Here is a 57,225-nt window from a genome sequence, read left to right as displayed (position 1 = left end):
GCTGGAACATATCCAGGATCCGCTGGGCTTTCTGGCGGTGATCGCCGAAGCCAACCAGGGCGGCGGGCAGATCTACATCGAAGTGCCGTGCTTCGACTGGATCCTCGAACACCGAGCCTGGTTCGATCTGTTCTACGAGCACGTCAATTACTTCCGTCTCGATGACCTGCGCCGGATGTTCGGCACCGTGCACGAGGCCGGTCACCTGTTCGGTGGCCAATACCTGTACATCGTCGCTGACCTTGCCACGTTGCGCCTGACCCCGGAACAACCGGTGCCACGCCTGGCCTTGCCGGACGATTTCACCGCCAGCCTCGAGCGCGCGGTGCAGATCATCCAGGGTGCACCCGAGCAGGGTTCGGCGATCTGGGGCGCCTCGTCCAAAGGCGTGATCTATTCGCTGTTCCTGCAACGCGCCGGCGTGGCGGTGGATCGCGTGGTCGATATCAACCCGGCCAAGCAGGGGCGTTACCTGCCCCTGAGCGGCGCCCGGGTGTCCTCGCCGCAAGAGGCGATGGACGCCTTGCCCGAGGGCGCCAACCTGTTTGTGATGAATTCCAATTACCTCGAAGAGATCAAGCGGATGACCGGTGGACGTTACGTCTATCACGCCGTCGACAGCGCTTCGTTCCAGTGACCCTTGAGATTTTGAAAATGACCGACAACAGCATCAACAAAGCTTTCGAAGCCGAATGCCGCGAGCAGATCGCCCAACAGGGTGACGACCAGAAACTCACCGGCCTGGCCCGCGATTTCTTCAACGAATCGGCCAAGCACAAGTACAGCTACCACTTCTCGTGGATGGGCCGTCCGATCATCCAGCTGCCGCAAGACATGATGGCCATGCAGGAAATCATCTGGCAGGTGAAACCGGATCTGGTCATCGAGTGCGGCATCGCCCACGGCGGTTCGATCATCTACTACGCCTCCCTGCTGGAACTGCAAGGTCACGGCGAGGTGCTGGGCATCGATCTGGACATCCGTGCGCACAACCGCGAAGCCATCGAAAGCCACCCGATGAGCAAGCGCATCAAGATGATCGAAGGTTCGAGCATCGACCCGGCCATCGCCGCTCAGGTTCGCGCTGCCGCCGAGGGCAAGAAAGTCATTCTGGTGCTCGATTCCAACCACACCCACGACCACGTGCTCGAAGAGCTGCGCCTCTACGCGCCACTGGTTTCGGTCGACAGCTACTGCGTGGTGATGGACACCGTGGTTGAAGACATGCCGGCCGATTTCTTCCCGGATCGTCCATGGGGTCCGGGCGATAACCCGAAGACCGCCGTGTGGAAATACCTGGAAGAGAGCAAGGATTTCGAGATCGACGTTCAGCTGCAGAACAAGCTGCTGATCACCGTGGCGCCGGACGGCTATCTGCGTCGCGTTCGTTAATTCGCAACATCACCAAAGCGTTGTCTCGGCGAGTCGCCGGTTGTGGAGAGAAGTTATGCAAGGCAAGTACAGTTCTGAACTGACGCTACCGCTCAACGAGCTGTTGACCGTAGTGCTGATTACGCACAATCGTCCGGCGTTCCTGCGTCGGGCGGTGAAGTATTACAGCAGCCTGCCCTGCAGAATCATGGTGCTGGACTCCACGGCCGAGCGGCCGGAAGGCGACTTCTCCGCAGTTGATTACCACCACGTGCCGCAGTTCGCCTACTGGGGCATGCAGGCCAAGCTGGCCTATGGCGTGGAGCAACTGACCACGCCGTACATGGTGCTGGCGGCCGACGACGACTTCATCCTGCACGATTCGCTGGCCGAGTCGGTGGGCTTCCTGCAGGCGAATCCGGATTACGGCATGTGCCACGGTTACTGCATGATGTACCTGACGCTGGGCGGTGGCGTGAGCTACTACCGCCGCGACAAGAAAGTGCAGGAAGACTATGCGTCCGAACGGGCGCAGGACCGCGTCGTCGACTACATGAGTCAGTACATCCCGCCGTTCTACGCGGTCACCCGTACCGACCTGATGAAAACCTGGCATTCGGCATTGCCGCCGGGCACCAGTTTCCAGTGGCAGGAAATCGGCCATGTATATTTCCTGCTGGCCAGTGCCAAGGCGCGAATCCTGCCGATCCCGTATGTGGTTCGTGAGATCAACTATGGCAACTCTGAGCACAGCACAGAGGTCTACCACTCGCTGACCTATATCGATGCGAAATCCGTGGCCGAACGCGAAGCCTTCGCCGAGTTCCTCGCGGGTCTGCCAACCGGTATCAAAGACTTGAACGCAGAGCAGGGCAAGGCGTTTGCCCTGCAAAGTTTCGAGGCGATGGTCGACAGTCTGCAAAGCGGCCGCGCCCTGACGGCGGAGCTGATTATCCAGTCGACGTGGAACCAGGAGCTCAAGCGGCCGGACCGCCGCTTCGGCCCCCTGCAGTACGTCGAAATGCCGTTCTACAACCAGGCATTCTTCGATCGTCTGGAGCAGTTCGAATTCATGCTGCACGCGATGCCGGCCGGGCGCATTCAACTGGAAAAACTCGAGGGTGTGTGGACGCGTCAGGCGCACCTGATCCAGGCGCGCAACAACGATACCCCGGCCAGCGTGCTCGACCGTCTGTGGCAGGCCCATGATCTCAATGCGTTCAACCGCACCGTAGCCAAGCGCCTGGCCGAGCAACTGGAGCTGTCTGGCGAAAGTGAGGAAGCGCTGAAGATGCGTAACTGGATCGCACGTCTGGAAACGCTGACCGTCGCCGATCACCATCAGGTGTTCGACCAGATGCAATCCGGGCGTCTGCTCAAGTGGCTGGAGTCGCGTCAAGCCGATGCGGTGCAGATCGGGTCGATTGCCGAACATCTGGCCGTGAACGGTGGTGGTCCGCAATTCGGCATTTTCCTGCTGGATATGGATGACGACATCGACAAGTTGCAGGTCAGCCTCGACAGCCTGCTCGAAGGTCAATGCAAGGCATTTCGCATTGTCGTGTTCACCACCGGTGAAGCACCGGCGGCGACCACTGCGCAGAACACGCTGCACTTTGTCCGCGTGACTCCCGACAATCTGGTCGACAAGCTCAACCAGAGTGCTCGTCAGTCGCCTTGCGACTGGTTGCTTCTGGCTGAGGCGGGGGATGAGTTCACTGCCGGCGGCCTGTTGCGCGCCAGCCTGGAGCTGATGAACGCTGGCGGTATCAGCGCCGTTTCCACGGACGAGATTCAGCGCCGGGAAAACGGTGCGCTGATGGATGTGTTCCGTCCGGGCTTCAATCTGGACCTGTTGTTGAGCCTGCCGGGCCTGATGGCGCGGCACTGGCTGATACGGCGTGAAGTGTTGTTGGAAGTTGACGGCTACCGGGCCGATTTCAGCAAGGCGCTGGAGTTCGATCTGCTGCTGCGCATCATTGAACAGGGTGGCCTGAACAGCCTGGCGCACCTTGATGAGCCGCTGCTGATCACTCAGGCGCCGGAGCTTGAAGAGAATCCGCATGAGCGTCTGGCATTGCTGCGTCATCTGGGCAATCGCGGTTACAAGGCCAAGGTCACGTCGGCGGTGCCGGGGGTCTACCAGATCGATTATCACCATAGTGATCGCCCTCTGGTTTCGATCGTTATCCCGGCCGGGGACGATCTGTCTGCTCTGCAACGCTGCCTGGAAGGCGTGCTGTTGCGCACCCGCTATCACAAGTACGAAATCCTGATTGCAACCACGGCTTCGCAATCGGCCGAGGTCAATGACTGGCTCGGGACTTATCAGCATCCGAAAGTCAGCGTGCTGCGCGCCGATCAATCGCTCAGCACGGCCGCGCTGTGCAACGCGGCCAGCCAGCAGGCTCAAGGCGAGTTTCTGGTGCTGTTGGCGGCGGACGCGGAAGTGGTCAATCCGAACTGGCTCGACTCGCTGCTCAACCATGCGCTGCGTCCGGAAATCGGGGTGGTCGGTCCCAAACTGGTCGACCGCGACGGCAAGGTCAGCCAGGCCGGTCTGATCCTGGGCATGAACGGTGGTGTCGGCTCGGCATTCGTCGGCGAGAAACACGACGCCGAAGGCTATCTGTACCGGTTGTCCGTGGACCAGAACTACACGGCGGTTTCCAGCGTTTGCCTGATGGTGCGCAAAGAATTGTTCGAGGCTCTGGGCGGTCTGGACGACAACACGTTCGCTGCCGGCTTCAGCGATGTCGACCTGTGCCTGAAGGCCGGTCAGGCCGGCTACCTGACTGTCTGGACGCCATCGGTGCAAGTCATCCATCAGGGCGATATCGCCCAGGCTGATCAGGCACTGGCTGCATTGCAGGAAAAATGGGCGGCGGCGTTCGCTCAGGATCAGGCGTACAACGCCAACCTGAGCCTGACTGGCAAAGGCTTTGTGCTGAACGACAGCGCTTCGCTGAACTGGGCGCAATTGATCGCCTAGGCCTGGCGTACAAGGAACAGGACTCAAGTTATGGTTAATGGTAAGTCGATCTTCATCTGCAGCGGCTCCGGGCTGTTCGCCGACTCACCTGCGAAGCGTTCGGCATGATTCCCTACGGTCGGCAAAGTGTCGATGAAGCGGACATTGATGCGGTGGTCGCGGAGCTGCAATCGGACGGGCTGGTCAAGGGGTCGGCGGCAGAGCGTTTCGAACGGTCTGATATCGATGCTGTGGTTGCCGTGCTGCAGTCGGACTGGTTGACCCAGGGGCCGACCATCGAGCGTTTCGAGCAGGCAATGGCCGAGCGTTGTCAGGCTGACTTTGCGGTGGCGGTGTGCAATGCCACGGCGGCGCTGCACATTGCCTGCATGGCCGCGGAGCTGGGACCTGGCGACCGCTTGTGGACCACGCCGAATACCTTTCTGGCCTCGGCCAATTGCGGGCGTTATTGCGGTGCCGATGTCGACTTCGTGGACATCGATCCTCTGACCTGGAACCTTGATGCCGAGGTTCTGGCCAGCAAGCTCGAGACCGCCGAGCAGACGGGAACGTTGCCCAAGGTGCTGGTGGCGGTAGCGTTTTCCGGGCAGAGCTGCGACATGCGGCGAATCGCGGAATTGGCTGAGCGTTACCGCTTCACCGTGATCGAAGATGCCTCGCATGCCGTCGGAGCATCCTATGCCGGGCGCCCGGTCGGTTGCGGCGAGTTCGCAGCGATGACCGTGTTCAGTTTTCACCCGGTGAAAATCATCACCAGTGCCGAGGGCGGCATGGTCCTGACCAATCGTCCGGAGCTGGCCGAGCGTTTGCAGCGTCTGCGTTGCCATGGCATAACCCGGGATCCGCAACAGATGATCGGGCCCAGCCATGGCCCTTGGTACTACCAACAGGTCGAGCTGGGTTTCAACTATCGGATCACTGACTTGCAAGCCGCGCTCGGCCTTTCGCAAATGAGCCGACTGGACGAATTCGTCAACCGCCGCCGAGAATTGGCGGCACGCTATGAACGCTTGCTGGCGTATCTGCCTGTGACGCTCCCGAGCGCGCAAGCGGAAGCCGATTCGGCCTGGCACTTGTATGTGATTCGCTTGCAGACTGAACGTGTCGGTCTTAGCCATCGCCAGGTGTTCGAAGGATTACGCGCGGCCGGTATCGGTGTGAACCTGCACTACATTCCACTGCATTTGCAGCCGTACTATCGCGACCTGGGATTTGCCGAAGGCGATTTTCCCGAGGCTGAGCGCTATTACGCCGAAGCGATCAGTTTGCCCATGTTTCCGTTGTTGAGTGCTGAGCAACAGGATCATGTCGTCGAGCAACTGCGTCGTTTGACCCAATGAATTTCGCTGCTATGGAGGATGGGAACCTTGCACTGCGTGATCTGAGTGAGCAGGAGGAATTCTGGCAGGGCGAACTCGGCAACCAGTACGTTGACCGTAATGTCGGCCAGCCACTGGTCGCAGCACCCTGGCGATATTCTCCAGGGTGCTGGCGCGTGCCAGGCGGATCGACAACCGGGTGGAGTTGGGGACCAATGCCGGCAACAATTTGCAGGAGCTGCGTCAACTGCTGCCCGGATGCAAGCTGTTCGGGGTCCGGACCAATGCCAATACCTGCGCCAGGGCACGGTTCGCTGTTCGGTTTCCCCGGAATCGACAGTACGACTTGACCCTCAGCAAGGGGGGCTGATTCATCTGGATTCGTCGTTGCTGCCGATGGCTTATGCGTAGCTGTATGATCTGAGCAGTCGCTACATCCTGATTGCCGAGTACTACAACTCGGCACCGGTGGAGGTATCCTGTCGCGGCAACAGCGGCAAATTGTTCAAGCGATTTCGCCGGTGAGTGCTTGAATTTTATGCTGATCTGCAATTGCTGGATTACGGGGTTGTGTATCACCACGATCCACAATTTCCGGCGGACGACATCACTTGTTTCTTACTGGAAAAACGCTCTTGAGCAATGTTGCAATCATTCCTGCGCGCGGTGGCAGCAAACGGATACCGAGCAAGAATCTGAAACTGTTCGACGGTTTGCCGATGATCGTCCACTCGATCCGTACGGCACTCAAATCCGGATTGTTCGAGCAAGTCGTGGTCAGCACCGACGACGCAGAAATTGCCGAAGTGGCGATGGCGCACGGTGCGCAGGTACCGTTCCTGCGTCCGGCACATTTGGCCGATGACTTCACCGGCACTGCAGCAGTCATCGTGCATGCGCTGCAACAACTGCCGGGCTTCGATTACGCCTGCTGCGTCTACGCCACGGCGCCATTGCTGCAGACGCGTTTCCTGCGTGAGGGCTTTGAACTGCTCGAGCGTCAGCCGGAAAAGTCCTTTACCTTCTCGGTTTGCCGTTTCGGTTTCCCGGTACAGCGTGCGCTGACCCTTGACGGGCGGGGCGCTCTGACCGCGTTGTATCCGGAGTTTCGCAATACCCGCTCGCAGGATCTGCCCGAGGCCTTTCAGGATGCCGGGCAGTTCTATTGGGGGCGCAGCGCCGCATGGCTGAAAGGCGATGTCCTCTACTCCTCGGCCAGCCTGCCGGTTATTCTGCCGCGGCATCTGGTGCAGGATATCGATAATGCCGAAGACTGGCAGCGTGCCGAATACCTTCACGCTGCACTCAAGGCAGGTGGAGAACTGCAGTGAGAGTCCTGATTCGCGCCGACTCGTCGCCAACCATCGGCAGTGGTCACATTGCCCGCTGCCTGCCTCTGGCCCGGGTGTTGCGGGCGCAGGGCAGTCATGTCGCGTTTGCCTGCCGACGCTTGCCTGGCCATCGGCTCGACATGTTGCACGCCGAGGGCTTCGCGACGTTTGCGTTGCCGGATCGTTACGCCGGTGAAGACCCGGAGCAGGCCATCGAATCGATGCTGCCGTGGCAGGCGGATATCGATGCACTGGCGGCGCAACTGGAAGGGCAGCCCGGATTTGACTGGGTCGTCGCCGACCATTACGGCCTCGACCATCACTGGCAGACCGCAGCTCGTCGCTTCGCACCACGGATCGCCGCCGTCGATGATCTGGCGACCCGCCGCTACAGCGTGGACCTGTTGCTCAATCAGAACCTCTCCGGGCTCAGCGAAAATTATCAGCCGCTGCTGCCGGCCGGTTGCCGAACACTGCTCGGCCCGCGCTTCGCCATGCTGCGCGAAGAGTTCAGTGCCCCGGCCATCGAGATCAAACCTCTGGCGCGCCGGGTGCTGGTGAATTTCGGCGGCTTCGATGCGGCACGCCAGACTCATCACGCGATGCTGGCGCTGGCGGATTTTTCGGCGCTTGAAGTGGATTTCGTCGCCGGCGCCGACAACCCGGCCTGGGCAGAGATGCAGGCGTTGGCCGAAACGCGGCCGCACTGGCGGCTGCACAGTTTTGTCAGCGATTTTCATCGGCGCATGACCGAGGCCGACCTGTTTATCGGCGCCGGCGGTGGCACCAGTTGGGAACGCGCGGCCCTGGGCCTGCCGACGATCTGCATTGCGGTGTCGAACAACCAACAGGCCAACGGCGAAGTGATGGCGGCGGCCGGCGCGCATGTGTTCATGGGCGCGCGGGAGCAGGTCAGTGTCGAGCAACTGCGCGATGCCATCGGCTTTGTCGTGGGCAACTTTTATCTGCGCCAGAGCTTGGCCGAGCGTTCGCGGCAACTGGTCGACGGGCGCGGTGCGCTGCGGGTGGCGGCGGCACTGGCCGGCGCGGTGCTCAAGTTGCGTCCGGCGACGCCGGATGACGCGCAGTTGCTGTTCGACGGACGCAATGCCGAGGCGGTGCGCCGCTGGTCGCTGGACAGTGGGGCGATCGATCGGTCGCAACATGTGAACTGGCTGGGCGCGAGCCTGCGCAATCCTCAGCGGTTGCTGCTGGTGGCCGAGGCGGATGACGGCCCGGTCGGTGTCCTGCGCTACGATTTGCGCGGCTTTGAGGCAGAGGTTTCGCTGTATCTGCTCGAGGGGCGTTTCGGCCTCGGCTGGGGCAGGGCGCTGCTGGCACAGGGCGAAGCCTTTGTGGCAGCGCACTGGCCGCAAATGACCGCCATTACCGCCCAGGTCTTGCCGGCCAATCAGCCCTCGATGAATGTTTTCCGTGACGCCGGGTTCACCCAGAGTGCCTGCGCGTTCACCAAGGTTTTGAAGGAATCCCGTCAATGAGCAGTTTCAAGATCGGCAGCCGCCGGATCGGTGCCGATGCGCCGCCGTTCATCATCGCTGAAATGAGCGGCAACCATAACCAGTCGCTGGACGTCGCCTTGCAGATTGTCGAAGCGGCGGCCAAGGCCGGTGCCCATGCCTTGAAGCTGCAAACCTACACCGCCGAAACCATGACCCTGGATCTGGCGGAAGGCGAATTCTTCATCAAGGATCCGAACAGCCTGTGGGCCGGCACCTCGCTCTATGACCTGTATGAAAAGGCCCACACACCCTGGGAATGGCATGTGCCGATCTTCGCCCGGGCCAAAGAGCTGGGCATGCTTGCGTTTTCGACACCGTTCGATGACAGCGCCGTGGACTTTCTCGAAAGCCTCGACGTGCCGGCGTACAAGATCGCCAGTTTCGAGAACACCGACCTGCCGCTGATCCGTCGTGTCGCGGCGACCGGCAAACCGCTGATCATTTCCACCGGCATGGCCAGCCTCGCCGAACTCGACGAAACCGTGCGCGCCGCCCGTGAGGCGGGATGCAAGGATCTGGTGCTGCTCAAGTGCACCAGCACCTACCCGGCGACCCCGACCAACAGCAACTTGCGCACGATCCCGCATCTGCGTGAGTTGTTCGGTTGTGAGGTCGGGCTGTCAGACCATTCGATGGGCGTTGGCGTGTCGGTGGCGGCGGTGGCGCTGGGCGCTACGGTGGTAGAAAAACACTTCACCCTCGACCGTGCGGCCGGCGGGGTTGACGCCAGTTTCTCGCTGGAACCGGCGGAACTGGCCAGTCTGGTGGTGGAGACCGAGCGCGCCTGGCAGGCCATGGGCCAGGTGCATTACGGCGTGACCGAGGCTGAGCAAAAGTCTCTGGTTTACCGTCGGTCGCTGTACGTCACGACCGATATGGCGACCGGTGAACCCTTCACGGTGGCTAATGTGCGCGCCATTCGTCCCGGTCTCGGCTTGCCGCCCAAGCACACCGATGCCGTCCTCGGGCGTCGTGCGCGCCAGCCGATCAAACGTGGTACGCCGCTGGACTGGTCATTGGTCGAATGACCCGATCTGTCATCGATTCGGCAAAATAGCGTGACCTGCGAGTCATAACGCGCATCTTCACTGTATTGTAATGACCGGGGAGATGGCGCCTGGCCCGTTTTCGGTTCCAGTGATAGCCCTTTGCGCTCCCCGTGGCTGCCCGTTGTGGCGGCCGTTTTCTGTTTGTCGGCGCCCCTCGAATCCTTGCGAGCGGTGGTATTGGGCTGTTTATTATTGGGAAGCCGTAATGATTGGCATAAAAAGCATTGCGAGCTACGTTCCTGTAGCCGGCGTGGACAATTACGCACAAGGTGCAAAATTCGAGAAGGATGAAGAATTCATCCTCGGCAAGATCGGTTCGGCCTTCCTCCCACGCAAAGACGCGGAACAGGAAACCTCCGATCTGTGCGTTGAAGCGGCCAATGCGCTGTTTGCCAACAACCCTGAACTGAAACGTGAATCCATCGATGCGCTGATCGTCGTCACCCAGAACGGTGACGAAGAAGGCCTGCCGCACACCGCTGCCATCGTCCAGGACAAACTCGGCCTGCCGACCCATGTCGCGGCGTTCGATATTTCCCTCGGCTGCTCCGGTTACGTCTACGGCATCTACGCGATCAAAGGCTTCATGGAAGCCGCCGGCCTGAAGAATGGGCTGTTGATCACCGCCGACCCGTATTCGAAGATCGTCGATCCGGAAGACCGCAACACCACCATGCTGTTCGGCGATGCCGCCACTGCCACCTGGATGGGCGAAGATCCAGTCTGGGCGCTGGGCAAGGCCAAGTTCGGCACCGACGGTTCCGGCGCACCGCACCTGAAAGTCACCGATGGCGTGTTCTTCATGAACGGCCGTCAGGTGTTCAACTTCGCACTGCTCAAGGTGCCTGCGCATCTGCACGAACTGCTCGACGATTCCGGTCTGAAGGCCGATGACATCGATGCCTTCTGCATTCACCAGGGCAGTGCGGCGATTGTCGATGCCGTGGCGCGGCGCTTCGAAGGCGAGCCGGAGAAGTTCATCAAGGACATGGTCGAGACCGGTAACACCGTGTCATCCAGTGTGCCGCTGCTGCTGGAAAAACACGTGATGGATTCCGACTGGAACCGCATCGCGATCAGTGGTTTCGGTGTCGGTCTGTCGTGGGGTTCGGCGATTATTTATCGTCCTTGAATCGGATAAAAACGGCGGATACAAAAATAGCGTTCAAGGGTTAACCTTGAACGCTATTTTTTTGCCTGAAGGGAGCGCGAGGCGCCATGAGCGAGTTTTTCCAAGCCAACGCTGAAGTCGTCGAGCGACGCTGGCCGGCGCTGTTCGCACGATTGCTGAACGAAGACAGTTCGGCGATCGAGGCCGAGTTGACGCAGGGGCTGGGCTCGACGCTGAGCATTGGCGGCATTCAGCTCACCAGCCGGCATGACCGTGTCCGCGAGGCGCAGATTCAGGCTGCCACCCTGCCAGCGGACAAGCCGCAACTGCATGTCTACGGCACCGGCCTCGGGGACTTGCCCACGGTGCTGCTGGAGCGCACCGGGCTCGAACGCCTGTATGTGCACATCCTCAACGGCGCGCTGTTTGCCCTGGTGCTGCAATTGATCGATCAACGGGAGTGGTTGCAGGACCCGCGGGTTGAATTGCTCTACGCCGGCGACCTGTCCGACATCTGCACGCCGTTTTTCGCCTTGCCCGCCGAGATGCTGCTGGCCGATGACTTCAACGCAAAAATTCGTGATCGGCTGGTCAGCGAAGTGCACCTGAGCTTCAACAATCGTGAGTTCGATCCGCAGTCACCGTTCATACAACAGCGTCTGCGCGACTGCTTGCCTGTGTTGCTCGCCGATGATGATGTGGCGAACTTGTTCGGCACCTGTGCCGGTCGGGAGATCTATGTGATCGGCACCGGGCCGACGCTGGAACAGCATTTCGAACGTCTGGCCGCGATCCGCGAGCGGGCCGGGCGTCCGTTGTTCATTTGTGTCGATACCGCGTACCGGCCGCTGCGCGAGCACGGGATCGTGCCCGACTATGTGGTGAGTATCGATCAGCGCATCAGCTTCCGGCATTTGCCATTTGAGGAATCCGACGGCATCCCGCTGGTGTATCTGCCCATGAGTGACCCCGAGGTGCTGAGGGCCTGGAAGGGCAAGCGCTATGGCGGTTACTCGGCCAGTCCGGTCTATGCGGCATTGCGTGAACAGCACCCGAGGGCGCTGCTGCATGTGGGTGGCAGTGTGATTCACCCGGCCGTGGACCTGGCGGTGAAGATGGGCGCTGCACGCATCACGCTGTTCGGTGCCGATTTTGCCTTCCCGATGAACAAGACCCATGCCGGCTGGAATGACGGTGACCTGGGGCCGTCGGTGAATCAGGCGCGGCACTGGGTGCGTGACGGGTATGGCGAGCGCGTCAGTACCCAGCTCAACTTTCGCGGTTATCTGTGCGTGCTGGAGCGATACATCGCCAGTCAGCCGCAGGTGGCATTTTTCAACAGCAGCCGCGCGGGTGCGCAGATTGCCGGTACAGCGTTCAATCAGGAGTTTGTGCAATGACTGCACTGCAAAGCTGGGTAGACGAATGCCATCAGTGCGCCGGGTTGTTCCGCCTGGGACGTGATGTCGAGGCGGCGTTGACCATGGTCGATGTGTTCGAGGGCGCGCAGCAGTCATTGCTGTCGGCCGGCACGCAGAAGCAGCAAGTCTGGGCGCAATTGCTCGCACAAATGCTCGAGTGCCAGGAGCGTCAGGACTGGTTGGGCCTTGCCGATTTCATGGAGTACGAGTTGATTCAATTGCTGGAAGAATCGTCCGCCTGAAGAGGGGCGAAGGCACTGGCCCGCAGGTTTGCGCCACGGACGGTTTTATGGCGTCATTTTTTCGAAGGTAAAGTGCTGCTAAGTCTTTGTTTTCTAGGGGGTGGCAGGGTGATGGCAAAATTTTTCAAAAAAGCCCTCAAGCAACCTGCAAACCCGACGATAACTATTACGAAGGTTCTCTAGGCCATACCCGGCGGTTGCCAGGGCCGGAAGCCGCAGTACCCAACCAACGAGGAATTCGTCATGGCTTTAACAGTAAACACCAACACCACGTCGTTGAACGTTCAGAAAAACCTGAACCGCGCTTCCGACGCTCTGTCGACTTCGATGCAGCGCCTGTCTTCCGGCCTGAAAATCAACAGCGCTAAAGACGACGCCGCTGGCCTGCAGATCTCCAACCGTATGTCTTCCCAGATCCGCGGTAACACCCAGGCAATCCAGAACGCCAACGACGGTATCTCCGTTGCCCAGACCGCTGAAGGCGCTCTGCAAGCTTCGACCGACATTCTGCAGCGTATGCGTGAACTGGCTGTTAAAGCACGTAACGGTACCAACGGCACTGCTGACCAGACCGCTACCAACGCTGAATTCGCTCAGATGTCCGACGAGATCACCCGTATCTCGGCTGCTACCAACCTGAACGGCAAAAACCTGCTGGACGGTTCGGCTGGTACTGTGACCCTGCAAGTGGGCGCGAACACCGGTTCGGCTAACCACATCGACCTGGTACTGAGCTCCAAGTTCGACGCCGTCAGCCTGTCCGTAGGTAGCGGTACTGTAGTTCTGACCGGTACTACCGGTACTGGCGCTGGTTCTGCTTCGCAGAACATCGACAACGCGATCACTGCAATCGACGCCGCTATCGCTGCAATCGGTGCAACTCGTGCCAGCCTGGGTGCTTCGCAAAACCGTCTGACCAGCACCATCCAGAACTTGCAGAACATCACCGAGAACACCACTGCTGCACAAGGTCGCGTACAAGATACCGACTTCGCCGCAGAGACTGCTAACCTGACCAAGCAGCAAACCCTGCAACAGGCTTCGACCTCTGTTCTGGCTCAAGCCAACCAACTGCCTTCCGCTGTACTGAAGCTGCTTCAGTAATTTCGGAATGAGTTTTAGCGGGGGAGTGCGCTTGCGTGCTCTCTCGCTTTTTACGTTATGAGGTGATGAGCATGGACATGAGCGTCAAGCTTAACGTGTCTTATCCGGCTCCCAAGCCAGTCAATACCGTTGCCGACAAGCCGTCGGAAACCAAGCCTCAGACCGTTGATGCTGTTCCTGCCTCGAAAAAGAGTCAGGAGTCAGATGAGACCAAGCTGAAGCTGGCGGTGCAGGAGATCGAGAAGTTCGTTCAGTCGATCAAGCGCAATCTGGAGTTCTCGATCGACGAGCATTCCGGCAAGGTCATCGTCAAGGTGATCGCAAGCGAGACGGGCGAGGTCGTACGACAGATCCCTTCCGCAGAAGCCCTCAAGCTGGCAGACAGCCTCGCCAACGCAAGTCACGTGTTGTTCGACGCCAAAGTCTGATAGCTGGCATGAATAGTGTTTGAAGTTCTTTAGACGCAGGTATTGGTCAAAAGACTGGCAACAACCCAAGGGAGATGCACATGGCAAGTCCAATTTTACCGGGTTCTGGCCTGGGTTCCGGCCTGGACATCGGTGCGATCGTTACTGCGCTGGTCAACGCCGACAAGTCGCCGAAGCAGACGCAGATCGACAATGCGACGAAAACCAACACGCTGAAGATTTCCGGTGTAGGTACGCTGAAGAGTGCGCTGACGGCATTCCAGACCGCGATGACCAACCTGGGCAGCAAGACGAACCCAGCGTTTGCCGGTTACACGGCGACTTCGGGTAATCCAACTGTTCTGGGCGCTACTTCGGATAACACCGCGGTCTCGGGTACTTACAGTGTTGTTGTGAATAATCTGGCCACCGGCTCGAAAGTAGCCAGTGCATCCTTTGCCGGCGGTGCTGCCAGTGCCATTCCGAGTGGTACCCTGAAAATCAGTCAGAATGGCACTGATTACAATGTCACGATCCCGGCCAATGCGACCCTGCAGAGCACTCGTGATGCCATCAACACGGCTCAGGGTGTCAATGGTATCTCTGCCAACATCGTGACGGACAGCACCGGTGCCTCGCGCCTGGTGATCAGTTCGAGCAAGACTGGCGCAGGCTCTGACTTGAGCGTGAGCGGCATTGCCGGTCTGGAAATCGATGGCACCAAAACAATGGGTGCCACTCCGGCGGCGGGTGATTCCGGAGCGGTCAACGGGCTCGCCAAAGATGCATCGCTGACCATCGATGGGCTGACAGTGACCAGCAAGAGCAACACGGTGACCGGCGCCATCAGTGGTTTGTCGTTGAACCTGCTGACTGTCCCGAATCCGCAAGGCACGCCTGTTGTGGTGAGCGTCGACACGAACACCAAAGGTCTGCAGACGTCTGTCCAGGCTTTCGTCGATGCCTACAACACGTTGAAGACCACCATCGACACCCTGTCCAAGGCGACGCCGGATGAAGATGGCAAGCTGACTGTTCAGGCGGCTTTTACCGGTGACTCCCTGCCGCGTTCGCTGATTGCCGATATCCGTAGCCAATTGACCATGCCGAGCGGGACCAGCACCGGTCCGATGGCCTACCTGTCGCAATTGGGCGTGATGACTGACAAGCTCACCGGTAACCTGACATTCGACACCGTTGCATTCAACAAGACCATGTCCACGCCGGGCATGACCGGTCAGGTCCAGCAGATGTTTACGGGTACCAACGACACCAACGGTCTGTTGGCGCGCATGAGCAAGGCGGTGGATCCGTACCTGAAGCCTCCTGCCGGTAGTCTTCCTACCGCCACGGGCTTGCTTGATCAGCGCATGGCCATCCTGAACAACAACACCAAGAGCCTGACCAGTCAGCAACTGGCGCTCGATCTGCGTGTTGCCAACCTGACCAAGACGTTGACTGCAAAATACAACGCCATGGACTTGCTGGTAGGTCAGATGAAGTCTACGGCGAGCAACATCACGTCGTTCTTCGCCTCGCTCAACGCTCAGCAATCCGCGAAGTAACATGCAAGAGCGACAAAAACCCGGCTACGCTTTCGAGCGTGCGCCGGGTTTTTGTCTTGTGGTCTAAAGTTTTTCGACTCGCTGGCGATACACTGTTCATACGAGTCATTGTGGCAAATGAGGTAGAACATGAATCCGATGTTAGCCCTTCGGCAATACCAGAAAGTAGGCGCGCACGCTCAGACATCTGAAGCGAGCCCTCATCGCCTGGTGCAAATGCTGATGGAAGGCGGCCTGGACCGTATCGCTCAGGCCAAAGGTGCGATCGAGCGCAAGGATATTCCTGCCAAGTGCACGTCGATCAGCAAGGCCATCGGCATCGTCAGCGGACTGCGCGAAGGCCTGGATCTGGAAAATTCCGCGGATACGCTGGCTGATCTGGACGGTCTTTACATCTACATGATGAAGCGTCTCGCCGAGGCGAACATCAGCAGCGATCCGCGCATTCTTGATGAGGTTGCCGGCTTGCTGAGCACCGTCAAGGAAGGCTGGGATGCGATCGCACCTGCGCCCGCTCCGCAGTTCTGAGGAGATCACCATGAGTCTTGTTTTGCAGCGAATTGAAGAAACCCGAGTAGCCTTGGTCGGAGCCCTGGCCGAGCGCAATTGGGAGGCGATCGGTCAACTGGACCTCGATTGCCGTTCCTGCATGGAAGATGTCTTGAGTGAAGCTTCGGTGGACGAGGTCGCGCTGCGCGATAATCTTGAGGAGTTGCTGCATGTCTACAAGCAGCTTCTGGAAGTGGCGATGGGTGAGCGTCAGGCGATAGTCGACGAGATGTCGCAGATCACCCAAGCGCAGAACGCGGCAAAGGTTTACCATCTGTTTGGTTAATTAACCCTCAGTTAATCCAGACATGTGCGCCATAAATTTGACTGTGCACGGTTTTTTGACTTAACTAGTGGCTGTTTTCAGATTTCAGGCGTCTACAGGCACAAGGTGTCCTGCAAGCGTCTCGCTTGCCCCTCATTTTGGGCATTGAGTTGACTAGGGAAGTTGCTATTGCATGTGGCGTGAAACCAAAATTCTGCTGATCGATGACGATAGCGTCCGCCGCCGCGACCTGGCGGTGATCTTAAATTTTCTTGGCGAAGAAAATTTACCCTGCGGAAGCCATGACTGGCAGCAGGCAGTCGGCTCTTTGTCGTCTAGTCGTGAGGTCATTTGCGTACTGATCGGGACGGTCAATGCTCCTGGTGCGCTTTTGGGCTTGCTAAAGACACTCTCAACCTGGGATGAGTTCCTTCCGGTTTTGCTGATGGGCGATAATTCTTCGGTGGACCTGCCCGAAGACCAACGCCGCCGGGTGCTTTCGACCCTCGAAATGCCGCCGAGCTACAGCAAACTGCTCGACTCCCTGCACCGTGCCCAGGTCTATCGCGAAATGTACGACCAGGCCCGCGAGCGCGGCCGTCATCGCGAACCCAACCTGTTCCGCAGCCTCGTCGGCACCAGCCGTGCGATCCAGCACGTGCGTCAGATGATGCAGCAAGTGGCCGACACCGACGCCAGCGTCCTGATCCTCGGCGAGTCCGGGACCGGCAAGGAAGTGGTTGCGCGCAACCTGCATTACCACTCCAAGCGCCGCGACGCGCCATTCGTACCGGTCAACTGCGGGGCGATCCCGGCCGAGTTGCTGGAAAGCGAACTGTTCGGCCACGAGAAGGGGGCCTTCACCGGCGCGATCACCAGCCGTGCCGGCCGCTTCGAGCTGGCCAACGGCGGTACGCTGTTCCTCGATGAAATCGGCGACATGCCGCTGCCGATGCAGGTCAAGCTGCTGCGCGTGCTGCAGGAACGTACCTTCGAGCGCGTGGGCAGCAACAAGACCCAGAGCGTCGACGTGCGCATCATCGCCGCGACCCACAAGAATCTCGAAAGCATGATCGAGATCGGCACCTTCCGCGAAGACCTCTACTATCGCCTGAACGTGTTCCCGATCGAGATGGCGCCGCTGCGTGAGCGCGTCGAAGACATTCCGTTGCTGATGAACGAGCTGATCTCGCGCATGGAGCACGAGAAGCGCGGTTCGATCCGCTTCAACTCCGCCGCAATCATGTCCTTGTGCCGCCATGGCTGGCCAGGCAACGTTCGCGAACTGGCCAACCTGGTGGAGCGCATGGCGATCATGCACCCGTACGGGGTGATCGGCGTGGTCGAGTTGCCGAAGAAATTCCGCTACGTCGACGACGAAGACGAGCAGATGGTCGACAGCCTGCGCAGCGATCTGGAAGAGCGCGTGGCGATCAACGGCCATACGCCGGACTTCAGCGCCAACGCCCTGTTGCCGCCGGAAGGTCTCGACCTGAAGGACTACCTCGGTGGTCTGGAGCAGGGTCTGATCCAGCAGGCGCTGGACGATGCCAACGGCATCGTGGCGCGTGCGGCCGAGCGTCTGCGCATTCGCCGCACCACGCTGGTGGAGAAGATGCGCAAGTACGGCATGAGCCGTCGTGAAGGTGATGAACAGGCGGATGATTGACGCCTGTTTTTCAACTGCTTCATTTATAACCGGTTTTTTTTAGGCACGGGTATTGCTATGTCCCTCGCAACGTTCCGTTTCACTGACGGTCAGCCAAGCGAGAAAACACAATGCCCCAAGCCTCCCAGATGTCTTCTGTTCCCGAGTCCTCGGGGCAACTGCCGTCCGTAGAGCAGGCGAGCCGCCAGGGGCTTGAGCAGGCATTCGCCCTGTTCAACCAGATGTCCAGCCAGTTGACCGACTCCTACAGCATGCTCGAAGCCCGGGTCACCGAGCTCAAGGGCGAGCTGGCCGTGGTCAGTGCCCAGCGCATGCAGGAACTGGCGGAAAAAGAACGCCTGGCCAACCGTCTGCAAAACCTCCTCGACCTGTTGCCCGGTGGCGTCATCGTCATCGACGGCCACGGCATTGTGTGCGAGGCCAACCCTGCCGCCATCGAATTGCTCGGTCTGCCGCTGGAAGGCGAGCTGTGGCGCCATGTCATCACCCGTTGCTTCGCGCCCCGCGAAGACGACGGTCACGAAATTTCCTTGAAAAACGGTCGACGCCTGTCGATTGCCACCCGCTCGCTGGATGCCGAGCCGGGGCAGTTGGTGCTGCTCAACGACCTGACTGAAACCCGTCACTTGCAGGATCAGCTGGCGCGCCACGAGCGCCTGTCGTCCCTGGGGCGGATGGTCGCGTCGCTGGCTCATCAGATCCGCACACCGTTGTCCGCCGCGTTGCTGTACGCCAGTCATTTGACCGAGCAGGAACTGCCGGTCGCGACCCAGCAGCGTTTTGCCGGTCGCCTCAAGGAGCGTCTGCACGAGCTGGAGCATCAGGTGCGCGACATGCTGGTCTTCGCCCGTGGTGAGCTGCCGCTGACCGACCGTGTCACGCCGAATGCCTTGATGCAGTCGCTGCAGGCCGCGGCGCTGACCCATGTGCAGGATCTGCCGATCCGCTGGCAATGCGACAGCCATGCTGGCGAGTTGCTGTGCAATCGCGACACGCTGGTCGGCGCGCTGCTCAATCTGATTGAAAACGCGATTCAGGCGAGTGCCGGTGAGGTGCGTCTGAAGGTGCATTGCTATACCCGCGACAACACCTTGCGTTTGTGTGTCAGCGACAGCGGCAGCGGTATTGATGCGGCAGTGCTGGCGCGGCTGGGCGAGCCGTTTTTCACCACCAAAGTCACCGGGACCGGCCTGGGCCTGACCGTGGTCAAGGCCGTGGCGCGTGCGCATCAGGGAGAATTGCAGCTGCGTTCGCGGGTCGGGCGCGGTACGTGCGCGCAGGTCATCCTGCCGTTGTTTTCTGCTGTTCAGGGAGCTGAGTGAAGGTCATGGGCATCAAGGTTCTGCTGGTCGAAGACGACCGCTCGTTGCGCGAAGCGCTGGCCGATACGCTGCTGCTGGCCGGTCACGACTATCACGCAGTGGGTTCGGCCGAAGAGGCGCTGAGCGCCGTCGAGCGCGAAGCGTTCAGTCTGGTGGTCAGCGACGTCAACATGCCGGGTATGGACGGCCATCAATTGCTCGGCCTGCTGCGCGCGCGACAACCGCAATTGCCGGTGCTGCTGATGACCGCCCATGGTGCGGTCGAGCGCGCAGTCGATGCGATGCGTCAAGGCGCGGCGGATTATCTGGTCAAGCCGTTCGAACCCAAGGCTCTGCTGGATCTGGTGGCGCGTCACGCCTTGGGCAGCCTTGGCGTCAGTGATACCGAAGGCCCGGTCGCGGTCGAGCCCGCCAGTGCTCAATTGCTGGATCTGGCGGCGCGAGTCGCGCGCAGCGATTCCACTGTGCTGATTTCCGGCGAGTCCGGCACCGGCAAGGAAGTGCTGGCACGCTACATCCACCAGCAATCCCATCGCGCCAGCCAGCCGTTCATTGCAATCAACTGCGCGGCGATCCCCGACAACATGCTCGAAGCCACCCTGTTCGGTCACGAAAAGGGCTCGTTCACCGGCGCCATCGCGGCCCAGGCCGGCAAGTTCGAACAGGCGGACGGCGGCACCATTCTGCTCGATGAAATTTCCGAAATGCCCCTGGGTCTGCAAGCCAAACTGCTGCGCGTGTTGCAAGAGCGGGAAGTGGAGCGGGTCGGTGCACGCAAGCCGATCACCCTCGATATTCGCGTGGTGGCGACCACCAACCGTAATCTGGCCGGTGAAGTGGCGGCGGGGCGGTTCCGTGAAGACCTCTATTACCGTCTTTCGGTATTTCCGTTGGCCTGGCGTCCGTTGCGCGAGCGCACCGCCGATATCCTGCCGCTGGCCGAGCGTCTGTTGGCCAAACACGTCAATAAAATGAAGCATGCGACGGCGAAGTTCTCGCCCGAGGCGCAAGCGTGCCTGATCGGTTATCCGTGGCCGGGCAACGTGCGCGAGCTGGATAACGCGGTCCAGCGGGCCTTGATTCTGCAGCAGGGCGGCTTGATCCAGCCGCAGGATTTCTGTCTCTCCGGGCCTGCGTTATTCGCTCCATTGCCGGCGGCCGTTCCGGCAACGCCGGTCATTCGTGAAGTCGAAATCGAGGCCGATTCGGCCGGTGCGCTGGGCGATGACCTGCGTCGGCGCGAGTTCCAGATGATCATCGACACCCTGCGTACCGAGCGCGGTCGGCGCAAGGAGGCCGCGGAAAAACTCGGCATCAGCCCGCGCACCCTGCGTTACAAACTGGCGCAAATGCGCGATGCGGGCATGGATGTCGAAGGCTACCTGTTCGCCACCTGACCGGTTGCGCAAACGTTTGAAACGGCTTTTCTGAAAGCGGTGCCATGAGCTGGCACCGTTGTTGCTAACACCTGAGTACCCGCCGAGTGAGTGTCAAAAAATTGCGGGCCGCCCAAGAGAGTAGACCATGAGCCAAGGTATTGAATTTAATCGGTTGATGATGGACATGAAGGCCATGCAAATGGACGCCATGTCGAAGCCGAAATCGACTTCCGCTGTCCCGGAAGTGGCAGGCAGCAACTTTTCCGACATGCTCGGTCAAGCCATCAACAAAGTGAACGATACCCAGCAGGCGTCGAGCCAATTGGCCAACGCGTTCGAGATCGGCAAGAGCGGCGTCGATCTGACGGACGTGATGATTGCCTCGCAAAAGGCCAGCGTGTCGTTCCAGGCTCTGACCCAGGTGCGCAACAAGCTGGTTCAGGCTTATCAAGACATCATGCAGATGCCGGTTTAAGGACGAGATTGAGTCATGGCAGAAGCAGTCGCCGATAACGTTCCGGCCAAGGCCACCCCGATAGACGGCAAACCGCCGTTGTTCGGCCTGTCCTTCCTGGAAAACCTCTCCGAGATGACCGTGCTGCGTCAGGTGGGCCTGTTGGTCGGCCTGGCCGCGAGCGTGGCGATTGGCTTTGCCGTGGTGCTGTGGTCGCAGCAACCGGACTACCGGCCTCTGTACGGCAGCCTTGCCGGCATGGACGCCAAGCAGGTCATGGATACCCTGGCCTCCGCCGACATTCCCTACACCGTCGAACCGAATTCCGGTGCCTTGCTGGTCAAGGCCGATGACCTGTCCCGTGCGCGGCTCAAGCTCGCGGCCGCTGGTGTCACTCCCAGCGACGGCAACATCGGTTTTGAAATCCTCGACAAGGAACAGGGTCTGGGCACCAGCCAGTTCATGGAAGCGACCCGTTATCGTCGCGGCCTGGAAGGCGAACTGGCCCGCACCATTTCCAGCCTGAACAACGTCAAGGGCGCGCGCGTTCACCTGGCGATCCCGAAAAGTTCGGTGTTCGTCCGTGACGAGCGCAAGCCAAGCGCTTCGGTACTGGTCGAGCTGTACTCCGGTCGTTCGCTGGAGCCAGGCCAGGTCGTCGCCATCATCAATCTGGTGGCCACCTCCGTTCCCGAGCTGAGCAAATCGCAGATCACCGTCGTCGACCAGAAGGGCAACCTGCTGTCGGATCAGGCGGAAAACTCCGAAATGACCATGGCCGGCAAGCAGTTCGACTACAGCCGCCGCATGGAAAGCATGCTCACCCAGCGTGTGCACAACATTCTGCAACCGGTACTGGGCAACGATCGCTACAAGGCTGAAGTCTCGGCTGACGTCGATTTCAGTGCCGTCGAATCGACCGCCGAGCAGTTCAACCCGGATCAACCGGCCCTGCGCAGCGAACAGTCGGTCAACGAACAACGCACTGCCAGCAATGGCCCGCAAGGTGTGCCGGGTGCCTTGAGCAACCAGCCACCTTCGCCGGCTTCGGCGCCGCAGACCACCGGTGGCGCCGCCGCCCCGGCGAGCATGGTGCAGCCAGGCCAGCCACTGGTTGATGCCAACGGTCAGCAGATCATGGACCCGGCCACCGGCCAGCCGATGCTCGCGCCGTATCCGGCGGACAAGCGTCAACAATCCACCAAGAACTTCGAGCTCGACCGCTCCATCAGCCACACCAAACAGCAGCAGGGTCGCCTGAATCGCCTGTCGGTGTCGGTTGTGGTGGACGATCAGGTCAAAATCAACCCGGCCAACGGTGAAACCACACGTGCGCCGTGGAGCGCCGACGAATTGGCGCGCTTCACCCGTCTGGTACAGGACGCCGTCGGCTTCGACGCCAGCCGTGGCGACAGCGTCAGCGTGATCAACATGCCGTTCTCCGCCGAGCGCGGCGAAGTGATCGCCGACATTCCGTTCTACTCCCAGCCATGGTTCTGGGACATCGTCAAACAAGTGCTGGGCGTGTTGTTCATCCTGGTGCTGGTGTTCGGCGTGCTGCGTCCGGTGCTCAACAACATCACCGGTGGCGGCAAAAGCAAGGAGCTGGCCGGTCTGGGCGGCGACATGGAACTCGGTGGCATGGGCGGTCTGGATGGTGAACTGTCCAACGATCGCGTCAGCCTCGGCGGCCCGACCAGCATTCTGCTGCCGAGCCCGAGCGAGGGTTATGACGCACAGTTGAACGCAATCAAGAGTCTGGTGGCAGAAGACCCGGGTCGTGTGGCCCAGGTCGTGAAAGAGTGGATTAACGCAGATGAGTGATAACCGAGCCGCCGTCGCCAAACTGTCCCGGGTCGATAAAGCCGCGATTCTGCTGCTGTCCCTGGGTTCGACCGATGCTGCACAAGTGCTGCGCCACATGGGCCCCAAAGAGGTTCAGCGGGTTGGCGTGGCCATGGCCCAGATGGGCAACGTTCACCGTGAGCAGGTCGAGCAGGTCATGAGCGAGTTCGTCGACATCGTCGGCGACCAGACCAGCCTGGGCGTCGGCTCCGACGACTACGTGCGCAAAATGCTCACCCAGGCCCTGGGTGAAGACAAGGCCAACGGCCTGATCGACCGCATTCTGCTGGGCGGCAACACCAGTGGCCTCGACAGCCTGAAATGGATGGAGCCGCGCGCCGTTGCCGACGTGATCCGTTACGAGCACCCACAGATCCAGGCGATCGTGGTGGCGTACCTCGATCCGGATCAGGCCGGTGAAGTGCTGGGCAACTTCGACCACAAGGTGCGTCTGGACATCATCCTGCGCGTCTCGTCGTTGAACACCGTGCAGCCGGCCGCGCTGAAAGAATTGAACCAGATCCTCGAGAAGCAGTTCTCCGGCAACTCGAACGCTTCGCGCACCACCCTGGGTGGCATCAAGCGGGCGGCGGACATCATGAACTTCCTCGACAGCTCGATCGAAGGCCAGCTCATGGACTCGATCCGCGAAGTCGACGAAGACCTGTCCGGTCAGATCGAAGACCTCATGTTCGTGTTCAACAACCTGGCCGATGTCGACGACCGCGGGATCCAGGCACTGTTGCGCGAAGTCTCTTCCGATGTGCTGGTGCTGGCCCTCAAGGGGTCGGACGAAGGCGTCAAGGAGAAGATTTTCAAGAACATGTCCAAGCGTGCCGCCGAACTGCTGCGCGACGACCTCGAGGCCAAGGGCCCGGTGCGCGTCAGCGACGTGGAGACTGCGCAGAAGGAAATCCTCACCATCGCCCGCCGTATGGCCGAAGCCGGAGAAATCGTGCTCGGTGGCAAGGGCGGCGAGGAAATGATCTAAGCCCATGGACAAGCATGACGACGATGTGACGGACCTGATCCGTGCCCGGGACGTCCGCGGTTTCGATACCTGGGCCTTGCCCAGCTTCGATCCGCCGGCGCCTGAGCCCGAGCCGGAACCGGAGCCTGAACCGCCGGAAATGGAAGAAGTGCCGCTGGAGGAAGTCCAGCCACTGACCCTCGAAGAGCTCGAAAGCATCCGTCAGGAGGCCTACAACGAGGGCTTCGCCATCGGCGAAAAGGAAGGCTTTCACAGCGCCACCCTCAAGGTGCGTCAGGACGCCGAAGTGGTCCTGACGGCCAAGGTCGACAGCCTTGAGCAACTGATGGCGCACCTGTTCGAGCCTATTGCCGAGCAAGACACCCAGATCGAAAAATCGCTGGTCGACCTCGTGCAGCACATCGCCAAACAGGTGATTCAGCGCGAACTGGCCATCGACTCGACGCAGATCGAACACGTCATGCGCGACGCGCTCAAGCTGTTGCCGCTGGGCGTGGGCAATGTGCGGCTGTACGTCAATCCGCAGGATTTCGAGCAGGTCAAAGCCCTGCGCGAACGTCATGAGGAAACCTGGCGCATCGTCGAGGACGAAACCCTGCTGCCGGGCGGTTGCCGGGTCGAGACCGACCACAGCCGGATCGACGCCAGTATCGAAACCCGCGTCAGCCAGGTCATGTCCAAGCTGTTCGACCAGTTGCATGAGCAGGCCCTGCACCCGGCCGCGCCGGATCTGAGCCTGGACTTGCCGGAAACGCCGAAACCGGCACCGGTCGCAGAAGAGCCGCTCGCGGACGCCCCCGATGCGCCTTGAACGCACCAGCTTCGCCAAGCGCCTGAGCACCTACGCCGAGGCCACCGAAATCGCCGGTGCGCCGATTCTCGAAGGGCGCCTGCTGCGCATGGTCGGCCTGACGCTCGAAGCCGAAGGCCTGCGCGCCGCCATGGGCACCCGCTGCATGGTGATCAACGACGACACCTATCACCCGTCCCAGGTGGAAGCCGAAGTCATGGGCTTTTCCGGCAGCAAGGTGTTCCTGATGCCGGTCGGCAGCGTGGCCGGCATTGCCCCGGGCGCCCGCGTGGTGCCGCTGGCCGACACCGGTCGCTTGCCGATGGGCATGAGCATGCTCGGTCGCGTGCTGGACGGCGCCGGACGGGCGCTGGACGGCAAGGGCGGCATGAAGGCCGAAGACTGGGTGCCGATGGACGGCCCGACGATCAACCCGCTCAACCGAGACCCGATCAGCGAACCGCTGGACGTCGGCATCCGTAGTATCAACGGATTGTTGACGGTCGGTCGCGGTCAGCGTCTGGGTCTGTTCGCCGGTACCGGTGTCGGTAAATCCGTGTTGCTGGGCATGATGACCCGCTTCACCGAGGCCGACATTATCGTCGTCGGCCTGATCGGTGAGCGGGGTCGGGAAGTTAAAGAGTTCATCGAGCACATCCTCGGTGAAGAAGGCCTCAAGCGCTCCGTGGTGGTGGCGTCGCCGGCGGACGATGCGCCGCTGATGCGTTTACGTGCGGCGATGTACTGCACGCGGATCGCCGAATATTTCCGCGACAAGGGCAAGAACGTCCTGTTGCTGATGGATTCCCTGACCCGTTTCGCCCAGGCCCAGCGGGAAATCGCCCTGGCCATCGGTGAGCCGCCGGCGACCAAGGGTTATCCGCCGTCGGTATTCGCCAAACTGCCGAAACTGGTGGAGCGCGCCGGTAACGCGGAGAAGGGCGGTGGTTCGATCACAGCGTTCTATACCGTGCTGTCCGAGGGCGATGACCAGCAGGACCCGATTGCCGACTCCGCGCGGGGGGTACTCGACGGGCACATCGTGCTGTCCCGGCGGCTGGCCGAGGAAGGGCATTACCCGGCCATCGATATCGAAGCCTCGATCAGCCGGGTGATGCCCGCAGTCGTGGCGCCGGAACACATGCAGCGCGCGCAATACTTCAAGCAGCTGTGGTCGCGCTATCAACAGAGTCGCGACCTGATCAGCGTCGGCGCCTATGTTGCTGGCGGTGACCGCGAGACAGACCTTGCCATCAATCTGCAACCGCAACTGGTCAGATACCTGCGTCAGGGGCTCAACGACAAAATCAGCCTGGGTGAAAGCGAGGCGTACCTCGAAACGATTTTCGCCCCGGCGGCCGGCGGGTAACCGGTCATGGCCCTGAGTCGAGCCGCGCGTCTGGCGCCGGTGGTGGACATGGCCGAGAAGGCCGAGAAAACCGCCGTGCAGCGTCTGGGTTACTTTCAGGGGCAGGTGAAAGTCGCCGAGAGCAAACTCGCCGACCTCAACGCCTTTCGTCTGGATTATTCGCAGCAGTGGATCGTGCGCGGCAGCACCGGCGTGACCGGCCAATGGCTGCTGGGTTTTCAGGGCTTCCTGGCGCAACTCGACACCGCCGTCGATCAGCAGCGCCAGAGCCTGCAATGGCACCAGAACAACCTGGACAAGGCCCGTGACGCCTGGCAACAGGCATTCGCCCGGGTCGAGGGCCTGCGCAAACTTGTACAACGCTACCGCGACGAAGCCCAGCGCGCCGAAGACAAGCGCGAACAGAAGCTGCTGGACGAGTTGTCCCAGCGTTTGCCGCGGCACGAGGTGTTTTGACGGGCGGATCTCTGACAGATCCCGACGCCATCGCGCCTTGCCCATGGCCCCTCCAAGTGCTAAACCTTGTACAGGTTCGTCAATGACAAGGAAGCCAGTACATGTCAGTCGTTACAGAAGTGTCTGCGGATGGGCAAAAGTTGACGATTTCCGTCAAGGGCCGATTCGACTTCGGTCGCCATCAGGAATTTCGCGAGTCCTACGAGCGGCTCACTAAAAAGCCTGACTCCATCGTGGTGGATCTCAAGGATGCCACCTATCTCGACAGTTCGGCCCTGGGCATGTTGCTTCTGTTGCGTGATCACGCCGGCGGTGACGACTCGGATGTGCGGGTGGTCAACAGCAATTCGGACGTGCGCAAGATCCTCGCCATCTCCAACTTCGACAAACTGTTCGACATCAGTTGACGGCCATGCAGCCGCAAGAGCCGCTGACGATCCTGATTGCCGAAGACAGCGCCGCTGACCGGCTGTTGTTGTCGACCATCGTCCGTCGTCAGGGGCATGAAGTGCTGACGGCCACTCACGGTGCGGAGGCGGTTGAAGCCTTTATCCGGCAAAAACCGCATCTGGTATTGATGGACGCCATGATGCCGGTGATGGACGGGTTTGAAGCCGCACGCCAGATCAAGAAGCTGGCGGGTGAGAACCTGGTGCCGATCATCTTCCTCACGTCGCTGACGGAAAGTGAAGCCCTGGCCCGTTGCCTTGAGGCCGGCGGTGACGACTTTCTGGCGAAGCCTTACAACCAGGTGATCCTCGCCGCCAAAATAAAGGCGATGGATCGCTTGCGACGTTTACAGGCCACGGTTCTTCAGCAGCGCGATCTGATCGCCAAACACCACGACTATCTGCTCAACGAGCAGCGGGTCGCCAAGGCCGTGTTCGACAAGGTCGCGCATTCCGGTTGCCTGAGTGCACCGAACATCCGTTACCTGCAATCACCCTATGCGCTGTTCAACGGCGACCTGTTGTTGGCCGCGTACACCCCGGCCGGCGACATGCATGTGTTGCTCGGTGATTTCACCGGTCACGGTTTGCCGGCGGCGGTCGGCGCCATGCCGCTTGCCGAGGTGTTCTATGGCATGACGGCCAAGGGTTACGGCCTGGCCGAGACCCTGCGGGAAATGAACGCCAAGCTCAAGCGCATCCTGCCGGTGGACATGTTCTGCTGCGCGACGCTGTTGTGCCTGAGTTTTCAGCGGCGCTCGGTGGAGGTCTGGAACGGCGGCATGCCCGACGGCTATCTGCATTGTCTCGCCACCGGGGAGCGCACGCCGCTGGCGGCACGCCACCTGCCGCTGGGGGTGCTCAGCCCGCAGACTTTCGATGACCGCACCGAGGTTCACCCGATGGCGGTGGGTGATCGGGTGTTCCTGCTCTCGGACGGGGTCATCGACACCTGCGATGCCAACGATCAGTTGTTTGGTGTCGAGCGCCTGCACCAGGTGTTCGCTGCCAATCGCCAGCCGGATCGGCTGTTCGAGGACATCGAGCAGGCGTTGCAGGACTTTCGCGGTGAGGCCCGGGACGATGTGAGCATGGTCGAAGTCAGCCTGCTGGAGGCCGAGCAGATCAATCCATCGGCGCCGGTGTATTCCGACAGCGGCCAGTCCTGTCCGTTGGACTGGTCGGTGAGCTTCGAATTTCGCGGCGCCACGCTCAAGCGCTTCAATCCGTTGCCTTACCTGTTGCAGTTGCTGCTTGAGGTGCATGGCTTGCGGGCGCAGAGTGGCGCACTGTACAGCGTGCTGGCCGAGCTTTATTCCAACGCGCTGGAGCATGGTGTACTGGGCCTGGACTCGGGCCTCAAGCGCGATGCCTCGGGTTTCGCCCATTATTACGAGCAGCGCAATGCGCGCCTCGAGGCCCTGCAGGACGGTTACGTGCGGGTGCATTTGCAGGTGCGGCCGGAAGGCGAGGGTGGTTGTCTGGTGGTGCGAGTCGAAGACAGCGGCCAGGGATTCGACGTCGCGCGCGTGATGGAGCGGCCGCTCGACGATGTCCGTCTGTCGGGGCGCGGTGTCAGTCTGATCCGGCAATTGGCCCGAAATGCCAGCTGGTCAGACGATGGTCGCAGTGCCCGCGTGGAGTTTTTCTGGGAGGCTCTGGCATAATCCGCGCATTCTTGATCAAGGAGTGAACAAGTGGCTGATACACATGTGGACCACGAAGCGCTGAGTGCGCTGCGGGAAGTGATGGAAGACAGCTATCCGGAACTGCTGGATACCTTTCTTGCCGATTCCGAAAATCGCCTGCGGGAGTTGCAGCAGACTGCCGATGCCGACGCATTGTCTTCCGTTGCGCACAGCTTCAAGGGCAGCAGCAGCAACATGGGCGCGACCCGTCTTGCGGTGCTGTGCCAGGAGCTGGAACAGCATGCCAAAGACAAAAGCCCTTCTGAAATCATCAAACTGGTTGCCGACATCCATAGCGAATTCGCGGATGTGCGGCCCGTTTATGTCGCCGAGCGACAGCGCTCGCTGACGCACTGATTCTGCCGTCGGGCGGTTTTGCAGGTTTCCTGGCGAAACTGGCCCGGCACTTGCAGTCATCTATCCCAACTGTACCTACGATCCCAGTGCAGCGGAGACCGTGCCATGCCTGCAAGCCCCAACATTCTTCTTCAGACCGCCGCCCAGGCCAAGGCGCAAGCTGCCTCGGCCAAATCATCGGCAGTGGCCGCAGAGCCCGGGGACAAGGCCTCCAGCTTCGCTCAGGTGTTCGCCGACCAGGGCGCGAACAAGCCCTCGGTGACCGTCGACAATTCGCTCAAGCCTGCCCGTGACAAGGTTGCCGACAACACTGGCAAGAAAGACCTCGGCAAGGATCAGTCTGCCGCCCCGACGCCGGCGGTTGCCGATAGCGGCAAAGCCTTGCCCGCCGACAAACCGACGACGGCGGCAACGGACGACAAGACCACGGCCGATGACGAAACGGCTGAAACAGCGCCGGCCCCCGTTGCCGAAACGGCGCCGGTGGACCCGGCACTGGTGGCGGCGGTGGAGCCCGTCGTCACGGCACCGGTGGTGGACACGTCGGTCGTCGAGACAGCTGCGCAACCGGAAACCGACAAACCTGCCGTGGCGGCATTGCCAGGAATGGTCAAGGATCCGGCGCCGGCCACTGACCCGGCCTTCGACCCCGAGGCGGATCCGCTGGATTCGCTTCCCGCCGTGCGCCTGGCTATGGAGCAGAGCGGTCACATTTCCGCTTCCAGCCAGTCCCAGCCCAAGGCCACCCCGGCCCAGGCGCAGGCCGACGGTGAGTTGACCTCGGCGCAGAACTTCGCTGCCGGTATGGCCAGCATGCTGGATGTGCAGGCTGACAAGGACAGCACCAGCCAGGGCGGCGAGAAGGCGTTCAGCGGTTTGATCGATGACGGCCTGAAGGACCTGAAGACCGCCACCAGCGACACCCGCGTGGATGATTTCGCCAACCGTCTGGCGGCGCTGACCCAGGCGGCCACGCCGAAAACCGCCAACGCGGTGCCGGTGAACCAACCGATTGCCATGCACCAGAACGGCTGGACCGAAGAAGTGGTCAACCGGGTCATGTACCTGTCGAGCAATAACCTGAAGGCCGCCGACATCCAATTGCAGCCTGCGGAGCTTGGGCGTCTGGATATCCGGGTGAACATGGTGCCGGACCAGCAGACCCAAGTGACCTTCATGAGCGCGCATCCGAGCGTGCGTGAAGCCCTCGACGGTCAGATGCACCGCCTGCGCGACATGTTCAACCAGCAAGGCATGGGGCAGGTCGACGTCAACGTGTCCGACCAGAATCGTGGTTGGCAGGGCCAGGGCCAGGGCCAGGAACAGGCGCAGCAGGGGCAGAGTGGTCGCACCAGCGCTGCCGGCGGTCGCCTGGATTCGGCTGAAGAAGAGTTGACGCCAGCGGCGGTCGCTGAAGCGGCGGCCACCGCCACTCACGTGATCGGCTCCAGCGCCGTCGACTACTACGCCTGATCAAATCAAAAGCCCCTCACCCTAGCCCTCCCGAAACGTCGGACCGCCCGGAGGGAGAGGGAACTGATTGGGGGATGCTTGAGATGCTCGCTAACCTGATTGTTTGGGCTGAATCCAAGTCGACTCGGTGCCTCAGGTCGATATATCACGACAAGACAACTCGATCGGCTCCCTCTCCCTCCGGGAGAGGGCTGGGGTGAGGGTTGCTTTTGACTTCAGCGTTGTCTCCGCTACTACCTACACTTCTGGCATAACACTTGCTCTTGCCTTGCCGTGCGACTGTGAAAACCCGATTAGTGACGGATTATTGGCATGGCGAAGAGCGAAGCTGCAGCAGTAAAAGACCCCGCAACCAAAGGCAAACTCAAGCTGATCATCATGATCGTGCTGGGTCTGTTGCTGGCCATCGGCACGTCCGTGGGGGCGACGTGGTTCTTCATGCACAGTGCCCAGAGCAAGCCCGAGGCGGCGGCCGAAGCGGCCCCGGTCGGCAAGCAACCGGCGATTTTCGAGCCGATGGCGCCGGCCTTCGTGGCCAACTACAACCAGAACGGCCGTCAGCGCTACATGCAGGTGAGCATCACCATGCTGGCGCGCAATCAGGCGGATCTGGAAGCGCTCAAAGTGCACATGCCGGTGATCCGCAACAACCTGGTGATGCTCTTCTCCGGTCAGGATTTCGCCACGCTGGCGACCCCGGTCGGTCAAGAGATGTTGCGCCAGAAGGCCACAGCCAGCGTCCAGGAAGTGGCGCAGAAAGAGCTGGGCAAAGTGGTGATCGAACAGTTGCTTTTCACTAATTTCGTACTGCAGTAGGAACACGACATGGCCGTGCAGGATCTGCTGTCCCAGGATGAAATCGACGCGCTGTTGCATGGTGTCGACGATGGTCTGGTACAGACCGATAACGCTGCCGAACCCGGCAGTGTCAAAAGCTACGACCTGACCAGCCAGGATCGCATCGTCCGTGGACGCATGCCGACTCTGGAAATGATCAACGAGCGTTTTGCCCGCTACACCCGCATCAGCATGTTCAACATGCTGCGCCGCTCGGCGGACGTTGCCGTCGGTGGCGTACAGGTGATGAAGTTCGGCGAATACGTGCACTCGCTGTACGTGCCGACCAGCCTCAACCTGGTCAAGATCAAACCCCTGCGCGGCACCGCGCTGTTCATCCTCGACGCCAAACTGGTGTTCAAGCTGGTGGACAACTTCTTCGGCGGCGACGGCCGTCACGCCAAGATCGAAGGGCGTGAATTCACCCCGACCGAGCTGCGCGTGGTGCGCATGGTGCTGGAGCAGGCGTTCGTCGACTTGAAGGAAGCCTGGCAGGCGATCATGGAAGTCAACTTCGAGTACATCAACTCGGAAGTGAACCCGGCCATGGCCAACATCGTCGGCCCGAGCGAAGCGATCGTGGTTTCCACGTTCCACATCGAACTCGACGGCGGTGGCGGCGATCTGCACGTGACCATGCCGTACTCGATGATCGAGCCGGTGCGCGAAATGCTCGACGCCGGTTTCCAGTCGGACCTCGACGACCAGGACGAACGCTGGGTCAATGCCCTGCGCCAGGACGTGCTCGACGTCGACGTGCCGATCGGTGCCACCGTGGCCCGCCGCCAGTTGAAACTGCGCGACATCCTGCACATGCAACCGGGTGACGTGATTCCGGTCGAGATGCCGGAAGACATGATCATGCGCGCCAACGGTGTGCCGGCCTTCAAGGTCAAGATGGGCTCGCACAAAGGCAACCTCGCGTTGCAAGTGATCGAGCCGATCGAGCGCCGCTGAAACGGCGCCCTCACTCCCTGATTCTTTTACCGGTTTTTTGCCCGCCGAGGACAAATGATGAACGACGATATGAACACCCAGGACGATCAGGCACTGGCCGATGAATGGGCTGCCGCCCTGGAAGAAACCGGTGAAGCCGGGCAGGCCGACATCGACGCGCTGCTGGCCGCCGATGCAGGTGCTTCGAGCTCCAACCGTCTGCCGATGGAAGAGTTCGGCAGCGTGCCGAAGAACAACGATCCAGTGACCCTCGACGGTCCGAACCTGGACGTGATTCTCGACATCCCGGTGTCGATCTCGATGGAAGTGGGCAGCACCGACATCAACATCCGCAACCTGCTGCAACTCAACCAGGGTTCGGTGATCGAGCTCGATCGTCTGGCCGGCGAGCCGCTGGACGTGTTGGTCAACGGCACCCTGATCGCTCACGGTGAAGTGGTGGTGGTCAACGAAAAGTTCGGCATCCGTCTGACCGACGTGATCAGCCCGAGCGAACGCATCAAGAAGCTGCGCTGAGTGAAAAAGCTTCTGGGGGCGTTGTTCGGCCTGGCACTGGCGTTGCCGTTCAGCGTGCTGGCGGCCGAGCCGGTGGCGACCACGGCAGCGGCGGCTGCGCCGGCCGTCAACAGCGGCGTGGCGGGTCAGCTGACGCAACTGGTGCTGGGTCTGTTGCTGGTGCTGGGGTTGATTTTCTTCCTCGCCTGGCTGTTGCGCCGGGTGCAGCAGGCAGGTCCCGCCGGCAAGGGCCAGGTGATCGAGTTGATCGGTTCCCGCGCGCTCGGGCCGCGTGACCGTCTGATGCTGGTGCAGGTCGGCAACGAGCAGATCCTGCTGGGTCTCAGCCCCGGAACCATCACTGCGCTGCACGTGCTCAAAGAGCCGGTCGAGGTGCCGAGCACCGCCGACAAAGCGACTCCGGAATTTGCCCAGCATCTGTTGAAGATCCTCGGCAAGGATCAGAAGGATAAGAAGTAATGGGTGCGTTGCGCATCGTCTTGACCCTGGCCTTGATGTTGGCCGCGCCGCTGGCATTCGCCGCCGATCCGTTGTCGATCCCGGCGATCACTTTGGGCACCAATGCCGAGGGCGCGCAGGAGTATTCGGTCAGCCTGCAGATCCTGCTGATCATGACGGCGCTGAGCTTCATTCCGGCCGCCGTCATCCTGATGACCAGTTTCACCCGGATCATCATCGTCTTCTCGATCCTGCGTCAGGCCCTGGGCTTGCAGCAGACACCGTCGAACCAGATCCTCACCGGCATGGCGCTGTTCCTGACGCTGTTCATCATGGCGCCAGTGTTCGATCGTGTGAACAACGATGCCTTGCAGCCGTACCTCGCGGAAAAGCTGACAGCTCAGCAGGCGGTGGAAAAGGCTCAGGTGCCGATCAAGGACTTCATGCTCGCCCAGACCCGCTCCAGCGACCTGGAGCTGTTCATGCGCCTGTCCAAGCGCACCGACATCGCGACGCCGGATCAGGCGCCGCTGACGATTCTGGTGCCGGCGTTCGTGACGTCTGAACTGAAGACCGCGTTCCAGATCGGCTTCATGATCTTCATCCCGTTCCTGATCATCGACCTGGTGGTCGCGAGCGTGCTGATGGCGATGGGTATGATGATGCTGTCGCCGCTGATCATCTCGCTGCCGTTCAAAATCATGCTGTTCGTGCTGGTGGATGGCTGGGCGCTGATCATCGGCACCCTGGCCAGCAGTTTCGGAGGTGTATCGCCATGACGCCAGAAGTAGCGGTCGACATCTTTCGCGAGGCCCTGTGGCTGACCACCATGATGGTGGCGATCCTGGTGGTGCCGAGTCTGTTGGTGGGCCTGCTGGTGTCAATGTTCCAGGCCGCCACCCAGATCAACGAACAGACCCTGAGCTTCCTGCCGCGTCTGCTGGTGATGCTGGTGACGCTGATCGTCGCCGGCCCGTGGCTGGTGCAGACGTTCATGGAATACATCACCCAGTTGTACAAAAACATTCCGATGGTCATCGGCTAAGCCATGCAATCGCTGCTTCAGCTGACCGATACCCAGATCAGCACCTGGGTGGCGACGTTCATGCTGCCGCTGTTTCGCGTCGCCTCGATGTTGATGGTGATGCCGGTCTTCGGAACCACGCTGGTGCCCCGGCGGATCCGTCTTTACTTCGCTTTTGCGATCACCGTGGTGATCACGCCCAACCTGCCGCCGATGCCGGCGGTCAGTCCTCTGGACCTCAGCGGCCTGCTGCTGATCGCCGAGCAGATTCTGGTCGGTGCGGTGTTGGGTTTCTCCTTGCAGTTGTTCTTTCAGGCCTTTGTGGTGGCGGGGCAGATCGTCGCGATCCAGATGGGCATGGGCTTCGCGTCGATGATCGACCCTACCAACGGCGTGTCGGTGGCGGTGATCGGGCAGTTCTTCACGATGCTGGTGACCTTGCTGTTCCTGTCGATGAACGGGCACCTGGTGGTGTTCGAAGTGCTCACGGAAAGCTTCACCACGCTGCCGGTCGGCGGCGGGCTGATGACCACGCATTACTGGGAGTTGGCCGGCAAACTCGGCTGGGTGCTGGGCGCCGCGTTGTTGCTGGTGCTGCCGGCGGTCACCGCGCTGTTGGTGGTCAACATCGCCTTTGGTGTGATGACCCGCGCTGCGCCACAGCTCAACATTTTCTCCATCGGCTTTCCGCTGACCCTCGTACTCGGCCTGTTCATCGTCTGGGTCGGGCTGGCGGACATTCTCAATCAGTATCAACCGCTGGCCACCGAGGCCTTGCAGTTTTTACGCGAACTGGCACAGGCGCGCTGAGTCATGGCTGAGAGCGAAAGCGGTCAGGACAAAACAGAAGACCCCACGGAGAAGCGCAAAAAGGACTCCCGGGAAAAGGGTGAGATTGCGCGTTCCAAGGAGCTCAACACCCTGGCGATCATGCTCGCCGGCTCTGCCGCGCTGCTGATTTTTGGCGGGATGCTGGCGCAGGAATTGATGGACCTGATGCGCCAGAACTTCATGCTGTCGCGGGAAGTGATCATGGACGAGCGCTCCATGGCGACGTTCCTGATGAACTCCGGTTTGCAGGCTTTGCTGGCGATTCAGCCGATCATGATCACTCTGTTGCTGGCGGCTTTCCTCGGGCCGATCGCGCTGGGTGGCTGGCTGTTCGCCGCCGGTTCGCTGGCACCCAAGTTCAGCCGGATGAACCCGGCGGCGGGCCTCAAGCGGATGTTCTCGATGAAGGCCGTGGTCGAGCTGCTCAAGGCGCTGGCCAAGTTCCTTATCACCTTGGGCGTCGCGCTGGTGGTACTCAATGCGGACATCGACGATCTGCTGCGCATCGCCCACGAGCCGCTGGATCGGGCGATCATCCACAGCTTGCAACTGGTGGGCTGGAGTTCCCTGTGGCTGGCGTGCGGGTTGATCATCATCGCCGCCGTCGACGTGCCCGTGCAGATCTGGGAGAGCATCAAGAAGCTCAAGATGACCAAGCAGGAAGTGCGCGACGAACACAAGGATCAAGAGGGGCGGCCGGAGGTCAAACAGCGCATTCGCCAGCTCCAGCGCGAGATGTCGCAACGGCGGATGATGGCGGCGATCCCGGATGCCGACGTGGTCATCACCAACCCGACCCACTACGCCGTGGCGCTCAAGTACGACGCCGAGAAGGGCGGGGCGCCGATGCTGCTGGCCAAGGGCAGCGACTTCCTGGCGCTGAAGATCCGCGAAATCGCCGTGGCCAATAACGTCATGCTCCTCGAATCGCCAGCGCTGGCGCGTTCGATCTATTACTCCACGGAGCTGGAAGAAGAAATCCCCGGTGGCCTGTACCTGGCGGTCGCCCAGGTGCTGGCTTACGTCTACCAGATCCGCCAGCACCGCGCGGGCAAGGGCAAGTTCCCGGAACCGCTCAAGGACGACCTGCCGATCCCGCCGGATCTGCGGCGCGATTCCTGATGCTGATGAAACAAAAAAACCGCCATCCGGTTGAATCCGGTGGCGGTTTTTTTATGCCCGATGAGCTGTGTTGTTTGTGAGGTCGCTTTCGCGAGCAGGTCGAATCGTCGCTCCCACATCTGGAATGCATTTCTCTGTGGGAGCGAATTTGCTGGTAAATAAATACGTCCCCTTTTTTCTCCTGCTAAACATGTTAAGTAAGTGCCATTCAAATACGTCCCCTTTTTTACGTCCCCTTTTTTTAGTTTATCGTAAGGTCATCTAGATAGAACCAGCGTGGTTCGACGATACCGGTGTTTGTTGGCGCTGCATTGATCTGAAAGTGCGAAATATATTGTCCTGCAGGCGCTTTATATTCAAAATCAACTGGGATTAGGTCGTAACTGTAGCGATAAGGAAGTTGCCTGGTTTCTATTGTGTTACCGCTGGGGTCAAGGAAAATAATAGTGCTCGGTCTGATAGATTGACGAACCTCGAGTTTTATTGTGGTCGCAAGGCCCTCCCAACTAAATTTGACTATCGAGCCGGCAGTAATCTGCATAGTCTGAAGTCTTGGAGGGGATGGGTCGGTAAGTATTGCGTTATAATGAATACCGGTTGCATTTTTTAATACATTTATAGTCAGGCCGGTATCAAGTGTTAGAGGTTCATTTTCATAGATATTCTGTTTCGGAGCGCTGTCAAAGTTTTCATATATTGAAATGGAACTTTTTATTATGTAAGAGCGTTGCGGAAAACTCACCGGTTTAGCTTCAATTGCAGATCCGTCCAGATTGACCGCACAGGCAATCGTCAGCTCACTTCCATCTTTTAGTGTTTTCAACCACTCAACCGGCGCGAGCACCGACAATCCATCCGGTGAGTCATTGGGCTCTCCCGACCTGACGTCTTTGTTGACGGGATCCCCATTCTTGTCAAAGCCTGAACAGGTCACCCAGATCGGTTGCCCTGGCACGAACAGCGGCCATTTCCCTGCGAGAATCCGCGCATCTGTTGTGAGTTCTTGAACCTTCAGCTCTGAACTCGTATTGCCGGCGATATTGGGTGTCGGCAAGCGCGGATCATCCTCGGCGATAGATCGGATGGTCAGCGTCAAATCAGTCGATTCGCCTTCGGGTTCTCCTCCTCGAATCAATTCCCAGCGTAACTTGATGGCTGTCCCGCGCCGTGCCACGAGAAACGCTGGGGCAAGTTTGAAGTTGGCGCGCTTGTTCTGGTTGAGTGTCAGTAATGGAAAGGGTTCTGCGCCGGGTAACGGGTTAACTTCCAGCAACCGAGCCTGGTCACCCGGCAATGCTGACAGGTGCTCGACGCGCACGGTGACTCCGTTTTCGTAGGCCAGCACATCAATGGGGTTGGTCGCCGGTGCCACCAGTGTTGGCGGCTTCAGATTGACCGGGGCTGTCCCTGTCACCGTTGCGGTAGCCATGTTGGAAATCCCCACCAAACCAACTGTGGGCCTGTGCAATTCATAATTCGCAGTCACCTTGCTGCCAGCGAAGACCTTGTCATTGGGCACTTCAAGGAAACAGGGCAGTTTCCCAGTGAAGGGATCCTCTTCGACTTTGCCCCGGACTACCACGGGGTCGGATTGCCCTGTAGTGGTATAGGTCGCCACAATCTCGTCACCCACCACAAAGCGGTTGTCTTTGGTGATCACGACCAGCAGCAATGGATTACCCGCCAGTTTTTCCAGATCAATGATGCTCGCGTCATCACCGGGATAGTCCTCTTTACGTTCAAGCAGAATTGGCATTGGAAGTAAGACGCCATCCAGATCCTCATCCACACTCTGCACGGGCGACCACGGCGCATCGGTGTCCGGGCCGTTGCCGAGCTGATCGGTGACGGTGTGGGAGAAATGCAGTTTTTTGTCCTGACGTTTCGCCTTGTCCAGAAAGGCGCGGGTGATGGTGAAGCAAATGGTAATGGGGATTTCGTCACCGGGATTCGGCGGTTGCGGCGCCTGATTCCGATTGACCCTGGGCTTGGGCTCCAGCAGTTCGCCATTGCACTTGAGGGTGATGAGGTCATACGCCCGGCAATATGGATAGGCAACGCACACCTCGGCGCTGACGAAATCCGGGCCGACGCCGTTCTTGATCTCATCGGGCAGTAGCAATTTGAGTTCGGAGTGGCCACCGGGGTCGGTCAGGCGATCCTTCAGGCCGGGGCGGATGCGGTTATAGAGTATTTCGAGCGGGGGCGTGGACGTCCCTAAATTGCTGCTTCCACGCCTGATCGTGTAGTACAGCTTGTTGACCCGGTCCGGATGTAGTCGACCCTTGGGAATACGCAGCGTGGTGCGTGCGTTCGGATCGACAATGGTTTCGCTGTCCAGTGCTGCCGGTTCCCCCTCAAGCCAAAGCTCCATGATGTCTCCGGGATTCATGGTGCCCGTCGGCGGCGGATCGACGAGAACGACAGCGCCTTCACCATCGGTGACCAGATCATAGGCGACCAGGGGCACTCCGATATGCGCACCTTCTACGGGCGTGGTGTGGCCATTGACGATTGGCGGATAGAGGACGAGAACGGTGTTGTCCGGTGGGGTTGAAGTGGTCACGGATGAGGCTCCTGCGCGGTGGGAACGGGCAGGAGCTATCAGAGCGCTAAACGATGAATTTCGCACCTGACAGATCTGACAGGTGACGGCGGTTTTGCGACGAGTGGTCGTGTACTGTATGAAAATACCGCCGTCCCGGTTGATTCGGAACGGCGGTTCTTTTTGTCTGGAAAGATGTGTTGCCTGTAAGTCAGCGTTCGTGAGCAAGCTCACTCCCACAGGAGGGCGGCAGTGGCGACGCGTTAATTCGGCAATTCCAGATTATCCAGCACCCGATTCACTGCCAGCTCGCCGAGCATGATCAGTTGCGCAATCCCCACCAATGTCCTGCGCTGCGAGGCGGGCATGAGATGGGTGAAGTCATTGACGATTGTTCTGGCCGAGGCGAGGGTTTCGCAGGCATCGGCCAGCAGCTCTTCGTTTTTGAAGTCCGCGGTGACGGCGTACATTCTGCGGGTTTTGCGCGGTGGTGGCGTGGAGCCGGGCGGGCAGAGATAGTGATCGAGGGCGCGGTCGGCGGCTTCGTGAAGCTTTCTGGAATCGAGGGATTCGTAGGGCGAGGCGGGATCGGTTTCGGGTGGGTTGGGTGTTGGTTTGATCATGGTGAAGCTCCTGAGGTTATGGAGCCACTTTCCCCCTGTCGCTAAACAAGTGAAGGTGGCAGCTGTACGCAGGTTAGCGAACCGGTCTCAGGCACCCCGGTAGACCCAAAGGTCTCCCGCATACAGCCGCCATAACGGAATTGCGGACGAAGAGTCCCACAACGAAGCCATGAACGCTGATGCGCTGAGAAAGTTCGAGTCGCTAAACCCGATCGCTGATTCGTCAGCGACCGACTCACAATAAAACCCGCCCCCAAGGCGCACAAGCCGGCGGATTCTGGCGTAGCTGTAGGCAGCGGCGCAAGAATTCGTAGCCTGTAAGGCGTGTCTGAAGGTTTCGTTTAAACACCAGCGTTTAAAAGACAATGGGTGCCGTCGGTCTGAAATGTCCCGCGACCTGTTAGTTCTGACAGTAGACGCGTGTTGTTCCCAGGCGCCTTATAAATCCGGAATTCACGCCGTTGCCTGTTCGCACTCTGCGAACGCAGTGGTTGATAACTCATTCACTGGAAATCCGGGGTAGATCATGACAAGTCGCGTTTACCGAAAACTGCCGGGCATGGAGATGGAGTTCGTTTCAGGGAAGCTGGAAAGGGACGCAGGCGAGCGGGCCATTTTCTATGAGGTGACGTTCGACCTGAAGCTGGACTTTCTCAACTTTCTGGTCATGGCCAATCAGTTCATTCCGAGTTATCTGGATAATCCCAGCAATGCGATCCGGCCTGAACTGGCCGGGTTTGCGTATCACCACTCCTACAACGACTTCTTTGGCGCAGCCGGTAATATCCGCGATAACCCGTCGTTGTTCGCTCTATTTACCGACCCCGGTCATTACATGGACCAGTGGGCGAGTAATGGCGGGCCCGTAGAACAACGATATGGAAAACCCTCGTTCACGGTAGTCGGCAACCAATTGCGCATCACGACGCGGCAGTACTTTCGGCTGGATGCGGGGGCTCCTCCGATTGAAATCAGCGACCTGCCATTCATGCGTTTCGAATGGTCATTGAATCTGATGGAGGGTCATGCGAAGTCCACTGATGTCGCGCCTGTCACCATGGTGGTACTGATGTATACGGAGGAGGACGTTGTCGATGTTGGTGGTCACAGCGTGTTCAGGGGCACGCGCTATCTGGATAATGCAGCCCTCTCTTTCGGTCCGATCACTTCGGCGCACATTCCGGTAGCCAGTTGACTATCGGGATTTCATCTCAGTGAACATCGCTGAACAGGGGCGGGCGCACGACGTGCGTGCCGCCCCTTTGTGCATTCATCACCCCCTCTGTTTCACGCCTTGGCAAAAGTTGGAAGGCTTCTTGCAGTAGCCGCCCTGCGCCCGCTTCGGGCGTCAAAAGTTTGCTTTAAAGGAACGGGGAAAACCGGTGGATCGCTCTCAGTTATTCAACACTGCTCGCTCGAATGTTGCCGACCTCAGTCGAGGCAATCTGGGTGTGCCGCTGTTGCTGCTGGTCATGCTGGCGATGATGATGTTGCCGGTGCCGCCGTTCCTGCTCGACGTGTTCTTCACCTTCAACATTGCCCTGTCGATCGTCGTGCTGCTGGTCTGCGTGTACGCCTTGCGGCCGCTGGATTTTGCGGTGTTCCCGACGATCCTGCTGGTGGCGACGCTGTTGCGACTGGCGCTGAACGTGGCGTCGACGCGGGTGGTGATGCTCCACGGTCAGGACGGCCACGCTGCTGCCGGTAAGGTGATTCAGGCCTTCGGTGAGGTGGTGATCGGCGGTAACTACGTGGTCGGTATCGTGGTTTTCGCGATCCTGATGATCATCAACTTCGTCGTGGTAACCAAAGGTGCCGGGCGGATTTCCGAGGTGAGCGCGCGTTTCACCCTTGATGCGATGCCCGGCAAGCAAATGGCGATCGACGCCGACCTCAACGCCGGTCTGATCGATCAGGCGCAGGCCAAGGCCCGTCGTCAGGAAGTGGCCCAAGAGGCCGAGTTCTACGGTTCGATGGACGGTGCCAGCAAGTTTGTGCGCGGTGACGCCATCGCCGGTTTGCTGATTCTGTTCATCAACCTGATCGGCGGCATGGCCGTCGGTATCTTCCAGCACAACATGACTTTCGCTGACGCGGGCAAGGTTTACGCCTTGCTGACCATCGGTGACGGTTTAGTGGCGCAATTGCCATCACTGTTGTTATCTACAGCGGCGGCGATCATGGTGACCCGTGCTTCCGGCTCGGAAGACATGGGCAAGCAGATCAATCGCCAGATGTTCGCCTCGCCCAAAGCGCTGGCGGTGGCTGCCGGTCTGATGGCGGTCATGGGCCTGGTGCCGGGCATGCCGCACTTTTCGTTCCTGACCATGGCTGCACTGGCTGCCGGTGGCGCTTACCTGTTCTGGAAGAAGCAGAACGTGGCCAAGGTCATCGCGCTGGAAGAGGTCAAGCGTCAACAGGAACTGCTGCCGTCGCCGGCCCGCGCCATGGAAACCAAGGAGCTGGGCTGGGACGACGTGACTCCGATCGACATGATCGGCCTGGAAGTCGGCTACCGCCTGATTCCGTTGGTGGACCGCAATCAGGGCGGGCAATTGCTGGCGCGGATCAAGGGCGTGCGCAAGAAGCTCTCGCAGGATCTGGGCTTCCTGATGCCGACCGTGCACATCCGCGACAACCTCGACCTGGCGCCGAGCGCCTATCGCCTGACCCTGATGGGCGTGATCCTGGCCGAGGCCGAGATCTATCCGGATCGCGAACTGGCGATCAACCCGGGTCAGGTCTACGGCTCGCTCAACGGCATTACCGCCAAAGATCCGGCTTTCGGCCTCGAGGCGGTGTGGATCGAAGTCAGCCAGCGCGCCCAGGCGCAATCGCTCGGTTATACCGTGGTCGACGCCAGCACCGTGGTTGCGACTCACTTGAACCAGATTCTGTACAAGCACTCCAGTGAACTGATCGGCCACGAAGAAGTGCAGCAATTGATGCAATTGCTGGCCAAGAGCTCGCCGAAACTGGCTGAAGAGCTGGTGCCGGGCGTGGTTACGCTGTCGCAACTGCTCAAGGTGTTGCAGGCGTTGCTGGCCGAACACGTGCCAGTGCGCGATATCCGCAGCATTGCCGAAGCCATCGCCAACAATGCCGCCAAGAGTCAAGATACCGCCGCTTTGGTGGCCGCTGTGCGGGTCGGCGTATCCCGCGCCATCGTCCAAAGCATTGTAGGGACTGAGTCGGAGCTGCCAGTTATCACGCTGGAGCCAAGGTTGGAACAAATATTGCTCAATAGTCTGCAGAAGGCAGGACAAGGCTCGGAAGAGGGCGTTCTGCTGGAGCCGAGCATGGCCGAGAAGCTGCAGCGTTCGCTGATCGAAGCGGCGCAGCGCCAGGAAATGCAAGGTCAACCGGTGATCCTGTTGGTAGCAGGCCCGGTTCGCGCGATGCTCTCGCGCTTTGGTCGCCTGGCAGTTCCCGGACTGCATGTGCTGGCCTACCAGGAAATTCCGGACAACAAGCAAGTGACCATCGTTGCGACAGTAGGGCCCAACGGCTGAGGTAGTGGTTTATGCAAGTTAAGCGTTTTTTCGCCGCCGATATGCGTCAGGCCATGAAGCTGGTTCGTGATGAGCTGGGCGCTGATGCCGCCATCATTGGCAACCGCCGCATTGCCGGCGGCGTCGAGCTGACGGCGGCGCTCGATTACAAACTGTCGGCGCTGGCCCCGCGTGTTCCGAACATGGAGCTCGAGGATGAACTGCGCAAGACCCAGTCGCGCATCGTCACCGCCCAGGCCGAACTGAGCCTGCGTGGCGAAGCCGACGGCAACACCAATCGCCAGCTGTTCGCCGGGCTGCCGTTGACGGCCGGCCTGCCGCTGACCGCTGCCGAACCGCTGACCGAACCGACCTACGAAGCTCCGGCCCGTCCGGCACCGGCGCCTGCAGCGGTTTCCGCTGGCGTTGATCCGCGTGCTCTGGACTCGATGCGTTTCGAGCTCAACAGCCTGCGCGAACTGATGGAAGTGCAACTCGGCACCCTGGCCTGGAACCAGCTGCAAGGCAGCCGTCCGGCTCAGGCCAATCTGTACCGTCGTCTGCAACGCATCGGTTTGTCCGGCCCGCTGTCCCGTGATCTGCTGTCGATGATCACCGAGATCGACGAACCCCGTCAGGCCTGGCGCATGCTGCTGGCGCACCTGGCGCGGATGATTGCCGTACCGGAAGTCGAGCCGCTGGAAGAGGGTGGGGTGATTGCCATGGTCGGTCCTGCCGGCATGGGCAAAACCACTACCCTGGCCAAACTGGCCGCCCGTTACGTGCTCAAGTACGGCGCGCAGAACATCGCGCTGGTGAGCATGGACAGTTTCCGTATCGGCGCGCAGGAGCAGCTCAAGACTCTGGGTCGCATCCTCAATGTGTCGGTGACCCACGTCGATCCGGGCCAGTCCCTGGTGCAGGCGCTGGATCCACTGCTGCGCAAACGCGTGGTGCTGATCGATACCGCCGGCCTGCAAGCCAGCGATCCGGCGCTGCGCATGCAGCTGGAAAGTCTGGCCGGTCGTGGCATTCGGTCGAAAAATTATCTGGTGCTGGCAACCACCAGCCAGAAACAGGTTCTAACCGCCGCGTATCACAGTTACAAGCGTTGCGGGCTCGCCGGCTGCATCCTGACTAAACTGGATGAGACGGCCAGCCTTGGCGAAGTGCTGAGCCTGGCGATCAGTCACGAACTGCCGGTCGCCTACCTGACCGATGGGCCGCGTATTCCGGATGATCTGCATCTGCCGCGCCGTCATCAACTGGTCAGCCGCGCCGTCAGTGTGCAAATGCAGGAAGAACCCAGCGAAGAAGCCATGGCTGACATGTTCGCTGATATCTACCACAGTCCGACCAAGCAGGTTGGCTGAGGTAATGAACCGTTTTTGTACCTACATCGATGGTCTGCCATGCATTGTTCCGGTTGTGAACGCGCAGCCAGTAATGTGGCCTCCGTCTATGCAAGACAAGGTAAAGAAATAACATGGGCAGCATGCATCCCGTACAGGTGATCGCGGTGACCGGCGGCAAAGGTGGCGTCGGCAAGACTAATGTGTCAGTGAACTTGTCCCTGGCGCTGGCAGAGCTTGGCCGTCGGGTCATGCTGCTGGACGCCGACCTGGGGCTGGCGAACGTCGACGTTCTGCTGGGCCTGACCCCCAAACGCACCCTGGCCGACGTGATCGAAGGCCGCTGCGAGCTGCGCGACGTGCTGTTGCAGGGCCCCGGCGGGATCCGCATCGTGCCGGCCGCTTCCGGCACCCAGAGCATGGTTCACCTGAGCCCGGCCCAGCATGCCGGCCTGATTCAGGCGTTCAGCGACATCGGCGACAACCTCGACGTACTGGTGATCGACACCGCTGCGGGTATTGGTGACTCGGTAGTCAGTTTCGTTCGCGCAGCCCAGGAAGTGTTGCTGGTGGTCTGCGACGAGCCGACCTCGATCACCGACGCCTACGCGCTGATCAAACTGCTTAACCGCGACTACGGCATGAACCGCTTCCGCGTCCTGGCCAACATGGCCCAGAGCCCGCAGGAAGGTCGCAACCTGTTCGCCAAGTTGACCAAGGTCACGGATCGCTTCCTCGACGTCGCCCTACAATACGTCGGCGCGGTGCCCTACGACGAAAGCGTGCGCAAGGCGGTGCAGAAGCAGCGTGCGGTCTATGAAGCCTTCCCGCGTTCCAAGTGCGCACTGGCGTTCAAGGCGATCGCACAGAAGGTCGACACCTGGCCGCTGCCCGCCAACCCGCGCGGCCACCTCGAATTTTTCGTCGAGCGCCTCGTGCAGCAAACGGCAGGACCTGTGCTATGACCGCCAGCGGTATGAACCTTTACAAAAAGTCGGCGCGTGACGCGCAGTACGAGCTGATCGAGCGTTACGCGCCACTGGTCAAACGCATCGCCTACCACTTGCTGGCGCGATTGCCGGCCAGTGTGCAGGTCGAAGACCTGATCCAGGCCGGGATGATCGGCCTGCTCGAAGTCTCGACCAAATACGACGCCAGCAAGGGCGCCAGTTTTGAAACGTACGCGGGCATCCGGATCCGTGGTGCGATGCTCGATGAAGTCCGAAAAGGGGACTGGGCGCCACGCTCGGTTCACCGCAATACCCGTATGGTCAGCGACGCGATTCGCTCGATTGAAGCTAAAACCGGCCGTGACGCTAAAGATCACGAAGTTGCGGCCGAACTCCAATTGAGTCTCGACGATTACTACGGGATTTTGAACGACACCCTGGGCAGCCGGCTGTTCAGTTTCGACGACCTGTTGCAGGACGGCGAACACGAAGGGCTGCACGAGGATGGCGCCAGTGCTCATCTGGAGCCGTCGCGCGATCTGGAAGACGAACGTTTCCAGGCCGCGCTGGCGGACGCGATTGCCAATTTGCCGGAGCGTGAGCGACTGGTGTTGGCGCTGTACTACGACGAAGAGCTGAACCTCAAGGAGATCGGTGAAGTCCTTGGCGTCAGTGAATCGCGGGTCAGCCAGTTACACAGCCAGTGCGCGGCCCGCTTGCGGGGGCGTTTGGGGGAGTGGCGAGCGCGCTGAAGGCAGTGTGGGGACACTGCGAACGAGGCTGGTGCGGTGGTGAACGGCACCGGTCTCGATCTGTTGTGCTCCAGACAGTCATCGAGTGTTTTGCCGGATTGATTGAAATGGCGCGTCCAGGTGCTGGGCGCGTTTAAGACTGCTTGGAGGTCGAATTGAACAAAGACATGAAAATCCTCATCGTTGATGACTTCTCAACGATGCGGCGGATCATCAAGAACCTGTTGCGTGATCTGGGGTTCACCAACACCGTTGAAGCCGACGATGGCACCACTGCCATTCCGGTGCTCAACAGCGGCAGCATCGACTTTCTGGTGACCGACTGGAACATGCCCGGCATGACCGGTATCGACCTGCTGCGCCACGTGCGTGCCGATGAAAAGCTCAAGCACCTGCCGGTGCTGATGGTGACCGCTGAAGCCAAGCGCGAGCAGATCATCGAAGCGGCCCAGGCCGGCGTGAACGGCTATGTGGTCAAACCTTTCACGGCCCAGGCGTTGAAAGAAAAAATCGAGAAGATTTTCGAACGCATCGGCTGATGAACGCGCGGGGGAGCTATGGAGCATAACGAATCTTCACAGGGCGATTTTGAGTCGACCCTGAAAAAACACGCGGTCGAACTGGTCGAAAGCCTTGAAAAAGGCAAGTTCGGCGACGCCGTGCAACTGATCCATGAGCTCAATCAGACCCGTGACCGTGGCCTGTACCAGGAAGTGGGCAAGCTCACGCGTGAACTGCACAGTGCGATCGTCAATTTTCAGATCGATCCGCACATGCCGCAGGCTGAGGAAGTGTCGCAGATTACCGACGCTACCGAGCGCCTGGGCTACGTGGTCAAACTGACCGAAGCTGCCGCCAACCGCACCATGGATCTGGTGGAAAGCGCGACCCCTGTGGTCAATGGCCTGGCTGATGAAGCCCAGGCCTTGAGCGCCGATTGGGGCCGTTTCATGCGTCGTGAGGTCGGGGCTGAAGAGTTCCGCGAACTGGCGCGCCGGGTCGACGGTTTTCTGGCACGCAGCAGCGCGGACAACCGCGCGGTGTCGAGCAATCTGAATGACATTCTGCTCGCCCAGGATTACCAGGACCTCACCGGCCAGGTGATCAAGCGCGTGACCCAATTGGTCACCGAAGTCGAAAGCAACCTGCTCAAGCTCGTGCTCATGGCCAGCCAGGTGGACCGCTTTGCGGGTATCGAACATGACCGTGCGGCGATGCTTGCTGAAAAAGATCCACAAAAACATCTCTCGCAGGGTGAAGGTCCGCAGATTCATGCCGATAAACGAGAAGACGTTGTGTCCGGTCAGGACGATGTGGACGATTTGTTATCCAGCCTTGGATTCTAGAGTTTTGGAATTATAGGTTTTTTGGGTTTTTAGACCTGTAGGAGCACCCCATTAATGAGCTTCGGCGCCGATGAAGAGATCCTTCAGGATTTCCTGGTTGAGGCCGGCGAGATTCTTGAGCAACTGTCCGAACAACTGGTCGAGCTGGAAAGCCGCCCGGATGACGCAGATCTGCTCAACGCAATTTTTCGCGGTTTCCACACTGTAAAAGGGGGCGCCGGCTTCCTTCAGCTCAACGAGCTGGTGGAGTGCTGTCACATCGCCGAAAACGTGTTCGACATCCTTCGCAAGGGTGAACGGCGCGTCGATGCAGAACTGATGGACGTGGTGCTCGAAGCGCTGGACGCGGTGAACAGCATGTTCAGCGAAGTCCGCGATCGCAGCCCGATCACCGCCGCCACCCCGGAACTGCTGGCCGCCCTGGCGCGTCTGGCCGAACCGCAATCGGCGGATGAAGCCCCGGCTTCGCCGGTTGCCGAGATGATCGAAGAACTGGTCGTCGAAGGCGATTCGGGCGACATCACCGATAACGAATTTGAACAGTTGCTGGACTCGCTGAACGCCGTCAAGGCCGAAGCCGAAGCCCCGGCGGCTGCCGCTGCACCTGCTTCCACCGAAGCGGCCAGCGATGAAATCACCGACGCAGAATTCGAGTCGCTGCTCGACCAGTTGCATGGCAAAGGCCAGTTCGCGGCCGACGCCGTGGCACCGACGACCGCTGCACCTGCTGCTCCGGCGGCGGGCGACAGCTCGGACATCACCGACGACGAATTCGAAGCCTTGCTCGATCAGTTGCACGGCAAGGGCAACTTTGCCGTTGATGCGCTGGAGTCGGCGATTGCTTCGGTCCCTGCAACGGCTGCTCCGGCAGCGGCTGCGGCCGGTAGCGATCTGATCAGCGATCACGAGTTCGAATCGCTGCTCGACGATCTGCATGGCAAAGGCAAGTTCACTGACGTCGCCACCGGTGCCGTCGTGACTGCCAGTAATTCTTCGGCTGTTGCAACACCTGCTGCGAAGGCCCCGGCCGCTGCGGCAAAACCTGCTGCAAAAGCACCTGAGCCGAAAGCCGAGCCGGCCAAGCCTGCCGCCGCTGCTGCACCGGCTCCGGCTCGTGCACCGGCGACGCCGCCACCGGAAAAACCGGCGAGCGAAGCCGAGACCACCGTACGTGTGGACACTGCACGTCTCGACGAAATCATGAACATGGTCGGCGAGCTGGTGCTGGTGCGTAACCGTCTGGTGCGCCTGGGCCTGAACAGCGGCGACGAGTCGATGCAGAAAGCCGTGTCGAACCTCGACGTGGTCACCGCCGACTTGCAGACCGCCGTCATGAAGACCCGGATGCAGCCGATCAAGAAAGTCTTCGGCCGCTTCCCGCGTCTGGTTCGCGACCTGGCTCGTCAGCTCAAGAAAGAGATCAACCTGGAACTGGTGGGCGAAGAGACCGACCTCGACAAGAACCTCGTCGAGGCACTGGCCGACCCGCTGGTCCACTTGGTGCGCAACGCGGTCGACCACGGCATCGAGTCGCCGGAAGAACGCGAAGCCTCGGGCAAGGCCCGTGGCGGCAAGGTGATCCTGGCGGCCGAGCAGGAAGGCGACCACATCCTGCTGTCGATCTCCGACGACGGCAAAGGCATGGACCCGAACGTCCTGCGTGCCATCGCCGTGAAACGCGGTGTGATGGACAAGGATGCCGCCGATCGCCTGAGCGACACCGAGTGCTACAACCTGATTTTCGCCCCGGGTTTCTCGACCAAGACCGAGATCTCCGACGTGTCCGGCCGCGGTGTCGGCATGGACGTGGTGAAGACCAAGATTTCCCAGCTCAACGGTTCGATCAACATCTACTCGACCAAGGGCCAGGGCTCGAAGATTGTCATCAAGGTGCCGCTGACGCTGGCGATCATGCCGACCCTGATGGTGATGCTCGGCAATCAGGCGTTCGCGTTCCCGCTGGTGAACGTCAACGAAATCTTCCACCTCGACCTGTCGACCACCAACGTGGTGGACGGCCAGGAAGTGGTGATCGTGCGGGACAAGGCGCTGCCATTGTTCTACCTCAAGCGCTGGCTGGTCAGCTCCGCCGCTCACGAAGAGCAGCGCGAAGGCCATGTGGTGATCCTTTCGGTGGGCACCCAGCGGATCGGCTTCGTCGTCGATCAACTGGTCGGCCAGGAAGAAGTGGTCATCAAGCCACTGGGCAAGATGCTCCAGGGAACTCCGGGCATGTCCGGCGCCACCATCACCGGTGACGGCCGCATTGCACTGATTCTCGATGTTCCGAGCATGCTCAAGCGTTACGCCGCACGGCGTATTTGAATCCGGGGTGGCGGGGCGACGACGTCCCGCCGCACCTAATGGAGTGTTTATGGCAGTCAAAGTCCTGGTGGTGGACGATTCGGGTTTTTTCCGCCGCCGCGTCTCGGAAATTCTTTCAGCGGATCCGAGCATCCAGGTTGTCGGCACGGCAACCAACGGTAAAGAGGCGATCGATCAGGCCCTGGCCCTCAAGCCGGACGTGATCACCATGGACTACGAGATGCCGATGATGGATGGCATCACGGCCGTGCGGCACATCATGCAGCGCTGCCCGACACCGGTGTTGATGTTCTCCTCGCTGACGCACGAAGGCGCCCGGGTCACCCTGGATGCGCTGGACGCCGGCGCGGTGGATTTCCTGCCGAAGAATTTTGAAGACATCTCCCGCAATCCGGAGAAGGTCAAGCAACTGCTGTGCGAGAAGGTTCACAGCATCTCGCGCAGTAACCGTCGTTTCAGTGCCTACAGTGCGCCGGCGCCTGCCGCTGCACCGACGCCTGCACCGACTCCGGCAGCAGCGCCGTCGAGCTTTGGCAGCCACAGCGCTCCGGCCCGTCCGGCGCCCGCGCCCGCACCGACTCGCGCGCCAGCGGCCAGCGCTTCGTCGCCGGCGCCGAAACGCAAGAACTACAAGCTCGTCGCCATTGGTACATCGACCGGCGGCCCGGTCGCGCTGCAACGGGTCCTGACCCAGTTGCCGGCCAGCTTCCCGGCGCCGATCGTGCTGATCCAGCACATGCCGGCGGCCTTTACCAAGGCCTTCGCCGAACGTCTGGACAAGCTGTGCCGCATCAGCGTCAAGGAAGCCGAGGATGGCGACATCCTGCGTCCGGGCCTGGCGCTGCTGGCACCGGGTGGCAAGCAGATGATGATCGACGGCCGTGGCGCGGTGAAAATCCTGCCGGGCGACGAACGTCTGAACTACAAGCCGTGCGTGGACATCACCTTCGGTTCTGCAGCCAAATCCTACAGTGACAAAGTTCTGGCGGTCGTACTGACCGGCATGGGCGCCGACGGCCGTGAAGGTGCACGCCTGCTCAAGCAGGGCGGCAGCACGGTCTGGGCCCAGGACGAAGCCAGTTGCGTGATTTACGGCATGCCGATGGCCATCGTCAAAGCTGACCTCGCCGACGCGGTGTACAGCCTGGACGATATCGGCAAGCACTTGGTCGAGGCGTGCGTCTGATGGATGTTCTAAGCCTTATCGGGATCATCATGGCGTTCGTCGCCATCATCGGCGGCAACTACCTTGAAGGCGGTCACCTCGGCGCGCTGGCCAACGGCCCGGCGGCGCTGATCGTGCTTGGTGGCACCATCGGTGCCGCGCTGCTGCAATCGCCGATGAGCGCGTTCAAGCGCGCCATGCAGATTCTGGCCTGGATCTTTTTCCCGCCGCGGGTGGACCTGGCCGGCGGCATCGATCGCGTGGTCAACTGGAGTCTCACCGCCCGCAAGGAAGGCCTGCTGGGCCTGGAAGGCGTGGCGGATGCCGAGCCCGACGCCTACTCGCGCAAGGGCCTGCAACTGCTGGTCGACGGCGCCGAGCCGGAAGCGATCCGCAGCATCCTCGAAGTGGATTTCTACACTCAGGAAGCCCGCGACATCGAGGCCGCCAAAGTGTTTGAAAGCATGGGCGGCTACGCGCCGACCATTGGCATCATCGGTGCGGTGATGGGTCTGATCCACGTGATGGGCAACCTGGCCGATCCGTCGCAACTGGGCAACGGTATCGCGGTTGCGTTCGTCGCCACCATCTACGGTGTGGCCAGTGCCAACCTGATCCTGTTGCCGGTGGCCGCCAAGCTCAAGTCAATCGCGTTGCGGCAGTCGCGTTATCGCGAAATGTTGTTGGAAGGTATTTTGTCGATCGCTGAAGGTGAAAACCCACGCTCCATCGAGTTGAAGCTTCAGGGCTTCATGGATTAAGGGACTGACCTCATGGCACGTCGTCGCCAGCATGAAGAGCACGTAAACCATGAACGCTGGCTGGTTTCCTACGCCGACTTCATTACCTTGCTCTTTGCCTTTTTCGTGGTGATGTACTCCATCTCGTCGATCAACGAAGGCAAGTACAAGATCATCTCCGAAGCGCTGATCGGGGTCTTCACCGACTCCGACCGCGCGCTCAAGCCGATCCCGATCGGCGAAGAACGACCGAAGACCGTGACCCCGGCCAAGCCGCTGGTCAAGGACGCCGAACAGGTCGACGCCGGTATCGCCGGAGCCAGCGATCCGCTGAAAAGCATCGCCGATGACATCAGCGCCGCGTTCGGCGACCTGATCTCCTCGAACCAGATGACCGTGCGCGGCAACGAGCTTTGGGTCGAGATCGAACTCAACTCCAGCCTGTTGTTCGGCAGCGGTGATGCGATGCCGAGCGACATCGCGTTCAACATCATCGACAAGGTCGCGGCGATCCTCAAACCGTTCGACAACCCGATCCACGTCGAAGGCTTCACCGACGATCAACCGATCCGCACTGCGCAGTACCCGACCAACTGGGAGCTGTCCTCGGCGCGTTCGGCGAGCATCGTGCGCATGCTGGCGATGCAGGGTGTGAACCCTGGCCGCCTGGCCTCGGTGGGCTACGGCGAATTCCAGCCGGTGGCCAACAACGCCACCGCTGAAGGCCGGGCGAAAAACCGTCGTGTGGTACTGGTGGTGTCGCGCAATCTCGATGTGCGCCGCAGCCTCACCGGCACCGGAACCGCTCATGCGCAACCGGACGCCGCGTTGAAGCGTGCTGGCACACAAACTGCACCGACCCCGGTCAAGACGCCGGGACGCGAGAGTGCCGTCAATTCTCCGTCGCCCGCATTAATACGCTGAACCATGTCTCGGCCGAGTATCCCGGCCGGGAGGAACGATCCGAATGAGAGTCTGGGCAGTCGCCAATCAAAAGGGTGGTGTTGGTAAAACCACTTCTTCCATCGCTTTAGCCGGTTTGCTGGCAGAGGCGGGCAAGCGCGTGGTCGTGGTCGATCTCGACCCGCACGGCTCGATGACCAGCTATTTCGGTTACGACCCCGACAGCCTGGAACACAGCAACTACGACCTGTTTCTGCACAAGGGCAGCGTGCCGCAAGGCCTGCCGGGCCAACTGCTGCTGTCGACCAGCGACGAACGCATTTCCCTGTTGCCATCGAGCACTGCGCTGGCCACCCTCGAGCGCCAGTCGCCGGGGCAGAGTGGCCTGGGTCTGGTGATCGCCAAGAGTCTGGCGCAGCTGTGGCAGGACTTCGATTACGCGATCATCGACAGCCCGCCATTGCTCGGCGTGCTGATGGTCAACGCGCTGGCCGCCAGTCAGCAACTGGTGATCCCGGTGCAGACCGAGCACCTGGCCGTCAAAGGCCTGGAGCGCATGGTCAACACCCTGGCGATGATCAACCGCTCGCGCAAACAGGCGCTGCCGTTCAGCATCGTGCCGACCCTGTTCGACCGTCGTACCCAGGCGTCGATGGGCACCTTGCGCGTGCTGCGTGACAAATTCCCCGACGAGATATGGCAGGGTTACATCCCGGTCGATACCCGTCTGCGCGACGCCAGTCGTGCCGGTGTCACCCCTTCGCAGTTCGACGGCAAGAGCCGTGGCGTGCTGGCTTACCGCGCGCTGCTCAAGCATCTGCTGGCGCAGCAACTCGTTCCGCAGGTGGCTTGAGCATGAATCGGCCGATCAAGCTGACGTCGAAGCCGCAACTGGCGCTGCAGTCCTATCTGGACGGCTTGCTGCAGGAAGTGACGGACGAGGTCGAGCAGGAAATCGCAGCGCCGGCCGAGGTGATCGAGACCGCTGCGGCGCTCGATGAATTCCAGGCCGCCGTGCTTGAAGAGCAGGCCCGGGATGCGCAAAAAGCCGTCAGGCCGGTGGCTCCGGTTGCCGCGCCTGCCGCTGAGGTAGCGAAGGCACCTGCGACGTTGATCAAAGAGCCTGAGCCGGTGCGCGTGGTATCGACCCTGGTACCGCTGCTGCAAACCCAACTTCTGCAAACGCCACAGGCTCCGGCGGCGCCAGAGCCCGAGCCTGTAGCGCCTGCGCCAGCCCCGGTCGAACCGACCTTGGTTGCGCCACTGGTGGAAGTGCATCTGCCACCCAGCAACACGCCGCCACCGGTGGAAACCGACGGTCGTCCCGCCTGGGCTTCGGAAGCGTTCGAATGCCTGTTGTTCGACGTGGCCGGGCTGACGCTGGCGGTGCCGCTGGTGTGCCTCGGCTCGATCTATTCGCTGGCCGGCCATGAGCTGACGCCGCTGTTCGGTCAGCCGGAATGGTTCCTCGGCATCCTGCCAAGCCAGGCCGGGAATCTGAAGGTGCTGGACACCGCACGCTGGGTCATGCCGGATCGCTACCGCGATGACTTCCGTCAGGGCCTGCAATACGTGATTTCGGTGCAGGGTTACGAGTGGGGCCTGGCGGTGCATCAGGTCAGTCGCTCGTTGCGTCTGGACCCGAATGAAATCAAATGGAGAAGTCACCGAGGTCAGCGGCCATGGCTCGCCGGCACGGTGATTGAACACATGTGCGCCTTGCTTGATGTTTCCGCACTGGCCGAGTTGATCGCCAGCGGTGGGGCAAAGCACATGTCCGGCAGTAAGCCGAACCACAAACCGACATAAAGACAGTACCGGCATTCAAATGCCGGCGAACGAAACACACACCGCCAGGCGCGGTTTTTCGAGGGGCTAGGGTATGAACGACAAGGCTACGGCGGCAAAGGGTTCCGAAGATCCGATCCTGCAATGGGTGACCTTCAAGCTGGATAACGAAACCTACGGCATCAACGTGATGCGCGTTCAGGAAGTCCTGCGCTACACCGAGATCGCTCCGGTTCCGGGTGCGCCAAGCTACGTGCTGGGCATCATCAACCTGCGCGGCAACGTGGTGACCGTGATCGACACCCGTCAGCGCTTCGGCCTGATGAGCGGTGAGATCAGCGACAACACCCGTATCGTCATCATCGAAGCCGACAAGCAGGTCGTGGGCATCATGGTCGACAGCGTGGCGGAAGTGGTTTACCTGCGTCAGTCGGAAATCGAGACTGCACCGAACGTCGGTAACGAAGAGTCGGCCAAGTTCATCCAGGGCGTGTGCAACAAGAACAACGAGTTGCTGATCCTGGTCGAGCTGGACAAGATGATGAGCGAAGAAGAGTGGTCGGAACTGGAGAACATCTGATTGATTCTCGAGGTAGCGGTCATTGTCCTGTTCCTGTTCTGGGCAGGCACGCTGGCGATGTTTCTGGCGTACATCAAGGCGCAGCGCGTGATCGCTGCGCAACAGGCCCAGGGCGATGCGCTGCGTGATCAGCGCATCAGGGACCTGGCCAAACGTGTCGACGATTACCAGAACGGCAACGTGCGCATGGGCGAAGCCCTGCACGAGCTGCGCGCGGTGGTCAGTCCGATCCCGGACAAACTCTCCCAGCTCGAACAGCGCGATCCTTCCAGCCTGTCATTCGCCCAGGCGGCGAAACTGGTGGGGATGGGCGCGAGTGTCGATGAGCTGACTCAGTCCTGCGGGTTGACCCAGGCTGAGGCGGAGTTGATGCGCAAGCTGCACAAGAACTAGTCGTCACACCTGGATCGTTCCCACGTCGAGGCGTCGAACCGTCTGCGTGGGAATGCATCTTGGAACGCTCCGCGTTCCGCGTGTGAAGGGTGACGCAGAGCGTCACGGGCGGGTGTTCCCACGCAGAGCGTGGGAACAATCAGCGAAAAAAATCGCAGTCATCGATGGCTGCGTTTTTTTTGCCTTCAGTAATCGTCGCCGCGTTCGGTGACGTCTTTCTCGACCATCGGTGCGTCCGGGTCCTGTCCCGCCGGAAACTTGCCCTTGAGGTTCCAGGCAAACGCGATGATCTCGGCGATGGTGCGGTACAGCTCTTCGGGGATGCTGTCGCCCAGTTCCATTCGCGCCAGCAGTTTCACCAGTTCGGCGTTTTCGTAGATCGGCACTTCACAGTCGCGGGCGATCCGCAGGATTTCTTCGGCCAGTTCTTCGTCGCCCTTGGCGGTAAGGGTCGGGGCGTGGCTGCCGTCGTATTTGAGGGCGATGGCCTGGCGTGGAGCGGTGGTGTCATTCATGCGGTTTCGTCGACCCAGCGGTGTTCGAGGCGGGTTTGGATGCCTTGCGGCGGGGTGCCGAGGTGGCAGTCGAGGTCGCCGACGTTCAGCCCGGAATCCAGCAGGCGTTGACGCAGGGCGGTCAGGTTGCTTTCGATCAGACTCGCGGTGTACGGCCGCTCGGCCCACAACTGACTGGACAGGCTGCCGCTGATCAACTGTGCCTGAATCTGCATCGGCCCCAGCGGTTCCATGTCGAACGCCAGATCGACGCGCCACAGTTGCTGCTTCGGTTCGCGCTCATCGCGGCGCTGCTCGTTGGCTTCCTGTTTCTCCGGTGCTTCTTCGCGCTGGAACTTGACCTGCAACGGCACGATGTCCTGCAGGTTGCGCATCGGGATTTCCAGCTGCCAGGTGCTGAGCAGACGGCCGTCGTCGGTCACGCCGGTCTGTTCCAGGCTCGACAGCTGATGGCTTTGCAGGCGCGACACGGCAGCCGCAGCGAGGCGCAGCAAATGCTCCAGATCGCCTTCACCTTCCAGGCTTTGCAGCAGTCGGTCGGGCAGCGGGAAACTGCTCGGCACCGGTTTCGCGCTGACCTGACCGAGCATGCCGAGGGCGTTGCGCACGAAGCTCGGCAGCGCCTGGGCCAGCGTGTTGGCGGCGATGATCGCGTTCAGATTGGTGTTGCCGGGCAGGCCGGGGGTGAGCTGGGCGATCAGCTTGAGCAGATCGGCTTTCATGTCCGGGGCCAGCGTCGGGTTCTGCCCGGTCAGCAGTTTGGTTTCGAGGAACACGCCGCTGTTGGCCAGCGCCTGGGCCAGACCTTTCGGGGTGCTCAGTTGCTGCACGTCCGGCAGATTGGCGAGCAGTTTGTCCACGGCCGCGCGCAAATCCTGGGACGTCTGATCGGTGGCGGGGGGCAGGCTCTGGAGCATTTTCAGCAAGCCGTCGAGAGAGCCCTGACGGCTTTGCTGGCTGACCAGCTGCTGGCTGACCGCCAGTTGTTCCTGGCGATTGCTCAGCGGCAGGAACTTCAGGGTCTGCGAGTCCTGCACCAGCGCCGACAGCAAGGTGCCGATACGCAACGGTTGCGGGCTGTCGATGGTCAAGGTGCTGCCGCTCAACGCGGTGTTGAGCAGGCTGACCATCGAGCGGTATACGGTCGGCTGCCCCGGCACCTGCGGCAAGGTCTGAGCCGTCAGCACCTTGCCTTGCAGCAGCGTGCCAACCGGCAATTGCGCGGTGTCGATGCGGGTGAGGGTGGCGACGCTGCTGGCGATGGCCTGTTGCACGGTGATCGCCAGATTGCCCGCTGACGGCTGGGTGATCGCCAGACTGGTGCCCTGAGGCAGCGGCAGATTGCTGGTCGCCTGCACGGTGGTCTGACGGCCGCTGTCCAGCGTCACCTTGAGCAGCAATTGAAAGGTCTGATCCGCCTGCTTGAGCGACAACACCTCGGCCTTGGCGCTCTGGCCGGCGGCAATCAGCCCGTCGACCGGCGTCAGCAACTTCAGCAGCTCACCCACCTGCGGGCGAACGGTCGCCGGGGCGGTGGGCGGGAG

At 60.6% G+C, this 57,225-nt stretch carries 55 protein-coding genes (2 of these 55 only partly in view); 51 read left to right on the top strand and 4 right to left on the bottom strand.

The window, feature by feature from the left end:
- The 36 genes from CAF80_RS01360 to flhB form a co-directional block, all read left to right on the top strand.
- Positions 1-637 carry the 3' portion of a class I SAM-dependent methyltransferase gene (locus tag CAF80_RS01360; protein ID WP_085666714.1) on the top strand. It extends 437 nt beyond the left edge of the window, so the window shows 637 of its 1,074 coding nt (coding positions 438-1,074); its start codon lies beyond the left edge, outside the window; its stop codon occupies positions 635-637.
- Between the two features lie 17 nt (positions 638-654).
- Positions 655-1,392 carry a cephalosporin hydroxylase family protein gene (locus tag CAF80_RS01355; RefSeq protein ID WP_039765554.1) on the top strand — a complete coding sequence of 246 codons (738 nt, stop codon included), beginning with the start codon at positions 655-657 and terminating at the stop codon, positions 1,390-1,392.
- Positions 1,393-1,447: 55 nt separating this feature from the next.
- Positions 1,448-4,363 carry a TIGR00180 family glycosyltransferase gene (locus tag CAF80_RS01350; RefSeq protein WP_085666713.1) on the top strand — a complete coding sequence of 972 codons (2,916 nt, stop codon included), beginning with the start codon at positions 1,448-1,450 and terminating at the stop codon, positions 4,361-4,363.
- A 104-nt stretch (positions 4,364-4,467) separates the two neighbouring features.
- Positions 4,468-5,703: a UDP-4-amino-4,6-dideoxy-N-acetyl-beta-L-altrosamine transaminase gene (gene pseC, locus CAF80_RS01345; RefSeq protein WP_074687529.1), complete on the top strand. Its 1,236-nt coding sequence runs from the start codon at positions 4,468-4,470 to the stop codon at positions 5,701-5,703.
- Between the two features lie 614 nt (positions 5,704-6,317).
- A complete protein-coding gene (pseF, locus tag CAF80_RS01335) occupies positions 6,318-7,013 on the top strand; it encodes a pseudaminic acid cytidylyltransferase (RefSeq protein WP_039765557.1) in 696 nt (231 codons plus the stop codon).
- Positions 7,010-8,512: a UDP-2,4-diacetamido-2,4,6-trideoxy-beta-L-altropyranose hydrolase gene (gene pseG, locus CAF80_RS01330; protein WP_085666712.1), complete on the top strand. Its 1,503-nt coding sequence runs from the start codon at positions 7,010-7,012 to the stop codon at positions 8,510-8,512. The genes pseF and pseG overlap by 4 nt, the downstream gene beginning before the upstream one ends.
- A complete protein-coding gene (gene pseI / locus CAF80_RS01325) occupies positions 8,509-9,561 on the top strand; it encodes a pseudaminic acid synthase (RefSeq protein WP_085666711.1) in 1,053 nt (350 codons plus the stop codon). Before pseG ends, pseI begins: the two co-directional genes overlap by 4 nt.
- Positions 9,562-9,787: 226 nt before the next feature.
- Positions 9,788-10,714 carry a ketoacyl-ACP synthase III gene (locus tag CAF80_RS01320; RefSeq protein WP_039765565.1) on the top strand — a complete coding sequence of 309 codons (927 nt, stop codon included), beginning with the start codon at positions 9,788-9,790 and terminating at the stop codon, positions 10,712-10,714.
- Positions 10,715-10,800: 86 nt separating this feature from the next.
- Positions 10,801-12,093: a motility associated factor glycosyltransferase family protein gene (locus CAF80_RS01315; RefSeq protein ID WP_085666710.1), complete on the top strand. Its 1,293-nt coding sequence runs from the start codon at positions 10,801-10,803 to the stop codon at positions 12,091-12,093.
- Positions 12,090-12,356 (top strand): hypothetical protein, encoded by a 267-nt coding sequence (locus CAF80_RS01310; RefSeq protein ID WP_085666709.1) that lies wholly within the window; start codon positions 12,090-12,092, stop codon positions 12,354-12,356. The genes CAF80_RS01315 and CAF80_RS01310 overlap by 4 nt, the downstream gene beginning before the upstream one ends.
- A 243-nt stretch (positions 12,357-12,599) precedes the next feature.
- Positions 12,600-13,460 carry a flagellin domain-containing protein gene (locus CAF80_RS01305; RefSeq protein WP_007958307.1) on the top strand — a complete coding sequence of 287 codons (861 nt, stop codon included), beginning with the start codon at positions 12,600-12,602 and terminating at the stop codon, positions 13,458-13,460.
- A gap of 71 nt (positions 13,461-13,531) precedes the next feature.
- A complete protein-coding gene (locus CAF80_RS01300; protein WP_039765579.1) occupies positions 13,532-13,888 on the top strand; it encodes a flagellar protein FlaG in 357 nt (118 codons plus the stop codon).
- Between the two features lie 80 nt (positions 13,889-13,968).
- The gene (fliD, locus tag CAF80_RS01295) at positions 13,969-15,432 is read left to right on the top strand and encodes a flagellar filament capping protein FliD (RefSeq protein ID WP_074687535.1); all 1,464 of its coding nucleotides are present in this window, start codon (positions 13,969-13,971) and stop codon (positions 15,430-15,432) included.
- Between the two features lie 129 nt (positions 15,433-15,561).
- Complete coding sequence (gene fliS / locus CAF80_RS01290) at positions 15,562-15,960, top strand: flagellar export chaperone FliS (RefSeq protein ID WP_007958302.1); 399 nt, start codon at positions 15,562-15,564, stop codon at positions 15,958-15,960.
- Positions 15,961-15,970: 10 nt separating this feature from the next.
- Positions 15,971-16,267, top strand: coding sequence for a hypothetical protein (locus tag CAF80_RS01285; protein WP_039765621.1), 297 nt, complete (start codon positions 15,971-15,973; stop codon positions 16,265-16,267).
- 172 nt (positions 16,268-16,439) lie between these two features.
- The gene (locus CAF80_RS01280) at positions 16,440-17,915 is read left to right on the top strand and encodes a sigma-54 dependent transcriptional regulator (protein WP_039765583.1); all 1,476 of its coding nucleotides are present in this window, start codon (positions 16,440-16,442) and stop codon (positions 17,913-17,915) included.
- 110 nt (positions 17,916-18,025) lie between these two features.
- Entirely contained in the window at positions 18,026-19,237 is a 1,212-nt protein-coding gene (locus CAF80_RS01275; protein ID WP_039765586.1) for a PAS domain-containing sensor histidine kinase, read from the top strand.
- A 5-nt stretch (positions 19,238-19,242) separates the two neighbouring features.
- Positions 19,243-20,634: a sigma-54 dependent transcriptional regulator gene (locus CAF80_RS01270; protein WP_074687536.1), complete on the top strand. Its 1,392-nt coding sequence runs from the start codon at positions 19,243-19,245 to the stop codon at positions 20,632-20,634.
- Positions 20,635-20,761: 127 nt separating this feature from the next.
- Positions 20,762-21,091 carry a flagellar hook-basal body complex protein FliE gene (gene fliE / locus CAF80_RS01265; RefSeq protein WP_011333048.1) on the top strand — a complete coding sequence of 110 codons (330 nt, stop codon included), beginning with the start codon at positions 20,762-20,764 and terminating at the stop codon, positions 21,089-21,091.
- Positions 21,092-21,106: 15 nt separating this feature from the next.
- Positions 21,107-22,894 carry a flagellar basal-body MS-ring/collar protein FliF gene (gene fliF / locus CAF80_RS01260; RefSeq protein ID WP_007958290.1) on the top strand — a complete coding sequence of 596 codons (1,788 nt, stop codon included), beginning with the start codon at positions 21,107-21,109 and terminating at the stop codon, positions 22,892-22,894.
- Complete coding sequence (fliG, locus tag CAF80_RS01255) at positions 22,887-23,906, top strand: flagellar motor switch protein FliG (protein WP_007958288.1); 1,020 nt, start codon at positions 22,887-22,889, stop codon at positions 23,904-23,906. The genes fliF and fliG overlap by 8 nt, the downstream gene beginning before the upstream one ends.
- A 4-nt stretch (positions 23,907-23,910) precedes the next feature.
- Positions 23,911-24,717 carry a flagellar assembly protein FliH gene (fliH, locus tag CAF80_RS01250; RefSeq protein ID WP_074687537.1) on the top strand — a complete coding sequence of 269 codons (807 nt, stop codon included), beginning with the start codon at positions 23,911-23,913 and terminating at the stop codon, positions 24,715-24,717.
- Positions 24,707-26,065, top strand: coding sequence for a flagellar protein export ATPase FliI (fliI, locus tag CAF80_RS01245; RefSeq protein WP_039765593.1), 1,359 nt, complete (start codon positions 24,707-24,709; stop codon positions 26,063-26,065). The genes fliH and fliI overlap by 11 nt, the downstream gene beginning before the upstream one ends.
- Before the next feature lie 6 nt (positions 26,066-26,071).
- The gene (gene fliJ, locus CAF80_RS01240) at positions 26,072-26,521 is read left to right on the top strand and encodes a flagellar export protein FliJ (protein ID WP_039765596.1); all 450 of its coding nucleotides are present in this window, start codon (positions 26,072-26,074) and stop codon (positions 26,519-26,521) included.
- A 101-nt stretch (positions 26,522-26,622) separates the two neighbouring features.
- Positions 26,623-26,928: an STAS domain-containing protein gene (locus tag CAF80_RS01235; RefSeq protein WP_039765597.1), complete on the top strand. Its 306-nt coding sequence runs from the start codon at positions 26,623-26,625 to the stop codon at positions 26,926-26,928.
- 5 nt (positions 26,929-26,933) lie between these two features.
- Positions 26,934-28,637, top strand: a complete 1,704-nt coding sequence (locus tag CAF80_RS01230) for a fused response regulator/phosphatase (RefSeq protein ID WP_085666708.1) — start codon at positions 26,934-26,936, stop codon at positions 28,635-28,637.
- A gap of 30 nt (positions 28,638-28,667) precedes the next feature.
- Positions 28,668-29,015 (top strand): Hpt domain-containing protein, encoded by a 348-nt coding sequence (locus CAF80_RS01225; protein WP_007951942.1) that lies wholly within the window; start codon positions 28,668-28,670, stop codon positions 29,013-29,015.
- 105 nt (positions 29,016-29,120) lie between these two features.
- On the top strand, positions 29,121-30,488 hold the full coding sequence (locus CAF80_RS01220; protein WP_074687539.1) for a flagellar hook-length control protein FliK: 1,368 nt from the start codon (positions 29,121-29,123) through the stop codon (positions 30,486-30,488).
- A 312-nt stretch (positions 30,489-30,800) separates the two neighbouring features.
- Entirely contained in the window at positions 30,801-31,304 is a 504-nt protein-coding gene (gene fliL / locus CAF80_RS01215) for a flagellar basal body-associated protein FliL (protein WP_085666707.1), read from the top strand.
- Between the two features lie 9 nt (positions 31,305-31,313).
- On the top strand, positions 31,314-32,282 hold the full coding sequence (gene fliM, locus CAF80_RS01210; RefSeq protein WP_003222890.1) for a flagellar motor switch protein FliM: 969 nt from the start codon (positions 31,314-31,316) through the stop codon (positions 32,280-32,282).
- 57 nt (positions 32,283-32,339) lie between these two features.
- Positions 32,340-32,798, top strand: coding sequence for a flagellar motor switch protein FliN (fliN, locus tag CAF80_RS01205; RefSeq protein ID WP_007951948.1), 459 nt, complete (start codon positions 32,340-32,342; stop codon positions 32,796-32,798).
- Positions 32,799-33,257, top strand: coding sequence for a flagellar biosynthetic protein FliO (gene fliO, locus CAF80_RS01200; RefSeq protein WP_074687540.1), 459 nt, complete (start codon positions 32,799-32,801; stop codon positions 33,255-33,257).
- Positions 33,257-34,015: a flagellar type III secretion system pore protein FliP gene (gene fliP, locus CAF80_RS01195; protein WP_007951950.1), complete on the top strand. Its 759-nt coding sequence runs from the start codon at positions 33,257-33,259 to the stop codon at positions 34,013-34,015. Before fliO ends, fliP begins: the two co-directional genes overlap by 1 nt.
- Positions 34,012-34,281, top strand: a complete 270-nt coding sequence (gene fliQ / locus CAF80_RS01190) for a flagellar biosynthesis protein FliQ (protein ID WP_007951951.1) — start codon at positions 34,012-34,014, stop codon at positions 34,279-34,281. Before fliP ends, fliQ begins: the two co-directional genes overlap by 4 nt.
- A gap of 3 nt (positions 34,282-34,284) precedes the next feature.
- Complete coding sequence (gene fliR / locus CAF80_RS01185; RefSeq protein ID WP_039765607.1) at positions 34,285-35,070, top strand: flagellar biosynthetic protein FliR; 786 nt, start codon at positions 34,285-34,287, stop codon at positions 35,068-35,070.
- A 3-nt stretch (positions 35,071-35,073) separates the two neighbouring features.
- Entirely contained in the window at positions 35,074-36,213 is a 1,140-nt protein-coding gene (flhB, locus tag CAF80_RS01180) for a flagellar biosynthesis protein FlhB (protein ID WP_085666706.1), read from the top strand.
- A 241-nt stretch (positions 36,214-36,454) separates the two neighbouring features.
- Here flhB and CAF80_RS01175 read toward each other — a convergent pair whose 3' ends face one another.
- Together CAF80_RS01175 and CAF80_RS01170 are read right to left on the bottom strand one after the other, a co-directional pair.
- Entirely contained in the window at positions 36,455-38,779 is a 2,325-nt protein-coding gene (locus tag CAF80_RS01175) for a hypothetical protein (RefSeq protein WP_085666705.1), read from the bottom strand.
- A 242-nt stretch (positions 38,780-39,021) separates the two neighbouring features.
- A complete protein-coding gene (locus CAF80_RS01170) occupies positions 39,022-39,381 on the bottom strand; it encodes a DUF6124 family protein (RefSeq protein WP_039769728.1) in 360 nt (119 codons plus the stop codon).
- Positions 39,382-39,907: 526 nt separating this feature from the next.
- On the opposite strand from CAF80_RS01170, the gene CAF80_RS01165 reads away from it, so the two are divergent.
- The 15 genes from CAF80_RS01165 to CAF80_RS01095 all read left to right on the top strand — a co-directional run bounded on the left by CAF80_RS01165 (position 39,908) and on the right by CAF80_RS01095 (position 55,166).
- On the top strand, positions 39,908-40,576 hold the full coding sequence (locus CAF80_RS01165) for a hypothetical protein (RefSeq protein WP_039769729.1): 669 nt from the start codon (positions 39,908-39,910) through the stop codon (positions 40,574-40,576).
- Between the two features lie 187 nt (positions 40,577-40,763).
- Positions 40,764-42,893 (top strand): flagellar biosynthesis protein FlhA, encoded by a 2,130-nt coding sequence (gene flhA / locus CAF80_RS01160; protein WP_064378626.1) that lies wholly within the window; start codon positions 40,764-40,766, stop codon positions 42,891-42,893.
- 11 nt (positions 42,894-42,904) lie between these two features.
- Positions 42,905-44,245, top strand: coding sequence for a flagellar biosynthesis protein FlhF (flhF, locus tag CAF80_RS01155; RefSeq protein WP_007951958.1), 1,341 nt, complete (start codon positions 42,905-42,907; stop codon positions 44,243-44,245).
- A gap of 113 nt (positions 44,246-44,358) precedes the next feature.
- A complete protein-coding gene (gene fleN / locus CAF80_RS01150) occupies positions 44,359-45,189 on the top strand; it encodes a flagellar synthesis regulator FleN (protein ID WP_003222917.1) in 831 nt (276 codons plus the stop codon).
- Positions 45,186-45,926 (top strand): RNA polymerase sigma factor FliA, encoded by a 741-nt coding sequence (fliA, locus tag CAF80_RS01145; protein WP_007951959.1) that lies wholly within the window; start codon positions 45,186-45,188, stop codon positions 45,924-45,926. The genes fleN and fliA overlap by 4 nt, the downstream gene beginning before the upstream one ends.
- Before the next feature lie 167 nt (positions 45,927-46,093).
- Entirely contained in the window at positions 46,094-46,465 is a 372-nt protein-coding gene (locus CAF80_RS01140; protein ID WP_003183998.1) for a chemotaxis response regulator CheY, read from the top strand.
- An 18-nt stretch (positions 46,466-46,483) separates the two neighbouring features.
- Positions 46,484-47,272: a protein phosphatase CheZ gene (locus CAF80_RS01135; RefSeq protein ID WP_011333071.1), complete on the top strand. Its 789-nt coding sequence runs from the start codon at positions 46,484-46,486 to the stop codon at positions 47,270-47,272.
- 54 nt (positions 47,273-47,326) lie between these two features.
- Positions 47,327-49,597, top strand: a complete 2,271-nt coding sequence (locus tag CAF80_RS01130) for a chemotaxis protein CheA (protein WP_074687545.1) — start codon at positions 47,327-47,329, stop codon at positions 49,595-49,597.
- 49 nt (positions 49,598-49,646) lie between these two features.
- Positions 49,647-50,783: a chemotaxis response regulator protein-glutamate methylesterase gene (locus CAF80_RS01125; RefSeq protein ID WP_085666704.1), complete on the top strand. Its 1,137-nt coding sequence runs from the start codon at positions 49,647-49,649 to the stop codon at positions 50,781-50,783.
- Positions 50,783-51,523, top strand: a complete 741-nt coding sequence (locus tag CAF80_RS01120) for a flagellar motor protein (RefSeq protein ID WP_039769734.1) — start codon at positions 50,783-50,785, stop codon at positions 51,521-51,523. The genes CAF80_RS01125 and CAF80_RS01120 overlap by 1 nt, the downstream gene beginning before the upstream one ends.
- Positions 51,524-51,535: 12 nt before the next feature.
- Complete coding sequence (gene motD, locus CAF80_RS01115) at positions 51,536-52,426, top strand: flagellar motor protein MotD (RefSeq protein WP_011333075.1); 891 nt, start codon at positions 51,536-51,538, stop codon at positions 52,424-52,426.
- Between the two features lie 43 nt (positions 52,427-52,469).
- Positions 52,470-53,258 carry a ParA family protein gene (locus CAF80_RS01110; protein ID WP_007959220.1) on the top strand — a complete coding sequence of 263 codons (789 nt, stop codon included), beginning with the start codon at positions 52,470-52,472 and terminating at the stop codon, positions 53,256-53,258.
- A 2-nt stretch (positions 53,259-53,260) separates the two neighbouring features.
- On the top strand, positions 53,261-54,214 hold the full coding sequence (locus CAF80_RS01105) for a CheW domain-containing protein (protein ID WP_085666703.1): 954 nt from the start codon (positions 53,261-53,263) through the stop codon (positions 54,212-54,214).
- A gap of 73 nt (positions 54,215-54,287) precedes the next feature.
- Complete coding sequence (locus CAF80_RS01100) at positions 54,288-54,773, top strand: chemotaxis protein CheW (RefSeq protein ID WP_007959223.1); 486 nt, start codon at positions 54,288-54,290, stop codon at positions 54,771-54,773.
- Positions 54,774-55,166, top strand: a complete 393-nt coding sequence (locus tag CAF80_RS01095) for a DUF2802 domain-containing protein (protein ID WP_039769738.1) — start codon at positions 54,774-54,776, stop codon at positions 55,164-55,166.
- 185 nt (positions 55,167-55,351) lie between these two features.
- Here the strand turns inward: CAF80_RS01095 and CAF80_RS01090 are convergent, their stop codons facing one another.
- Both CAF80_RS01090 and CAF80_RS01085 read right to left on the bottom strand, forming a co-directional pair.
- Positions 55,352-55,681 (bottom strand): EscU/YscU/HrcU family type III secretion system export apparatus switch protein, encoded by a 330-nt coding sequence (locus CAF80_RS01090; RefSeq protein WP_085666702.1) that lies wholly within the window; start codon positions 55,679-55,681, stop codon positions 55,352-55,354.
- Positions 55,678-57,225, bottom strand: partial view of a flagellar hook-length control protein FliK gene (locus CAF80_RS01085; RefSeq protein WP_085666701.1) — the 3' portion only. It continues 27 nt past the right edge of the window; the window shows 1,548 of its 1,575 coding nt (coding positions 28-1,575); the start codon falls outside the window, past its right edge — the gene reads right to left on this strand; it ends in the stop codon at positions 55,678-55,680. The genes CAF80_RS01090 and CAF80_RS01085 overlap by 4 nt, the downstream gene beginning before the upstream one ends.

This window comes from Pseudomonas sp. B34(2017) (assembly GCF_002112915.1).
Classification (GTDB): domain Bacteria; phylum Pseudomonadota; class Gammaproteobacteria; order Pseudomonadales; family Pseudomonadaceae; genus Aquipseudomonas; species Aquipseudomonas pharyngis.
This window is presented reverse-complemented; position numbering and strand designations above follow the sequence as displayed.

What these genes read in the sequence shown, in the direction of transcription:
- CAF80_RS01355 (WP_039765554.1), top strand. Translation starts at nt 655, where the DNA reads ATGACCGACAACAGCATCAACAAAGCTTTCGAAGCCGAATGCCGCGAG.
- CAF80_RS01350 (WP_085666713.1), top strand. Translation starts at nt 1,448, where the DNA reads ATGCAAGGCAAGTACAGTTCTGAACTGACGCTACCGCTCAACGAGCTG.
- pseC (WP_074687529.1), top strand. Translation starts at nt 4,468, where the DNA reads ATGATTCCCTACGGTCGGCAAAGTGTCGATGAAGCGGACATTGATGCG.
- pseI (WP_085666711.1), top strand. Translation starts at nt 8,509, where the DNA reads ATGAGCAGTTTCAAGATCGGCAGCCGCCGGATCGGTGCCGATGCGCCG.
- CAF80_RS01320 (WP_039765565.1), top strand. Translation starts at nt 9,788, where the DNA reads ATGATTGGCATAAAAAGCATTGCGAGCTACGTTCCTGTAGCCGGCGTG.
- CAF80_RS01315 (WP_085666710.1), top strand. Translation starts at nt 10,801, where the DNA reads ATGAGCGAGTTTTTCCAAGCCAACGCTGAAGTCGTCGAGCGACGCTGG.
- CAF80_RS01310 (WP_085666709.1), top strand. Translation starts at nt 12,090, where the DNA reads ATGACTGCACTGCAAAGCTGGGTAGACGAATGCCATCAGTGCGCCGGG.
- CAF80_RS01305 (WP_007958307.1), top strand. Translation starts at nt 12,600, where the DNA reads ATGGCTTTAACAGTAAACACCAACACCACGTCGTTGAACGTTCAGAAA.
- CAF80_RS01300 (WP_039765579.1), top strand. Translation starts at nt 13,532, where the DNA reads ATGGACATGAGCGTCAAGCTTAACGTGTCTTATCCGGCTCCCAAGCCA.
- fliD (WP_074687535.1), top strand. Translation starts at nt 13,969, where the DNA reads ATGGCAAGTCCAATTTTACCGGGTTCTGGCCTGGGTTCCGGCCTGGAC.
- fliS (WP_007958302.1), top strand. Translation starts at nt 15,562, where the DNA reads ATGAATCCGATGTTAGCCCTTCGGCAATACCAGAAAGTAGGCGCGCAC.
- CAF80_RS01285 (WP_039765621.1), top strand. Translation starts at nt 15,971, where the DNA reads ATGAGTCTTGTTTTGCAGCGAATTGAAGAAACCCGAGTAGCCTTGGTC.
- CAF80_RS01280 (WP_039765583.1), top strand. Translation starts at nt 16,440, where the DNA reads ATGTGGCGTGAAACCAAAATTCTGCTGATCGATGACGATAGCGTCCGC.
- CAF80_RS01275 (WP_039765586.1), top strand. Translation starts at nt 18,026, where the DNA reads ATGCCCCAAGCCTCCCAGATGTCTTCTGTTCCCGAGTCCTCGGGGCAA.
- CAF80_RS01270 (WP_074687536.1), top strand. Translation starts at nt 19,243, where the DNA reads ATGGGCATCAAGGTTCTGCTGGTCGAAGACGACCGCTCGTTGCGCGAA.
- fliE (WP_011333048.1), top strand. Translation starts at nt 20,762, where the DNA reads ATGAGCCAAGGTATTGAATTTAATCGGTTGATGATGGACATGAAGGCC.
- fliF (WP_007958290.1), top strand. Translation starts at nt 21,107, where the DNA reads ATGGCAGAAGCAGTCGCCGATAACGTTCCGGCCAAGGCCACCCCGATA.
- fliG (WP_007958288.1), top strand. Translation starts at nt 22,887, where the DNA reads ATGAGTGATAACCGAGCCGCCGTCGCCAAACTGTCCCGGGTCGATAAA.
- fliH (WP_074687537.1), top strand. Translation starts at nt 23,911, where the DNA reads ATGGACAAGCATGACGACGATGTGACGGACCTGATCCGTGCCCGGGAC.
- fliI (WP_039765593.1), top strand. Translation starts at nt 24,707, where the DNA reads ATGCGCCTTGAACGCACCAGCTTCGCCAAGCGCCTGAGCACCTACGCC.
- fliJ (WP_039765596.1), top strand. Translation starts at nt 26,072, where the DNA reads ATGGCCCTGAGTCGAGCCGCGCGTCTGGCGCCGGTGGTGGACATGGCC.
- CAF80_RS01235 (WP_039765597.1), top strand. Translation starts at nt 26,623, where the DNA reads ATGTCAGTCGTTACAGAAGTGTCTGCGGATGGGCAAAAGTTGACGATT.
- CAF80_RS01230 (WP_085666708.1), top strand. Translation starts at nt 26,934, where the DNA reads ATGCAGCCGCAAGAGCCGCTGACGATCCTGATTGCCGAAGACAGCGCC.
- CAF80_RS01220 (WP_074687539.1), top strand. Translation starts at nt 29,121, where the DNA reads ATGCCTGCAAGCCCCAACATTCTTCTTCAGACCGCCGCCCAGGCCAAG.
- fliL (WP_085666707.1), top strand. Translation starts at nt 30,801, where the DNA reads ATGGCGAAGAGCGAAGCTGCAGCAGTAAAAGACCCCGCAACCAAAGGC.
- fliM (WP_003222890.1), top strand. Translation starts at nt 31,314, where the DNA reads ATGGCCGTGCAGGATCTGCTGTCCCAGGATGAAATCGACGCGCTGTTG.
- fliN (WP_007951948.1), top strand. Translation starts at nt 32,340, where the DNA reads ATGAACGACGATATGAACACCCAGGACGATCAGGCACTGGCCGATGAA.
- fliP (WP_007951950.1), top strand. Translation starts at nt 33,257, where the DNA reads ATGGGTGCGTTGCGCATCGTCTTGACCCTGGCCTTGATGTTGGCCGCG.
- fliQ (WP_007951951.1), top strand. Translation starts at nt 34,012, where the DNA reads ATGACGCCAGAAGTAGCGGTCGACATCTTTCGCGAGGCCCTGTGGCTG.
- fliR (WP_039765607.1), top strand. Translation starts at nt 34,285, where the DNA reads ATGCAATCGCTGCTTCAGCTGACCGATACCCAGATCAGCACCTGGGTG.
- flhB (WP_085666706.1), top strand. Translation starts at nt 35,074, where the DNA reads ATGGCTGAGAGCGAAAGCGGTCAGGACAAAACAGAAGACCCCACGGAG.
- CAF80_RS01170 (WP_039769728.1), bottom strand. Translation starts at nt 39,381, where the DNA reads ATGATCAAACCAACACCCAACCCACCCGAAACCGATCCCGCCTCGCCC.
- CAF80_RS01165 (WP_039769729.1), top strand. Translation starts at nt 39,908, where the DNA reads ATGACAAGTCGCGTTTACCGAAAACTGCCGGGCATGGAGATGGAGTTC.
- flhF (WP_007951958.1), top strand. Translation starts at nt 42,905, where the DNA reads ATGCAAGTTAAGCGTTTTTTCGCCGCCGATATGCGTCAGGCCATGAAG.
- fleN (WP_003222917.1), top strand. Translation starts at nt 44,359, where the DNA reads ATGGGCAGCATGCATCCCGTACAGGTGATCGCGGTGACCGGCGGCAAA.
- fliA (WP_007951959.1), top strand. Translation starts at nt 45,186, where the DNA reads ATGACCGCCAGCGGTATGAACCTTTACAAAAAGTCGGCGCGTGACGCG.
- CAF80_RS01140 (WP_003183998.1), top strand. Translation starts at nt 46,094, where the DNA reads ATGAAAATCCTCATCGTTGATGACTTCTCAACGATGCGGCGGATCATC.
- CAF80_RS01135 (WP_011333071.1), top strand. Translation starts at nt 46,484, where the DNA reads ATGGAGCATAACGAATCTTCACAGGGCGATTTTGAGTCGACCCTGAAA.
- CAF80_RS01130 (WP_074687545.1), top strand. Translation starts at nt 47,327, where the DNA reads ATGAGCTTCGGCGCCGATGAAGAGATCCTTCAGGATTTCCTGGTTGAG.
- CAF80_RS01125 (WP_085666704.1), top strand. Translation starts at nt 49,647, where the DNA reads ATGGCAGTCAAAGTCCTGGTGGTGGACGATTCGGGTTTTTTCCGCCGC.
- CAF80_RS01120 (WP_039769734.1), top strand. Translation starts at nt 50,783, where the DNA reads ATGGATGTTCTAAGCCTTATCGGGATCATCATGGCGTTCGTCGCCATC.
- motD (WP_011333075.1), top strand. Translation starts at nt 51,536, where the DNA reads ATGGCACGTCGTCGCCAGCATGAAGAGCACGTAAACCATGAACGCTGG.
- CAF80_RS01110 (WP_007959220.1), top strand. Translation starts at nt 52,470, where the DNA reads ATGAGAGTCTGGGCAGTCGCCAATCAAAAGGGTGGTGTTGGTAAAACC.
- CAF80_RS01105 (WP_085666703.1), top strand. Translation starts at nt 53,261, where the DNA reads ATGAATCGGCCGATCAAGCTGACGTCGAAGCCGCAACTGGCGCTGCAG.
- CAF80_RS01100 (WP_007959223.1), top strand. Translation starts at nt 54,288, where the DNA reads ATGAACGACAAGGCTACGGCGGCAAAGGGTTCCGAAGATCCGATCCTG.
- CAF80_RS01090 (WP_085666702.1), bottom strand. Translation starts at nt 55,681, where the DNA reads ATGAATGACACCACCGCTCCACGCCAGGCCATCGCCCTCAAATACGAC.